Below are 57538 nucleotides of genomic sequence, written 5' to 3' on the forward strand. Positions count from 1 at the left end.
TTTCCGGGTCCCGCGTACCTGAGGCGTTCTTCGTCGAGTTGGGCGCAGAAATCAAGGTGGCGTCGACTACCGACCCGGCCTTGAGCATCAGACCTTTCCCGCTCAGGACCTCATTGACCAGCGCGAGCATCTGCACAGCCAGCCCGTGCGCTTCGAGCAGGTGACGAAACCGGAGGATCGTGCTCTCGTCGGGCAATCGCGTCATGCCGTCGTCAAGCCCGGCAAAGTCGCGGTACAGCGGTACGTCATAGAGCGCTTCTTCCATCGCCGGGTCTGACAGACCAAACCACTGCTGCATAAAGTGAATCTGCAGCATCGTGGCAATCGGAAATGGCGGCCGTCCCGTTTTACCCTTCGGATAGTGCGGCTCAATCAGGGCAATCAGTTGCGACCACGGCACCACGCGCCTCATCTCTTCGAGAAATTCCCGCTTGCGCGTGCGTTTCGTTGACAGATCCAGACCAAGGCCAAGTTGTGCCATCACGTCACCCCTTAAATTCTCCTGCTCCCAGGATAGTCCACGCTCACGTCAATGCCAGGACTTTTGCAGACTTTCCCTAATGCTAAGTGGGCACCGTGGTCTGCTGCGGGTAGTGGTGCATCTGGAATCCGTGTTCTCGCACATTCAGCGCTAGTGACAAAGGAGTCATCAGCTCCCACTCCGCACTACGTGCGGCGCGGACGGGTCTGCATGGGAAACCACGGGCTTCGGTCGAGGTCCGTGGGGGCCGTCGGCTTCGCCTCGGCGACGCGCCTCCGCATTCACCCCGGAACCCCTCTTCAAATGATATGTCGGTGCGCGGCAATCATCGTCCCCGTCCCGATCGCAGACGCGGTTACCGTTCCAATCGGAATCGCAATGATAATGGCGGTGCAACGACGAGCCACGACCTGTTGGCGAGGCGTGAGCGTCAAAACGTAGCGGGTGGTTTGATGAAGTACGCTTCGGCGCGCGCAGCGCCGCCGGAAGTATGACGCCCTTGTCACTGGCGTATGAGGGTGCACGAACACAGATTCCAGATGCACCACTACCCCTGGCAGACCACGGGCCCCGCTTAGCATTAGCGGTTTGAGCTGCTTTCTCTTGCTTACTTCTCTTTGCAGCCGGCAAAGAGAAGTAAGTGCCGCCCCGCACAGGGGCAACGCTAATAGACCACTAACAAATCAAGGAAAGGCCAAAGCCCCAGGCACACAGACAAATAAGCGCCGCAAAGGCAAAAACCCAAAACCTTTACCGCTTGGCAAGCGGCAGGGCCTCGCGCTGAGTCTCCCCCACGAACAATTGCCGCGGCCGCCCAATCTTCTGCTCCGGATCAGCAATCATCTCATTCCACTGCGCAATCCACCCAACCGTCCGCGCCATCGCGAAGATACAAGTGAACATCGCCGTAGGAATCCCCAACGCACGCTGCACAATCCCCGAATAGAAATCGACATTCGGATAAAGCTTCCGCGAAACGAAGTATTCGTCCTCAAGCGCAATCTTCTCAAGCGCCATCGCGAGCTTGAACAACGGGTCATCATGCAGACCCAGCTCTTCGAGCACTTCGTGACAGGTCTCACGCATCAGCTTCGCGCGCGGATCATAGTTCTTGTAGACGCGATGACCAAACCCCATCAGCTTCACGCCGGAGTTCTTGTCCTTCACCTTCGCAATGAACTCAGGAATGTTGTCGACCGAACCAATCTCTTCCAGCATGTTCAATGCGGCTTCATTCGCACCACCGTGCGCCGGACCCCACAGGCATGCAATACCCGCTGCGATACACGCGAAAGGATTAGCACCAGACGAACCCGCGAGACGCACCGTCGACGTCGACGCATTCTGCTCGTGATCCGCATGCAGAATCAGAATGCGATCCAGCGCGCGCACCAGCACGTCGTTGACCTCGTACTCTTCCGCCGGATTGGCGAACATCATCCGCATGAAATTCGCGCTGTACGACAGGTCGTTCTTCGGATAAACGAAAGGCTGGCCCACGGTGTACTTGTACGCCATCGCCACCAGCGTCGGCAGCTTCGCAATCATGCGGATCGCGGATACGTCACGGTGTTGCTGGTTATTGATGTCGAGCGAGTCGTGATAGAAGGCCGACAATGCACCCACTGCGGCGACCAGAATCGCCATTGGGTGCGCGTCGCGGCGGAAACCGCGGAAAAAGAAATGCATCTGCTCGTGCACCATCGTGTGCTGAGTGACAGTGTTGACGAACTCTTCCTTCTGCTCCGCATTCGGCAGTTCGCCCTTCAGCAGCAGGTAGCAGGATTCGAGGAAGTCGGCGTTTTGCGCCAGATTGTCGATCGGATAACCGCGGTACAGCAGCTCGCCTTTGTCACCGTCGATATACGTGATTTCGGAATTGCATGCCGCCGTGGACATGAAACCCGGGTCGTACGTGAACTTGCCAGTCTGGCCATACAGCTTGCGAATGTCGATGACATCCGGCCCGAGCGTGCCCCGATAAATCGGCAAATCAATCGTCTGATCGCTGTCGGAAAAGCTCAGCGTTGCGTGTGTCTTCGAGTTCATCTACACGTTCCTTTTACTTTCACGTCGCACACATGCCGGCATGCTCGATCGTCGGATCGCCGCGTGGCATGCTCAGGCTCCGCTTCGCATTCTACGGTCCGAAGATGCTTTGATTGCGGCGATTGACAGCAACAATCCATCTCGGCTGGCGCAACATTCGTTGCCTGACAGATAGGCGTAATCGCCGGAAACACGCAGAAATAAGCCGAAGTACGCAGCACGAAAACGCGCTGAGTCCGCCGGGCGGCGTTGCCAGCCAAATGAAAGTTAGTACGCTTGCTGCAACAATGTTTTGCGGCCGTCAGGCTGCACAAGCGACGCTGCTCTGCGATACTGAATCCGTGTTTTGCTTCCCCTGCGAACACATCGCTGTCTTTGGCCCGCCGTTCTACGGCGGGCCTTTTTAATCAGCCAGAAGAACAAGGAAGGACCAGATGAACGCCTCACTCGAAACACTGTTTCCGGATCATGTCCACAACGAAGACAACATCGTCACCGCGTTGAATCATCAGGATATCGTCGTGGCGTTGTCAGCGGCGTTGACGACGCAAGACGTGGCGGTACTGCATATGCTTTACCCGCGTACCGACGCGCGCACCCATCGCAGTCTCGATACGCTGGTGGATGTGCTGCATGGTCATGGCCTGCATGAAGTCGCGGATCTGATCGCGCAGGAAGCGCACTATCTGCTGTTCAAAGACCCGGTGAAGGCATGGAAGGCCTTCCACGAAATTCGCAACGACTCGCTCGCGATCGGGGTGCATCTGTATTACCACGGCCTCGTCGGCGAAGCCGCAGAACGCGCGCTCGATAAAGACGCGCATCGCAAGGCCTGAACTGCACCGGCAATTCAAACGTCCACTGAGCGAATGAACTCGTCGACGTAACGATTGAACGCTGCCGGATGCGCGAGATTCATCCCGTGCGAGGCGCCGCGCACCGTTTCGCGGCGTGTATCCGGCAGCCATGTTTGCAGGGCCGTCGCCGTGCGGCGGAACATGTCGGGACTCTTTTCTCCGTCGACCAGCAGCACCGGGCAGCGCACCTCGGCCGCCTGCTCGGGTAGGTAAGCCGGCAACGGGTCGCGGAATTGACGCGCGAGCGTGTGTGCGTTGTCAGTCGCCATCTTGCGAAAACCCGGCGTGCTCATCGCCCAGAAACCGGGGCGGCTCACCGAATCGACGAACAGTTGCAAGCCCGCTTCCACCTCACCTGTTTCGATCAACTGCGCGGCTTTTGCGCGCAATGCGTTCACGGTCTCCGGCAAACTCGCGGGCGGTCGCCCGGCAATCTGCAGCGGTCCGCCCGGGTCGGCGAGCGTCAACGTGCGCACGTACTGCGGATGGCGCCGGGCGAAATGAAAGGCCACGCACCCGCCGCGCGAATGACCCACCACGTGCGCCGGCCCGGCACCGAAACGATCGATGAATTCGGCCACGTCGTCCGCATGTTCGCTCCAGCTAAACGGCTGGTCGGGCTCGGTATCCGTCACCGGCCAGTAATGCGTGAGACTCACCGTGACGCAGTGGTATTGCTTCGCCAGACCCGCGAGTTGCGGCTGCCAATAGCGGTAATCGCACAGCGAGCCATGCACGAACAGCAGCAGTTCCCCTTCCCCGGCTTCGACATAGGACATGCGCAAGCCGCTATGCAGTTCGATAAAGGACGGGGATGTGGGCGAAGAAGAAGCGGAAACGGATTGATTCACAGGTGGTTCACGGACGGCGCGGCAACGGCTGAAACCATCAGCGGTGCCGGCCAGAAAAGGATTCGAAGAAGAAAGCGTGTTCGCGTCCCTGAATTTGGGACAAGGGGCGTATTGTCACACAGCCATTCAATATGCGCCGAGGCTCGTTCGGCGTGCGTGTCACGCCTTATATGCCGAGCACCTCGCGAGCTGTGCGCCGTGCCCGGAGCTTCAGGCCACTTGCAACGCGGGACGTCCCGCATCAAATCATTCGTAGGCGGTATCGTCGAGCAAACCGGCGGCCGCGGCCGCGCCCGCGCCACGCACCGCGCAGGTGAGCGGTTCATCGGCAACGCGGACCTCGAGCCCGAGTTCATTGGTCAGGCGGCGCCCCAGATTGCCGAGCAGCGCGCCACCGCCGGTCAGCACAATGCCGCTGTGCGCGATATCGGTCACCAGTTCCGCGGGCGCCGTTTCAAGCGCACGTTTCACCGCGCCGATCACCTGACGCAGCGGACCTTCGATCGCATCGGCGATATCGTGATTGCTCAACTGAACCGTGCGCGGCAAACCGTCGTCGACGCTGCGCCCGGTCGCGTTCATATGTTCGACCGGCACCTCGCGCAAGGCCGAACCGATGCCCTTCTTGACGTGTTCGGCGGTTTGTTCGCCGAGCAGCACGCCATACAGATTGCGCACGTAACTGACGATCGCCATGTCGAAACTGTCGCCGCCCACGCGAATCGAGCCGCTATACGCGAGGCCGCCGAGCGAGATCACGCCGACTTCGGTCGTGCCGCCGCCGATGTCGACCACCATCGAGCCAGTCGCCTCCGAAACCGGCAGGCCCGCGCCGACCGCCGACGCCAACGATTCGCCGATCAGACTGACCTTCCACGCGCCGGCCGCCACCGCGGCTTCCTTGATCGCGCGACGCTCGACCTGGGTCGCGCCCGCCGGCACGCACAGTGTGAATGCGGCGCGCCGGCTGAACAGCGGCCGCGGTCGTGCCATGTCGACGAATTGCCGGATCATCTGTTCGGCGGCGGAAAAGTTGGCGATCACGCCGTGCCGCATCGGCCGTACGGCTTCGACGTTGCCCGGCGCGCGGCCGAGCAACTGGCGCGCTTCGGTGCCCACGGCCGTCACGCGTTTTTGCCCGGCGGCCGACTCTTTCTGGAAAGCCACGACGGACGGCTCGTTCAGCACGATGCCGCCGTTGTCGGTATAGATGAGGGTATTGGCCGTGCCGAGGTCCACCGCCACGGAATGACGGAACAGTCGATCGAAAAGCGGGTAATACGGCGTCGGTCTGGCCATAGGAAGGCTCTGATGTGTCGTTATCCGCCCTTGCAGGGCAATATGGAAAATGCGCCCCCGGTCACCCGAACCGCGTGGCGCGCCCAGATGGGCGTTGCGCGGTCCGCGCGGCGGGAGTGATTTTCATGCTAATGAGCAGTTAACGGCAAGCAGATCAGAATCTTTAGGGCCACTTTTCAATTGGGACCGTGTCAGTCGCGCGACAAAGCGCCGAGCGCATGCTCCAGCGCCTGCTTGCCGAGTTCGACGCCGTCCGCGTTAATCGTGTGGCCAATGCCGGGCAAGGCGTACGCGTCGACCGTGTAGCCGCCGTTGCTGAAGGCATCCGCGGCGTATTCCAGCTCCTCTACCGGGATCACTTCGTCTTCTTCGCCGTGCACGAGCGTGAGCGGCGTACCGTTCTGCGCGACGATCACCGAGGCGAGCCGCCCCGAAAACGCGACGACGGCCGCAGCGCCTTCCGCGCTAGTCGCCACGTGATGCATCGCCATGATCGAGCCTTGCGAGAAACCGACCAATGCAAGCCGATCGAAAGAAAGCTGCCAGTGCGCCAGTTCCGCCTCGAGCATGTGCCGCAATGCCGGATAGGCGGCGGCCACCCGCGCCTCGCGATTGCCCTCGTTGACATCGCGCAGGCTGAACCACTGGCGCCCGCCAAAGCCGCCGTCGAAGGCGTCGGTGCCGTCGAGCGACGTAAACGCCACGTCCGGCAGACTCTCGCTCCAGATGTCCGCGAGCGGCATCAGATCGCGCGCATTGCTGCCCACGCCGTGCATCAGCACCACGAGTGCCTTGGCCGGCGTGATCGCCGGCGCGCGCCGCCAGCCGTGTTCGAATTGCTCCCAAGCCATATTCAATTCCTCTCTCTGTACCCGCCGTACTTTCGGTTTCACCGCGCGTGGTGTCGCTCCATGCGGCCTCAGGCGGGAGCATACGCTGCCGGATTCAGTTCTGTCGCCCGATCTGCATGGCTCGACGACGCCAAAACGCGAATACAGGTATGCTTTTTTGCGAGCATTCGAGGGACCGCCCAGCTCATTGCCCGGGTGGTGAATAGAAAGCCGTGCAGAACGTCCGTCGCATCGCCATCCGGAGAATCGTTTGAGCCAGCCCTCTTCCGCGCCCGCCGCTGCCCCGCCTGCACCACCTACACCACCGCCTCTGCAAGGCGGCAAACTGGTTCTGGCGACCATCGCCGTTGCGCTCGCCACTTTCATGAACGTGCTCGACACGTCGATTGCAAACGTTGCGATCCCAACCATTTCGGGCAATCTCGGCGTCTCGGTCGATGAAGGCACGTGGGTCATCACGGTGTTCGCCGCGGCCAACGCCGTCTCGATTCCGCTGACCGGCTGGCTCACGCAGCGCATCGGCCAGGTCAAGCTGTTCGTCGGCGCGATTCTGATGTTCGTGCTGGCTTCATGGTTGTGCGGCATTGCGCCCACGCTGCCGATCCTGCTGGTCGCCCGGGTGTTCCAAGGCGCGGTGGCCGGGCCCCTGATCCCGCTCTCGCAAGCGATTCTGCTCGGCTCGTATCCCAAGGAGAAATCGTCGACCGCGCTCGCGCTATGGGCCATGACGGCCACTGTCGGCCCGATTGCCGGCCCCGCGCTCGGCGGCTGGATCACGGATAGCTACAGTTGGTCGTGGATCTTCTACATCAACATTCCGGTCGGCATTTTCGCGGCCGGCGTGACGTGGATGATCTATCGCACCCGCGAGTCGGCAACCCGCAAGCCGCCCATCGACGTGGTCGGACTCGGCCTGCTGGTTACATGGGTCGCGTCGCTGCAGATCATGCTCGACAAGGGCAAGGACCTCGACTGGTTTTCGTCGCCGGTGATCGTGATTCTCGGCATCACCGCGGTGATCAGTTTCGCGTTTTTCCTTGTGTGGGAATTGACTGAAGAAAACCCGATCGTCGATTTACGGTTGTTCCAGCAGCGCAATTTTCTCGGCGGCACGATTGCAATTTCAGTGGCATACGGCGTGTTTTTCGGCAACCTGGTGCTGCTGCCGCAATGGATGCAGGAGTATCTGAACTATCGTTCCGTGGATGCCGGCCTCGTCACCGCGCCGCTCGGCGTCTTCGCGGTGCTGCTCGCGCCGGTGATGGGCCGCGTGCTGCCGCGCTCGGATGCGCGCATCATCGCCACGCTCGCATTTATCGGCTTTGCGATCGTGTTTTATATGCGCTCGAAGTACGTGATCGAAATCGACACGTGGCACCTCGTTCTCCCCACGCTGCTGCAAGGCATTCCGATGGCGCTGTTCTTCGTGCCGCTGACTGCGATCATTCTGTCCGGCCAGCCGCCGAACAAGATTCCGGCGGCCGCCGGCCTGTCGAATTTCGCGCGGGTGTTTTGCGGCGCGGTGGGCACCTCGATCGCCGGCAACGAGTGGAATAACCGCACGGTGCTGCACCATGAACGGCTGACCGAGCAGGCTACCGTGAACAACCCGCTGTTTAACCAGCAGATCGATTCGACACAGTCGTTGCTGCATCTGAATACGCAATCGTCGCACGCGCTGTTCGATTTCACGGTGAATACTCAGGCCGCGATGATGGGCCTGAACGACATCTTCTTTGTGTCGGCGATCATTTTCATTCTGATCATTCCGCTGATCTGGATTACGAAACCGGCCAAGGGCGGCGGCGGAGCGGCCGCGTCGGGCGCGCACTGATCGCGGTGTTTTTTTGGCGCTGCCTCAGTGGAGTCAGCGGAAATAGCGGGCGGGCGTGTCGCCGAAGGCATCGCGGAACACCGCAATAAACGACGACACGTCGTTATAGCCGACTTCGAGCGCCACCTGCGTGACGCTCGCCCCGCCGCCGAGGTGCTCCAGTGCCACCAGCAATCGCAGTTGCTGCCGCCACTGGCCGAAGGTCTGCCCGGTCTCCTTGACGAAAAGGCGTGCCGCCGTGCGAGCGGTTACGCCGGCGGCCCGGGCCAGATCGTCGAGCACCGCCGGTTCCGCCGGGTTAGCGCTCAGCGCTTCGGCGATCCGCTGGATCCGTGGATCTTGTGGCCAGTGCAACGCCAGAGGGGCCGTGGGCAACCCCGACAGGCGGTCCAGCAAGACTTGCAGAAGACGCTCGGCGGGTTCGTCGAGCGGTTTGTCGAGCGGCAGATCGGCTGCGGCACCCAGCAAAGCTTCCGCCAGAGGGTCGAGCGCCAGGGCAACGCTTTGCGCGGGTAGCGGCGCAGCGTCCGCATCGGCATACAGCGAATGGAGTTGCACCGGCTCGGCGGCCGACAGGTAATGCTGCACGTTCGCCATCAGCCAGAGCGCGTGCCCCGTTGGCACGACCCATCGTGCGGTTTCGGTGCGCACGGTCAGCACGCCGGCGCTCACGTGGATCAGCCGCGCGCGACGGTAGGCGCGCCACGGTTCGTCCAGCACGTTGTAACGCTCATCGACAACGAATACCGGACGCGCGACGCCGTCCGGATCGAAGGCTTGCGTCATGAAATGTCTGTTTTACCCGGTTACTGTAAGAAACACAGTAAGACTAGCATAGCCTTCGCGAAACGCTGTTCGAACCCGGCGCGCCTTGCCGCATGAACAATTTGCGCCAGGTTGCCAGTAGAATCGCGGCTTCAAACGGTCCGAGCCCAATGAACTACGCATCCATCCTCGAACAGATTCATCGCGATCTTCAGCCTTATCTGGGCACCGGCAAGGTCGCCGATTACATTCCCGAGCTGGCAAAGGTTCCGGCCAACAGCTTTGGCATGGCGATCGTCACGCCGTCCGGCGAGGTCTTCCGCATCGGCCAGGCCGATACACGCTTCTCGATTCAGAGTATCTCCAAGTTGTTCGCCTGCACCATGGCTTTCCGGCTGCTCGGCGACGAACTGTGGCAGCGCGTCGGCCGCGAGCCGTCGGGCACGCCGTTCAATTCGCTGGTGCAGCTTGAAGCAGAGCAAGGCAAGCCGCGCAACCCGTTTATCAACGCTGGGGCACTGGTCGTCACCGATGTGCTGTGCCGCCGCTTCGTGCGTGCCGAGACAGCGCTGGTGGAGTTTATGCGGCGGCTGACCGGTGAGATCACGATCGACTACGATTCGCGCGTCGCGCAATCAGAGCTTCAACATGCTGACCGCAACCAGGCGATGGCGCATTTCATCGCGAGCTTCGGCAATATGGACATGCCCGTCCACGCGGTGGTCGAGGCGTATTGCCGGCAATGCGCGATTTCGATGAGCTGTGTCGAGCTGGCCAAGGCTGCGTTGTTTCTGAGTAATGGAGGCGTTGTGCCTTCGACCGGGGAACGCATCCTCGACAGCAGTTCGACCAAGCGTTTGTCGGCCCTGATGCTGACCTGCGGCACCTACGACGCTGCCGGCGACTTCGTCTTTCGTGTCGGCTTGCCGGCGAAGAGCGGCGTGGGCGGTGGCATCGTCGCGATACTGCCGGGCGAGATGGCGGTCTGCGTGTGGTCGCCTGGGCTCGACGCGAACGGCAACTCACTTGCCGGCGCGAAGGCACTGGAATTGTTGACCACGATTACTGGGCGGTCGATTTTTTGATTCTTTGTCACCACCGCAGTTGCCGCGTGGCGCGCTTACCGGATGTTCTCCATCCTCGTCATGCCACCACCGCCCCCATCGGCCGACCTCCTAGCCCGCCCGCTCAACCAACTCCGCCAACACCGTCTGATAACCGGTGCTGCCAATCACCCGCTCGTGCACACCGTCTTCGAAATCGATCCACCCTGAATTGAAGCCGTCGATCATCTCGATGCGCGGCACAGGCCACGCCGTGCCTTGCGACTGGAACAGCGCCTCCCACTGATCGTGCGGCACAGCCTGAGCCATCACCGAGCATCCAAGCACGCCGCCCAGCATCGCGGCGATCTCGTTTTGCTTATAGCGCTGCGGCCCTTCCATCTCGATCACGCGGCGCCCCTGCCACGACTGAGTCAGCGTTTCAGCGATCACCCGGCCGATATCCACGGTTGCAATCATCGGATATGCACGATCGAGCGGTTGCAGGAAGCTCGACATCACACCCGTCTCGCGCGCCGGCGCGATATCCCACAGCGAATTCTCCATAAACCACGCGGGCCGCAAAATTGCCGTCGGAATCTGCAGGTCCGCAAGTGCTTCCTCAAGAATATGCACTTGCGTGATGAGACCGAGACCCGACTGGCGCTGCCCGCCGATCGACGAGAGCGCCGCGACGCGCTGCGGCCTCGCCGTCACCAGCGCCTCTTTCAGCGCCGCCACCGCCGCGCGAGCGTTCGGATAGCCCGGCTGCGGCGCGAAATTCGGCGCCACCATCACGAAGACGCCCGCCGTACCGCTAAACGCCGCGGCGAGTGCATCCGCGTCTTCGAAGGACGCGATCGCCACTTCGGCGCCCAGCTCAACCCACTCCGCCGCCTTCTTTTTGTCGCGTAAGACAGCGCGCACTGCGTGTCCCGCGTCCAATAACGCGCGTGCTGCCGCGCCGCCCACCTTCCCTGTCACACCGGTGATTGCATACATCTTCATCGCTCCTTGAACACGGTCAATACCGTTCTGAGCGTGATTCTCGGCGTTTCCCGATGATTTCACGAGAGCATGAATGTCATTTACTTAATGACTCGACGGCATGAAAAACCCTATCCGGAACCACAGCGGTGCAAAAAATGAGTTTGACAAACTATCTTTAGATATATATCTTACGACACATCTTAAGACACAAATGGGAGTACCCAACATGCGTCATCACCACCGTTTTTCCCGTTCGCGTGCCGCGGACGAAGGTTTCTTCGCAGGGCATGACCGCCCGTCGCTGCATGCGCTTTGGCATGCCTTCGCCCGTCATTACGAGTTCCGCGGCGAGCGCGGCGGCGAACAACGCGGCGAAGACTTCGAACGCCGTCATGGCGGCCGCGGCGACTGGCACGAGTTTCATGGCGAAGAGCGTGGCCGCGGTGGCCGACACGAGTTCCACGGCGACGAGCGTAGCCATGGCCGCCACGGCGGACGCAATGACCACAGCGACCGCGACGGTTTCGGTCACGGTCACCGCTTCGGCCATCACGGCTACGACCGCTTCTCGCTTCACGCACTGTGGCACGCAATCGGCCGCCATGACGACTACCGCGGCGGCGGTCGCGGCGGACGCTTCGGCGGCGGTGGCCCGGGCGGCTTCGGCGGCGACGGCGACGGTTTTCCGCGCGGCCGCAAATTCAGCTCCGACGATCTGCAATTGCTGCTGCTCTCGATGATCGACGCGCAGCCGAGCCACGGCTACGAGCTGATCAAGGCGCTCGAAACGCGCTCGAACGGCTTCTACAGCCCGAGCCCGGGCATGGTCTATCCGGCGCTCACCTATCTCGAAGAACTCGGCTACGTGACCGTGCAACTCGAAGGCAATCGCAAGCGTTACGAACTGTCGGAAGCGGGCCGCGAGTACCTGGCCATCAACCGCGACCGCGTCGAATTGATGCTCGCCAAACTGTCGCATATCGCCCGCAAGATGGATTCCGTGCGCCGCGCGTTTGCCGGCGAGGAGCCCGCCGACATCAGCGAAGGCGGCTGGCTGCCCGAACTGAGCGAAGCACGTCGCGCGCTAAAGCATGCGCTGCTGCGCCGTGACAACGTGCCGGCCGCCGAACAGCGCCGCATCGCCGCGATCCTGATGCGTGCGGCGAATGAAATCGAAGGCGAAGGCAAACCCGGCAGCGACCAAGGCGGCGATCAAGGCAGCGAACCGGCCGCTTGAGATCGCGCTATCCGACACCCGCGTTCGAAGGTGCCCATGCGCACCTTCGCGCGCCAATCAAACCGACAGGAGTGGCACCCTTATGCTGACAAATGACAACCGAGCCGATCTGGCAGTCCACCGCGTGCGGCATCCGCTGAAATTCCGTCTGTTGCAGGTCAAGAAGGTCCACGCGCTGAACCCGCATCTGATTCGCGTGACCTTCACGGGCGAGGATCTGCACGACTTCGTCTCCGCTTCGTTCGACGATCACATCAAAGTGTTCTTCCCCGAACCCGGCGCCGACAAGCCCGTGCTGCCGGAAGCCGGCCCTGACGGCCCCGTGTTTCCCGAGGGCCAGCGGCCGATTGCTCGCGATTTCACGCCGCGCCGCTTCGACGCTGAAGCACGCGAACTGGACATCGAGTTCGCCATGCACGAGGCCGGTCCGGCTGCAACGTGGGCGGCGCAAGCCAAAGTGGGTCAATACCTCGGCATCGGCGGCCCGCGCGGCTCGCTGGTGATACCGACAGGCTTCGACTGGCATCTGCTGATCGGCGACGACACCGCGCTGCCGGCAATTGCTCGCCGCCTGGAAGAGTTGCCTGCCGGCACACGCGTCGCGGCGGTGATCGAAGTGGCCGATCCGTCGGCACAGATCGAATTCGCAACGCAGGCCGAATTGCACATGGTCTGGCGCCATCGCAGCGAATCGGACTATCGCGGCGAGACGTTGCTGCAAGCGGTACGCGAAATCTACTTGCCCGAAGACGGTGAAGGCTATGTATGGGCCGCCGGCGAATCCGCGACGATGCGTGCAGTGCGCTACCACCTGTGCACGGAACGTGGCGTCGACAAGTCGCGCATTCGCGCGGCCAGCTACTGGAAACAGGGCGCCGAAGCGGTACATGAATCGCTCGACGACTGACTGTCCGCAGCATGCGCGCAATGAACTGCGCGAGCCTTGCAAGCGGCGTGCGTCGAACAAAAACAAGGAATTGACCGATGTATTCAATTAGCACAAAGCACGAGCGACGTTTGCTGTGGCTGCTTGCGCTGACGCAGTTCACCATCATCATGGACTTCATGGTGATGATGCCGCTCGGCCCGCAGATCATGCACTCGTTCAGCATCACACCGGCCGCGTTTGCGACGGCCGTATCCGCGTATTCATGGTGTTCAGGCCTGTCGGGCTTATTCGCCGCGACCTATATCGACCGCTTCGACCGGCGTCGTCTGTTGCTGACGATGTATGCGCTGTTCGCGCTGTCGAACCTGGCGTGCGCATTGGCGAGCAGTTTTCCCCTTCTGCTGGTCGCCCGCGCGTTTGCCGGCATTACGGGTGGTGTGTTGGGCTCGGTGATCATGGCGATTGTCGGCGACGTGATCCCGGTGCAACGCCGCGGCGCCGCGACGGGCACGATCATGACTGCCTTTTCATTGGCTGCGATTGCCGGCGTGCCGGCTGGCGTGATGCTTGGCGCGCACTTCACCTGGGCGGCACCGTTTTATTTGCTGGTGGTGTTGTCGGTGGCCGTCTGGGTTGTGGGGTGGCAACTGGTCCCGTCGCTTGCGGAGCATTTGAGCCGTCGCCAGCCGGCGCTCGGCGAGGTGCTGCCTGATTTGTGGCGGCTGCTGAGCAACCCACGGCATATGAATGCGTTTGCGCTGACTTTCATGATGATGGTCGCGCACATGCTGGTGATTCCCTTCATTTCACCGGTGCTGGTCGCCAATCATGGCGTGGCGCCCGCGCAATTGTCGTGGTTGTACATGGCAGGTGGCGCGGCAACGTTCTTCACGTCGCGCCGGGTGGGCCGGCTTGCAGATCGGTTCGGCACGCGGCGCGTATTCCAGATCGCGGTGGTACTGTCGTTTCTGCCCGTCCTGTTTGTGACCCATCTGCCGAATCTGCCGTTCTACGCGCTGGTGATGTTTTTCCCGTTTTTCATGGTGCTGATGTCCGGGCGGATGGTGCCAATGCAGGCACTGCTGACGACCGTGCCGGAGCCCGCCCGCCGGGGTGCTTTTCTTAGCGCCAACAGCGCGCTGCAGGCATTGGGCACGGGGTGCGGCGCGTGGATCGGCGGCTTGATGCTGAGCAGTTCGCCGACGGGACAGATCGAAGGATATGGGACCGTTGGATGGGTGGCGGTCGCCGTCGCGTTGATCGGCGTGCTTTGGGTTTCCCGCGTTCAAGGGGCGCAAAGTACAGTGCCGCCACCAGGTGTATTCAGGGGCGACACAGTAGGAGAAGGTTGACGTTCACGCACGCCGACGCAGCCTGAAACACCGCGTCGGCGCGCGCTGCCTTCAAGCTTCCTCAACCCCCAACCCAGCCAGCGGATGCGTTTCCCGCTTCCACGGTGAGCTCAGAAAATGGCGGACGCGTTCCGAGCGCACTTCCGCAAGCGTCGCCGGCGCCCAGCGGCTCTTGCGATCCTTGTCGATCAACTGCGCCCTCACGCCTTCGCAGAAATCGCCTTCCTCGATCACCCGCTTGACGATGCCCAGCTCCATCCGGAAGCACTCCGCCAAGGTCATCTGCCGGCCGCGCAGGAGTGCCTCGCGTGTGACATACAGCATCGTGGGCGAGTGTCCAACCATCGCGTCATAAGCAGACTGCAGCCACTGTTTCACCTCACGCGCAGGCTCGCGCTCCAGATCGTGGCGCAATGTCGCGACGATCCGCTCGATGCTCGACCGCCGGTCGAAATGCCGCAGGATCAACTGGGTAAACGGCCCCAATGCAGCATGCGGGATGATGTTGCACGGCGGCTCGAACACCCCGCGCAATGCCACCATCAAGTCTCCCGCGTGCGAAATGCGCTGCAGGCGCTCTTCGAAGGTGCCAAGCCACTCGGCCGGCACGCACAGATCCGCGAGTTGCAGGCGCAATGCGTCGGCGCCGGATAGCGTCACGCCGGTGAGCCCGACATACAACTCGACCTCCGCCGGCATCACGCTCAGGAAACGCGTCGCACCGACGTCAGGCAGAAAGCCGATGCGCGTCTCCGGCATCGCGATCTTGCTGCGCTCCGTGACGATACGCAGCCGCGCCGCCTGACCGAGCCCCATGCCTCCGCCCATCGAGATACCGTCGAGCAAGGCGACCACCGGCTTCGGAAAATTGTGCAGCGCGTAGTCGAGCCGGTATTCGTCGACGAAGAACGCAAGCCAGCGGCTGTCGCCATTCTTCGCGAGCCGGTGCACCTCGCGCACATCGCCGCCGGCGCAAAAGCCCTTGGTGCCCGCACCTTTCAGCACGAGAGCAACGATGCCGTCGTCGGTACGGCAATGTTCGACCAGTAAGGCAAGCTCGCGCACCATCGCGTGCGATAACGCATTGAGCGCGGCCGGCCGGTTCAGCGTGATGATCGCCACGCGGTTGACGACGCGAAACAGAATCTCGCGCTCCGCTTCGACGCCCGTATCGACCGCGACGCTCTGCAAGGCGCTCATCGATGCGTCTCCTGTCCGGCGTTAGAGGCCGGCTCAGCCTGCGTCACCTGCCAGCGTGGCGCGCGCTTCTCGATAAACGCATTGACGCCTTCGCGCTGATCGGCGCCGTCGAACAGATCGACAAAGCGTTCCCGCTCCACCGCGAGAGCCGCCGCACGCGGCACGCCATTGCGGCCCTGGTGGATCAGCGTCTTGCTGAAGCTGACCGCTTGCGGGCTGAGGCTCGCGACACGCGCTGCCATCGTCAACGCGGCCTCGCGCGCGGCGCCCTTTTCCACCACTTCTTCGACGAGACCGATACGCAATGCGGTCGCAGCGTCGACGCGTTCGCCGGTCAGGATCATCCGCTTGGCCCAGCCTTCGCCGACCAGCCACGGCAGTGTCTGCGTGCCGCAGCCGCATGGCAATAGACCCACCGCCGTTTCGGGCAACGCCAGCAACGCGTGTTGCTCGGCGATGCGGATATCGCAGGCCAGCGCACATTCGAGCCCACCGCCCATCGCGTAACCGTTGATTGCTGCGATCACCACTGGCCGTGCGTTCTGCAGGGTCTCGAACGCCGCGCCAAAGCGCGTCGCCGCCGTGCGCGCGACTTCGCGATTGCCATCGGCGAACGTGTTCAGATCGGCGCCCGCGCTGAAGAACTTCTGGCCGTCGCCCGTGATCACGATAGCCCGCACGCGCGCTTCGCCGTTCAGACGCTCCACCGTCTGCTGCAATTGCAGCAAACCGTCCGGTGTGAACGCGTTCGCGGGCGGCCGCTTGAGCGTCAGCAGCGCAACGGCGCCGTCGTGTGCGTAGTCGAGTTCGATCATTACGCGTCTCCGTCCTTGCTGTCCTTGCCGTCCTTGCGATAGAGCTTGATCACCGCCGAGAAGTCCAGACGTCCTGCGCCCTTCGTGCTCATCGTCTGATAAAGCTGTTGAGCCAGAGCGCCGAGATACACCGGTTGACGAGCGAATTTTGCGGCGTCGGTGGCGAGCCCCAGGTCCTTAAGCATCAGATCGGTGCCGAAGCCGCCGGTATAGCCGCGCGTGGACGGCGCGGTTTCGATCACGCCGGGCATCGGGTTATACGTGTCCGAACTCCAGCAGCGGCCCGTCGAGGTATTAATGATGCTGCCCAGCACTTTCGGGTCGATGCCGAGCGCCTCGCCCAATGACATCGCCTCGGCCACGCCCGCCATCGTGATGCCGAGCACGAGGTTATTGCAGATCTTCGCCACCTGACCGGTGCCGGTGTCGCCGCAATGCACGATGTTCTTGCCCATCGCCGACAACACCGGTTTGACCTGCTCATACGTATCCGCGCTGCCGCCGACCATGAAGGTCAAGGTGCCCGCCGCCGCGCCCCCGGTGCCGCCCGAGACGGGCGCGTCGACGAAGGTATTGCCGCGTTGCTCGGCCAGTTCGGCAAACGCCTTCACACTCGCCGGATCGATGGTGCTCGAATCGATGATCGTCACGCCTTCCGCGATGCCGGCGAAAACACCGTCATCCGCGATCAGCACGCTGCGCACGTGAGTGGCAGCGGGCAGCATCGTCACCACACATTCGACGTCGGTCACCGCGGCTTTCGGCGAACTTGCGGCTTTAGCACCCGCATCGACGAGTGCCTGCACCGCTTGCGCATTGAGATCGAATACATTGACCGCGTGACCCGCCTTCAGCAGGTTGAGCGCCATCGGTGCGCCCATGTTGCCGAGTCCGATAAAGCCTATTTTCATGATGTCATTTCCCATGCAAAGCAATAGACCTTAGGCCTCAGCGCAGGCTGATGGTCGTGTTGACACCGTCGTTGACGGTATCGTCGTCGAACCACCGGGCGGTAACCGTCTTGGTCTGCGTGTAGAACTGCACGACCTGTTTGCCGTACGGCCCGAGGTCGCCGAGTTTCGAGCCGCGCGAGCCGGTAAAACTGAAGAACGGCACGGGCACCGGAATCGGAATATTGATGCCGACCTGGCCGATATCGATCTCGCTCTGGAATTTGCGCGCCGCCGCGCCGCTTTGCGTGAAAAGACCCACGCCGTTGCCGAACGGATTGCTATTGACGAGCGCGATCGCGTCATCGAGCGTGGCGGCATTCAGTACCACCAGAACCGGGCCGAAGATTTCCTGACGATAGATCTCCATCTCCGTGGTGACGTCCGCGAACACCGTCGGGCCGATAAAGTTGCCTTGCTCGTAGCCCGGCACTTTCACATCGCGGCCGTCGAGCGCCAGCGTTGCGCCCTCTTTTACGCCCGTTTCGATCAGGCCGAGAATGCGCTGCTTCGCGGCGCGTGAGACGACCGGGCCGACGTCCGTACCCGGCTCATTACCCGCGTTGACCTTCAGCGTCTTTGCCTTCGCGACCAGCTCGGGCAGCCATTGCTGCGCCGCGCCGACCAGCACGACCACCGAGGTCGCCATGCAACGCTGTCCCGCTGCGCCGAACCCTGCACCAGCGAGAGCATTCAAGGTCTGCTCGCGATTCGCATCGGGCAGCACCACCGCGTGATTCTTTGCGCCCATCATCGATTGCACGCGCTTGCCGTGTTCGCTGCCGAGGCGATAAACGTGCGTACCGACCGCGGTCGAGCCGACGAAGGAAATCGCCTTCACCAGATCGTGCGTGCAGAGCGCATCGACCACGTTCTTGCCGCCATGCACGACATTCAGAACACCCTTCGGCACACCGGCTTCGAGCGCCAGTTCAACCAGTTGCATCGTCGACATGGGATCCTGCTCCGAAGGCTTCAGCACGAACGTATTGCCGCAGACGATCGCCATCGGGAACATCCACAAGGGGATCATGGCGGGGAAATTGAACGGCGTGATGCCGGCGCATACGCCGATCGGCTGACGCAACGTGTAGGTATCCACGCCGCCCGCCACGTTCTCGGCGAACTCGCCTTGCTGCAAGGTGCCGATCGAGCAGGCATGTTCGACAACTTCGAGCCCACGGAAGATATCGCCTTCCGCGTCAGGAATCGTCTTGCCCTGCTCTGCGCTCAGTGTCTTGGCAATACGCGGCGAATGCTCGCGAATCAGCGCCTGGAACTTCAGCATGATGCGCATGCGCGCGCCGATCGGCGTGTCCTTCCACGTCTTGAACGCGGTGTGCGCGGAGCGGATCGCTTCGTTCACTTCATCGGCGGTGGCGAACGGTACGCGTGCGAGCACCTCTTGCGTAGCCGGGTTGACGATGTCGCGCCATTCGGTGGTTTTGGATTCGACGAACTCGCCGTTGATCAGCAGTTTGACGGTGGCGGCCTTGTTCGATGCAGTTGCGCTCATGCTGGAACTCCTGTGCAGTGGCCGCGTGGCGGCCGGACAGTGATGTGGAATAAAGAGAATCAAAGCAGAATCAAAGCAGAATCAACGCAGATCCGGGAAGTCCTCTTCCCAATACTCGCCCGGCAGGCGCGCGGGTTCGGCTTCGCGTTCCATTTCGCGGCGCCGCAATTCGACGCGGCGGATCTTGCCGGAGATGGTTTTCGGCAGCTCGCTGAATTGCAGGCGGCGAATCCGCTTGTACGGTGCGAGTTTTTCGCGCGAGAACGCGAAGACCGCGCGCGCGAGTTCGGGGCTGGCTTCATAGCCCTGGCGCACGGTGACGAACGCTTTGGGCACCGCCAGGCGCAATGCATCGGCGCTCGGCACCACAGCGGCTTCGCCGATCGCTTCGTGTTCGATCAGCACGCTTTCGAGTTCGAAGGGGCTCAGCCGGTAATCGGACGATTTGAAAACGTCATCGGCGCGGCCGACGTAGACGTAGTAGCCATCATCACGACGCAACGCGACGTCGGAGGTGTGGTAGAACCCGTTGCGCATGGCTTGCGCCGTGGCGTTGGCGTTGTTCGCGTAGCCGGTCATCAAACCGAGCGGACGTTCGGCCAGAGGCAGCGATATTTCGCCTTCGGTGACGGGTTGATCGTCGGCGTCGAGGAGCTCGATTTTGTAGCCCGGCAGCGGACGGCCCATCGAACCCGGCACAACCGGTTGCCCCGGCGGGTTGCCGATCTGGCAGGTCGTTTCGGTCTGACCGAAACCGTCGCGTATCGTGATACCCCACGCATGCTTGACGCGTTCGATGATCTCCGGATTCAACGGCTCGCCCGCGCCGACGATCTCGCGCAGCTTCACCGGATAGTCGGTGAGATGCTCCTGCACGAGCATGCGCCAGACGGTCGGCGGTGCACACAGCGTGGTGACGTTGAAACGCACCAGCACGTCGAGCGTGTCTTTCGGCACGAAGCGCGGAAAGTTGAAAACGAACACGCAGGCCTGCGCATTCCACGGCGCGTAGAAGCAGCTCCACGCGTGCTTGGCCCAGCCCGGCGAGCTGATGTTCCAATGGATGTCATTCGGTTGCAGGCCGATCCAGTACATGGTCGACAGATGGCCGATCGGGTAACTCTGATGCGTATGCTCGACCAGCTTCGGCTTCGAGGTCGTGCCCGAAGTGAAGTACAGCAGCATCGGATCGGTGGCGTGCGTGACGCCGTCGGGCGTGAATTGCGGCGATGCGTCATAGGCCGCGGCCAGATCGATCCAGCCGTCGCGCGGCGTGCCGACCGAGATGCGCGTGAGCGGCACGTCGAGTGCATCGAACTTGGCGAGCTCCGCGCTGTCGACCACCACGAATTGCGCGCCGCCAATCTGCACACGGTCGCGCACGTCGTCGGCGGAAAGCTGGGTGGTGGCTGGCAGCACGATCGCGCCGAGCTTCATGGCGGCGAGCATCACGTCCCAGAGTTCGACGCGGTTCGGCAGCATCAGCAGCAAGCGGTCGCCGCGCCCCACGCCGAGGCCGCGCAGGAAGTTCGCCATGCGTGACGAACGCTCCGACATCTGCGCGTAGGAGAGGCGCAAGCCGTCGCTGGCCGGATCGTCTACGATCCACAGCGCCGGGTTGTCGTTGTCGCGCGCGATCACGTCGAAGTAGTCGAGCGCCCAGTTGAACTGGCCCGGTGTCGGCCACGCGAATTCGCGGTAGGCGCGGTCGTAGTCGGTTCGATGGCGCAATAACAGGTCGCGCGCTTCGAGAAAGCCCTTCGCTGCAGTCATCGTCGTCTCCAATTCCATGCTGGTGGCGCGGTATGCGCTCTGATTTTTGCCTGTGCATTTGCCTTGCCGGCAGGCTATTTTGCGCTCAAACGCCGTCTAATTTGCGTTTAGACGTGGCGCGCAATAACCATCCGCTGCACTTCGCTGGTTCCTTCGTAAATCTGCGTGATGCGGGCGTCGCGATAGTGGCGTTCCACCGCATAGTCCTCGAGATAGCCGTAGCCGCCATGAATCTGGATGGCATTCGAACAGATCTCTTCAGCGAGTTCCGACGCAAACAGCTTGGCCTGCGATGCCTCGGACAAACACGGCTTGCCCTCCGTGCGCAGACGCGCCGCGTGGTGCACGAGCAGACGCGCGGCGTTCAGGCGGGTCGCCATGTCGGCAAGCATATTGGCGATGGTCTGGTGATCCTTCAGCGCCTTGCCGAACTGCACGCGTTCGTTCGCATAGAGGCGCGCGGCATCGAATGCAGCCCGCGCGATGCCGACCGCCTGTGCCGCAATACCGATGCGCCCGCCCTCGAGATTCGACAATGCGATGCGCAGGCCTTCGCCCGGTTCGCCGAGCAGATTGGCTTCGGGCACCGCGCAATCGTCGAACGAGATCGGGCAGGTGTCCGAGGCGCGAATGCCGAGCTTGTGCTCGGGCTTGCCGACGTTGAAGCCCGGCGTATCGGTCGGCACGATAAAGGCTGACAGGCCGCGCTTGCCGCGGTCGGGATCGGTGACGGCAAACACGATCGCGATGCTGGCGCGCGCGGCGTTTGTTACGAACTGCTTGTTGCCGTTGAGAATCCATTTGCCGTCGCGCAGCACCGCACGGGTGCGCAGATTGTTCGCCTCAGAGCCGGCTTGCGGCTCGGTCAGGCAGAACGCGCCGATGCGGCGGCCCGTGGCGAGGTCTTGCAGATAGCGGTCCTTTTGCGCGTCCGTGCCGAAGTTCAGGATCGGCCCGCAGCCGACCGAGTTGTGCACGCTCATCAGCGTGGCGCAGGCGGCGCAGCCCGCAGCGATCTCCTCGAGGGCGAGCGCGTAGGCCACGTAGTCCGTATAGGAACCACCCCACTCGGACGGCACGATCATCCCGAGAAAGCCCAACTCACCCATTTGCGCCACGACTTCGGAGGGCAGTTTCGCGTCGCGATCCCACTGTCCGGCGTACGGCGCGAGACGTTCGGTGGCGAAGTCGCGGGCGGCGTCGCGGATCATCCGCTGTTCGTCGGTGTAGAAGCTATCCATGGTTCGATCCTGTTGTATGCATCGCGTCGCGGCGACGAGGCGCTGCTCGTCATTTGCGACTCATCGCAGGGGATGACCGGCCTCGCCGTGGTGTCTCCGGGGCGAGGCGTCCCGCGATGGGTTCAGGCCAAGTGTAGGGAAGCTACTGGACAGGTTCGATGCTCAGCCCGATCATTCTGATTGAGCGCATTTGCCATACCGGTATCATTCAAACCCGATTCAAACCACATTTTCAAAGGCTTAGCGAATCGCCCCAAGGAAAATGTTGAGCGCATTTGCCAGAGAACCATGAAAAACATGAAAAACGCCAAGGACGACAAGGGTACGATTTCCGTCAGTCTTGTCGAGGAGACCCTGACGCTGGCGCGAGCGCGCGGGTTCGAGGCGCTGCCGCTCGCCGAAGCCGCCGGCATCGCGGCAACGATGCTGACGTCGCCGAAAAGCCGGGTCTCGTCGGCGCAGTACGGCGCGCTGTGGGCCGGCATCGCCCGCGCGCTGGACGACGAGTTCTTCGGCCAGGACTCGCACCGCATGAAAAGCGGCAGCTTCATCGCAATGACCCAGACGGCGCTGAGCGCACGTAACGGCGCGCAAGCGCTCGCGCGGGCGGTCGGTTTCATGCGGCTCGTACTCGACGATCTTGGCGCAGAGATCGAAACGGATGCGCAGCGCGTGCGCTTGCGGTTTGTCGAACGCGAAGGCGCGAGGCCGCCGGCCATGTTCGCTTATGCGACCTACTTCATCGTTGTTTACGGCCTGCTGTGCTGGCTGGTCGGGCGGCGCATTCCGCTGATCGAGGCGCGCTTTCGCTGCGCCGAACCGCCTGCCGCGCATGAATACCGCCTGATGTTCTGCGACGACATGGCGTTCGATCAAACCGAGTCGTACGTCGACCTGTCGCCGGCGTTTCTCGAACTGCCGGTGATCCAGACCACGAAGTCGGTCAAGCCGTTCCTGCGCGATGCGCCCGGCAGCTTCATCGTCAAATACCGCAATCCCGGCTCGCTTGCCGCTCGCGTGCGCAAGATGCTGCGCGCGCTGCCGATGGCCGGCTGGCCGGCTGCCGACCAGATGGCGCTGCGCCTGCACGTCGCCGAAGCGACGATGCGGCGGCGTTTGAAACAGGAAGGCTACACATATCAGTCGATCAAGGACGACTTGCGGCGTGACATCGCAATCGGCGAACTGCAGGACACCGATCGCACGATCGCCGACATCGCCACCGCCGTGGGTTTTGCCGAACCGAGCGCGTTTCATCGCGCGTTTCGCAAGTGGACCGGAATGCGGCCGACCGACTACCGGCCGGCGCGCGCGGATTTCACGCGCCGCGCGGAATCGGACTAAGCTGTAAGGAGCAGGCCAGCCTTTTTTGGGGTATCGGCCCGCGCCGGTCGATACCCGTCGGCATGGCGCGGCAGCCGTCAGCGATGAGCACGTATCCGCGCCTCCCGTTCCGGCAGTCTGGTCCGCGCTTTGCGCTTATCCGTGGCGGAGTCGTGGGCCGGTTGATGCGCGGCATGACCGCGTTCGGCGTACTGTTGGCGCTCGGGTTTGCATTGTGCGAAAACGCGCCGCAGATTGGAGTCGCCGAGGCCGCCGGCGCGCCGAATAGCGTTGTCGTGATCCCGGTGAACGGCGCGATCAGTCCGGCCAGCGCCGACTTCATCGTGCGCAGCCTGCAGCGCGCCGCCGACGAACACGCGCAACTCGCCGTGCTGCAACTCGATACGCCCGGCGGACTGGATACGTCGATGCGGCAGATCATCAAGGCGATTCTGGGCTCGCCGGTGCCGGTCGCCACCTTTATCGCCCCGAGTGGCGCGCGAGCGGCGAGCGCCGGCACCTATATCATCTACGCCAGCCATATTGCGGCGATGGCCCCGGGCACCAATCTGGGTGCCGCGACGCCGATTCAGATGGGTATCGGCGGTGCGGAACCGCCTGCGGGCGGCGGCGGTATGCCCGGATTACCCGGCACGGGAGCCGGCGGCGGCGCACCAAAGAACGGGCCCGGAACGCCTGCCTCGGGGGATTCGGCGAGCCCAGCGGCGCCAGCGAATTCTGCCAACTCAGCCAGCTCAGCGACCCCGGCGAGCGCCGGCAACGCCGCCAGCGCCACCCTTCCGCTCGACACCCAATCCACCGAACTGCGCAAGCAGGTCCACGACGCGGCCGCCTACATCCGCGGCCTCGCGCAAATGCGCGGACGCAACGCCGACTGGGCCGAGCGCGCCGTGCGCGAAGCCGTCAGCCTGTCGGCCAGCGAGGCGCTCGCGCAGCACGTGGTCGATCTGAACGCGCGCGACATTCCCGACCTGCTGCGCCAGGTGGACGGCCGCACCATCAACACGAGCCAAGGCGACGTCAAACTCAGCACCGCCAACGCATCGGTAGTCACGCTCGAAGCCGACTGGCGCAGCCAGTTCCTCGCGGTGATCACCGATCCGAACGTCGCGCTGGTTCTTCTGATGATCGGCATGTACGGCCTCTTCTTCGAGTTCGCCAATCCCGGCTTCGTGCTGCCAGGCGTGGTCGGCGCCATCAGTCTGCTGATGGGTCTCTTCGCGATGCAGATGCTGCCGGTCAACTACGTCGGACTCGGCCTGATCTTTCTCGGCATCGCATTCCTGATCGGCGAGGCGTTTCTGCCGACCTTCGGCTCACTCGGTTTCGGCGGCATAGTCGCGTTCGTGATCGGCTCGTTGATGCTGATCGATACCGACGTGCCCGGTTATGGCATTCCGCTGCCCCTGATCGCGGCCGTGACCGTGTTCAGCGTCGTGTTTGTGTTCGGCGTGTCGAGACTCGCCCTGCGGGCGCGCAGCCGGCCCGTGGTGACGGGCTCGGAAGGGCTGATCGGCAGTCTCGGCGTCGTGCTCGACGGCGGCCTGTCGCCGGACGGTGGTCCGCTGCAGGGGGACGCAACAGCAGACGCAGCAGCGGGCGGCGGCACGCTGGCCGGCTGGGCGCAGGTGCATGGTGAACGCTGGCGGGTGTCCAGCACGGCCCCGGTCGCGGCCGGTCACACGGTGCGCGTCACCGCGCGCCGCGGACTGACGCTGACCGTGGTGCCCGCGGAAGCACAACAACAAGGAGAACGCTCATGATCGGTTTCACATTCGGCTTCAGCAGCATTCTGATTCTGCTGGTGGCCGCACTGATTGCTTCATCGATACGGATTTTTCGCGAGTACGAACGCGGCGTGGTGTTCATGCTCGGGCGCTTCTGGAAGGTCAAGGGACCGGGTCTCGTACTGATCATCCCGATCGTGCAGCAGGTGGTGCGCATGGATCTGCGCACCGTCGTGTTCGACGTGCCGCCGCAAGACGTGATTACGCGCGACAACGTGTCGGTGAAGGTCAACGCGGTGGTGTATTTCCGCGTCGTCGATCCGGAAAAGGCGGTGATCCAGGTGGCGCGTTATTTCGAGGCGACCAGCCAGTTATCGCAAACCACACTGCGCGCGGTGCTCGGCAAGCACGAACTCGATGACCTGCTGGCGGCTCGCGAGCAACTGAACGCCGATATCCAGAAGGTGCTCGATGCACAAACCGACGCGTGGGGCATCAAGGTGGCGATCGTCGAGATCAAGCATGTGGACATCAACGAAACGATGATCCGCGCGATCGCCCGTCAGGCCGAAGCCGAGCGCGAACGGCGCGCCAAGGTGATTCATGCGGAAGGCGAATTGCAGGCCTCGCAGCATCTGCTGGAGGCGGCGCAGACGTTGTCGAAACAACCGCAGGCCATGCAGTTGCGTTACCTGCAAACCCTCACGACGATCGCCGCCGACAAGAATTCGACGATCGTTTTCCCACTGCCGATCGATCTGCTGAGCGCGGTGCTGGATCGCTTCAGCAAGCCTTCGGCCTCCTGAACCGGGGGACGCGCCGCTTCACTTTAGCCCCCTTTGGATCACGGGGTGAAATGGTGCATTGCCTGCAATCGACTTACTCGGAATGACCATGAAATTTAAAATTTAGGGGTCGTTTTTAACCGCTCCATAGGAGCCAATCATGAAAATCGCTTCTCTAGTTGGACTCGGCGTGCTGTTAGCCGCCATGAGTGTAAGCAGCGCGTTTGCACAGACTTCGCGACCTTACGACCCGTCGGCGCCGCTAACGCGCGCCCAGGTAAAAGCCGATCTGGCCGCCTGGCGCGCCGCCGGCTACGATCCGCTCGACTGGATCGACTATCCGGACAACGCGCAACGCGCGGGCCGCATCGTCGCCGCGCGGCGGGCGCAGCAGATGAATGGGAGCACGGCGCAGTAATCAGTCTCATCCTGGCCTTGAAGCGGCAGGCCGGACTGCTCGCGACTGCAAAGGTCGCAGGCGGCGCCGGCCTTGGATACCCTGCACGTCCACGCATGAATCGCCTGCCGCGCTCTTTTCCCCTCCTGCGCCTTCTACCTGCATTTTTACGGCTGGCTTCTGGCCGAATCGTTTCAATTCACGCCGCCCCGCCAGGCTCCGGCTGTCCCCACGCCCCCGCAAGCCCGCCGTTTCCCGCCGCAACATCGTAAATTCGCTTGCCGCGCCGCCCCGCGCGCTGACAAGGTATCATCTCGCCCCTTCGGCACAGCCCACAGTCACGCAAACTCACGCAAACCGGTGCGCCACCGCCAATCATGACTACAATCCGCCCGTAGGCTTCGCCGCTTGGTGCATCGGTGCCGTGTCGGACGGCACAGTCGCCCGCTTATTCGCGACGCATTGCCCGTATCAACCACAAGAAACGCTTTTGAACAACAAGAGACCCGCCTCATGGACTCCATAAAACGATACTTCGGCTTCGAAGCCGCCGGCACCAACCTGCGCACCGAAGTGCTCGCCGGGCTGACCACCTTCCTGACGATGGCCTACATCATCTTCGTCAACCCGGCGATTCTCGGCGACGCCGGCATGCCGAAGGACGCGGTGTTCGTCGCGACCTGCATCGTGGCCGCGCTGGCCTCGCTGATCATGGGTCTCTACGCCAACTACCCGATCGCGCTCGCACCCGGCATGGGTCTGAATGCGTACTTCGCGTACACCGTCGTGAAAGGCATGGGCTTCACGTGGCAAGCCGCGCTCGGCGCGGTGTTCATCTCCGGCTGCCTGTTCCTGATCGTCACGCTGTTTCGCGTGCGAGAGGTGATCGTCAACGGGATTCCGCATTCCATACGCATTGCCATCACCGGCGGTATCGGCCTCTTTCTCGCGATCATTTCGCTGAAGTCGGCCGGTGTGGTGGTCGGCAATCCGGCCACGCTCGTCACGCTCGGCGATCTGCACAACGCGCCCGTGATCCTCGCGGTGATTGGCTTCTTCGCGATCGTCACACTCGACTATCTGCGGGTGCGCGGTTCGATCCTGATCGGCATTGTCGGCGTGACGGTGCTGAGCTTTTTCTTCGGCGGCAATCAGTTTCACGGCATCGTATCCGCGCCGCCGTCGATTGCACCGACGCTGTTCCAGCTCGACATTCGCGGCGCGCTCTCCGGCGGCGTGCTGAACGTGATTCTGGTGTTCTTCCTCGTCGAACTGTTCGACGCGACGGGCACGCTGATGGGCGTGGCCAATCGCGCCGGGCTGCTGGTCGAGGGCAAGATGTTCAGGCTGAACCGCGCTCTGCTCGCCGACAGCACGGCGATTCTGGCCGGCTCGATGCTGGGCACCTCGTCGACCACGGCGTATATCGAAAGCGCATCAGGCGTGCAGGCTGGCGGTCGCACGGGTGTCACGGCAATCACCGTCGCCGTGCTGTTTCTCGCGGCGCTGTTTTTTGCGCCGCTGGCGGGCGTGGTGCCTGGCTACGCGACGGCGCCGGCCCTGTTGTACGTGTCCTGCCTGATGCTGCGTGAAATGCTCGATCTACCGTGGGACGACGCCACTGAAGTCGTGCCGGCCTCCCTGACCGCACTGTTGATGCCGTTCACCTACTCGATCGCCAATGGCGTCGCGTTCGGTTTCATCTCGTATGCCGGTCTGAAACTGCTGACCGGGCAGGCGCGCAAAGTGAAACTGGTGGTGTGGATCATCGCGGCGATTTTCCTGTTCCGCTATTTCTACCTCGGCAGCGAATAAGCTGCAGCGGCAATTAACGTGAAGGCACGGGAGTGAAAGCGCAGGACAACACGTGACATGCCGTGGCATGACATTGCGAAGCGTTGCGCGATGCTGCAACGCGCAACGCGCATCGCTTCGCAGCCTGGCTGAAAGCACTGAGGCATCGTCGCTGCGTCCGGTTACGGTTCGGTCTGGATCAACAATCATTTGATTGAGGGTGCCCGTTCTGGTTGGGCACCCTTTATCATCTGATGATTGATAAAAAACAACCAACCGGTCACGGGAGTTCCCTGCATGTCCTACAGCCACAGCCGCGCCACGGACCGTTATACGTCGCCCGCCATCTTCTTCCACTGGGCGATCTTTCTGCTGATCGCGCTCGCTTATCTGGCAATCGAAATCCGCGGACCGAAAGGCTCGGACAGCAGGGTTTTCTGGAGCAACGTGCATTTCTGCGCCGGTACCCTCGTGCTGGGACTGGCGGTCCTGCGCGTGCTATGGCGTCTGTGGGCCGGCGCGCCTGCGGAAGTCGAAGGCAATCGCCTGCTCGCCTTCCTGGCGCGCGCCGCGCATCTCGCCCTGTACATCTTTATCTTCGCGCAGCCGCTGCTGGGCATGCTGTTGGTCAATACCGGCGGGCATCCGGTCACGCTGGCCTGGATCAACTTCAGCTTCACGCTGGTCGGCGCGGATCCGCTTGCGCGGCCATTGCTCAAGACAGCACATGAGTGGCTCGGCAATGCGTTTTACTGGGTGATCGGATTACACGCGCTCGCGGCGATTGCGCATCACGTGGTATTCAAGGATCGGACGCTGCGGCGAATGGTTTGATCGGCTTCCAGTCTCCGGCGCATGCGGCATTGGCGCTTGCGTTCGCGGTATCTGGAACTTACAGCCGCGCGAGTGCAGACCTGGGCGGCGCGAACGGCCGCGGCCAGTTGTGGACCCGTTGAGGTGCGGACGCCGCGCCTGGGTTTGCGTCTCGTGTTGCTCTTGCGCGGCTGGTTCTGCTTTTCTGCTGTGCCCGCTCGTTGGGCTTACGTTTGGGCTGACTTCGTGGCCTATTTTCGGGCTGACACCCGGCAGGCGCGGATTCGCTCAGTTGCGCCAGTTCGCTTCATAGAAGCGCACGTAGCCGCTCCTCAGCACCAGACATTGCGCCCGCGTTTCCGATAGCAGACGCCTCGTAGCCGCTTCGATGCGGGCCCGGTGCGCGTCGAATGCGCCGACCATGTCCTCCAGACGTGGCGATGCGGCGCCAAAGTGATCTTCCAGCGCCTCAGCGGTGATCATGCACTCCACCCTTTGCCCATCAACCATCGCCGGGAACGCCAAGGTAAGTTCGCGACCTGAATATTCAGGAGTTTCGTTCGGGAATAGTATCTGCATGGGTGTTCACCTTAAAGGTTGGGTGCTGCGCATGGGTCGATTGGTACTGCGCACGCTGGTTAACACTGGTCGCACCTGCAGCGCTTTTTCCTCCTTGTCGAATGCTGGTGGCGCGGGTCCGTCACCCCATAATTTCGCAAGCGCCGTACTTCGCGCCCCGCGGAGGTGATTTGATTCACTGTAGACGAGTTCGGCCGCTGCGCAAGTTTTCCTTTCTGTTTGCTTGATTTTGGTGCCTGACGTGGTCTTTTGAGGCGCTTTTTCTCTCCCGCGCGACCCGGTTTTATTCGTGCTGCGCGGCTTTCGCCAGGGGCCGGTTTCGTCCTGTAATATCGGTGTTCGGCCGCAGACGCGTATGTTGCACTGCGGAACGCAACGGCGGGCAACGCACCCGTCGGATCCGATAACCGGAGACATGCATTGGTCCATCGTTCTGCCACGCCGCCCATCATCGGTCGGCCAGATGTCATCGCGCAAGCTCATGCCCGCTCGCTCGAAGTCGGCCTGCGAGCGTCGGAAACGCCGGACTTTCATCCGCTGCGCCGCCCCGCCCTGCGTGAACTCGTCGAACGCAACCAGTCGCTCTATACCCACGCGCTCCCTGTCATGGAGACGCTGCACGCGCAGATCGTCGACACGCAAAGCATGGTGCTGCTCACCGACACTCACGGCGTGATTCTCCACAGTCTCGGTGACAGCGACTTTGTCGAAAAAGCCAATCGCGTCGCGTTGTGCCCGGGCGTGTCATGGGCCGAAGCGGATCGCGGCACCAACGCGATCGGCACCGCCCTGATCGACGGGCAGCCGACCGTCGTGCATGCCGGCGAGCACTTCCTGCACGCGAACCGGATTCTCACCTGTTCGTGCGCGCCCATCGCCGATCCGTTCGGGCGCACCATCGGCGCACTCGACGTCAGTGGGGACACGCGCGGCTTCCACAAGCACACGCTTGCGCTCGTGCGGATGTCGGCGCAGATGATCGAAAATCATCTGTTCTCCAATCAATTCGTCGACGCCATTCGCATTCACTTTCACGCGCGCGCGGAATTTATCGGCACGCTGTATGAAGGGCTCGCGGCGTTCGCGCCGGACGGCACATTCCTGTCCGCGAATCGCAGCGCACTGTTTCAATTCGGGCAGCCGCTTGGCGAGCTGTTACGGCAACCGTTCGACGCACTGTTCGGGGTCACCTTTGCCAGAGTGTTGCAGCAGGTCGCCCGCGCGCCAGGCGAAAGTATCGAGCTGACGCTGCCGAGCGGCGTGCGCGTAGTCGCACGCGGCGAATTTGCTGCGCCACGTTATGTCGGTTCATCAGAAGGCTTTGCTGACGCAGCGCGTACGGCCACGTCCAGCAGCGCGCGTGCTTCGGCTCAGCCCTGCGAAGCAGCACCGCTCGCCACTCTCGAAACGCTCGATACCGGCGATGCAACGGTCGCGGCGATCCTGCGAAGAGTCGCCAAGCTGCGCGGACGCGATATTCCCATTCTCGTGCTCGGCAAAACCGGCACCGGCAAGGAATGGCTCGCCCGCGCCATCCATCACGATTCGCCGCGGCGGGCCGCGCCCTTCGTCGCGCTGAATTGCGCATCGTTGCCCGACACGCTGATCGAGGCGGAGTTGTTCGGCTACGAAGACGGCGCGTTCACTGGCGCAAAGAAACGCGGCAGCGTCGGCAAGATCGTGCAGGCCGATGGCGGTACGCTTTTTCTCGACGAAATCGGCGACATGCCGCTCGCCCAGCAAGTGCGCCTGATGCGCGTGTTGCAGGAGCGCACCGTCGTGCCGCTCGGCGGCACGCGGGCGATTCCGGTCGATCTGCGCGTCGTCTGCGCAACTCACCGCAACCTGCGCGCGATGATCGAAGCCGGCACCTTCCGCGAAGACCTGTATTACCGGATCAACGGCCTCGTCGTCACCCTGCCGGCGCTGCGTGAGCGCAGCGATCTGGCGGCGCTCGTCGAGCGCATGCTGGCATTGCAGCCGGATGGCGAGCGGTTGCCGCGTCGCGTGTCCGACGAGGTGCTGGAGCGCTTTGCGCAATGCCGCTGGCCAGGCAATCTGCGGCAATTGGCTAACGTGCTGCGCACCGCCAGCATCATGGCCGAAGGCGCGCAGCAGATCGAACTCGAGGATTTGCCGGACGATTTTCTGCAGGATTGTGGGGACGCGGCGGTCGACGAAAGCGCCCAACCTCCAGTGGCGCTTTCGAGCAACGGCGATGGCTGTGGCGAGCGCGAAAAACCGGCCGCGCCTGCGAATGCGTCGCCCGCGCGGATGGAAGATTGGCAGGCTACGTTGATTGCACAAACGCTCGCGCGACTCGACGGTAACGTGTCCGCAGCGGCACGCGAGTTGGGGCTTGCGCGAAATACGGTGTATCGGTATCTGCGGCGTGGGAACACGACGCATTGAAACAGCGAAGATGCCTGCGAGCTCGGTGGCGTGCTGTGAGCACATTGTGCAGCGTGTAAAGTGTGGCGCAATCCGTCACCGATTCACACGATGTCCGACTCCACCCGCCCACCCCTCGTTCGCGTCGAGCCGCTTGGCCAAAGCTTCGAAGCGCCCGATTCGCTGACGATCCTTGAAGCCGCCGGCTTTGCGAATCTGCGTCTGCCACGCTCGTGTCGCAACGGCACATGCCGCACCTGCCTATGCAAAATGACGGCGGGACGCGTGCGCTACACGATCGAATGGCCGGGTCTCAGCCGGGAAGAAAAAGCGGAAGGCTACATCCTGCCGTGCGTGGCGATCGCGGAAACCGACGTGGTGATCGAGGCGCCGGACGCGGTCGAAATATAGCAGCGCGAGGACAGTGCCTCGCGCCGCCCGCATCGTATTCGGCCTTACCGCCCGTTGCCCATCGCGCGGGCGATTTTCTTGTCGGTGTTGTACTGACTCAGTGCATACACCGACCAGATCGCAGCCGGAATCCAGCCGATCAGTGTGATCTGCAGAATCAGGCAGATGATTCCGGCAAAAGGCCGGCCGATCGTGAAGAACTGAAACCACGGCAGAATGATGGCAAGCAAAAGACGCATTCAGATTTCCTGTTTGTATTGACCTGGCGGCACACGTTCTTCGAGTGCAATCGTGATGACGATAACGACTGCCTGAACGAGGCAGCCTAGTTGATCGGTGCGAAGCGCGGCACCTTGGTGCCGTCGACTTCGACCAGCTCGAAAAACACCGAAGCCGGACGCGTCCAGATCGTACCATTGCTGGCTTTGTAGACGATCATCGTGATCGTCGGATCGGACTCCAGCGTGGCCTCGCAAACCAGCTCGTAAATGCCGCCTTTGTAGTGTCGATAACGCACCATTCAACTACTCCTGTCCCGATCAACGGAATCGTTTATAAACGGGCCGACGTCCTCCGAAGCAGAGCACGTGGTTTTATTGCGGCTGTCATTGTAAACCTGTGCTGGACCCCGAAAGATCACTGATGCAGGCTTACGCTATCGCCAACACTTGCAGAGAAACCTTCGCCCGCGCATTTCGCCGCGTGCCCAGGCAGTGGCATGGGCATGCGCTCAATCTTTTGACGTGACACCAATGAGGACAATGATGACTCTCGCGATCGCAACCGCCACCTCGGACGCAGATTCACCCAACTATGTCGTCAAAATCGATGCGGGCACACACAGCCTGCTCGGTGATGAAGGGCCGCGCGAAGGGGGACAGGATAGCGGCCCGGCTCCCTTTGAATTCGTCCTTTCGGGCCTCGCGGCATGCACCGCTGCAACGCTCAGGATGTACATGCAGAAAAAAGCATGGCCGGGCGGCCGGATCAAGGTGGACACGCAATTGCACGTCGAACGCGACGGCGGTCAAACCATTCGGCGCACCGTTTCCGTCGATGGGCCTCTCGACGATAGCCAGCGCAAGCGCCTTGGCGAAATCTGCGAGAAGACGCCGGTAACCCTGTTCATCAAACGGGGAACACGAATCGACACGACGATGCAGTGGTGAGGCGGCCCACGATCTTTTCGTTTTTTTTGAAAATGATTCAAAAGACACGCCAATTATCAAAAAACGCTCCAGCTCGCACAATGCGTCACGTCCTCAGAACAGTCCGGCGTTCAGCATCGAGTCGATGCTGTTGACCGGCGACCTGAGATGACGCACGCAACGCAAATGCAGGCCCACCCCGCAGCAAGGAGCAGAACATGTTTGTCTATCGCGGCTCGACCGCCCTGATTACCGGAGCCTCAAAAGGACTCGGCAAGGTCTTTGCGGAGACGCTGGCCGCACGCGGCATGAACCTTGTGCTGGTCGCCCGCTCTGCTGACACATTGCAGGCTCTGGCGGAAGGACTTTCCGCCAGACACGGCGTGCAAACCGTTGCGCTGAATATCGACTTGAGCCATCCCGACGCCGCCCTCCAGATCGGCGAGGAACTCGAGCGCCGCGGCATTCAGGTCGATCTGCTCGTCAACAATGCCGGGCTAGGTCTGACCGGCAGTTTCCTCTCGCACGATCCGACGAAAGAGCAGTCGCAGATTCAGGTCAACGTTCAGGCGCTCGTCGCTCTCAGTCATCGGTTTGGCAGCGGCATGGCGAAACGCGGCAGGGGCGGCATCATCAACCTCGCGTCCAACGCGAGCTTTCAGCCCCTCCCGCATATGGCCACTTACGCGGCGACCAAGGCTTTCGTCCTTTTCTTCAGCGAGGCGCTGCAATTCGAACTCGTCGGCACGGGCGTGCATGTGATGGCGGCCTGTCCGGGACCTACGGCAACGAGCTTCTTCGACGGGGTGTCGACCAACGTGTCGCCGAAAGACATGGACAGCTCGGAGTCCGTCGTTCAGGAAACGCTCAAGGCCTTCGACAAAAGAAAGGCGGTTGCGTATCCGGGGCGGACCAGCGTGCGAGCCGCGACCTGGCTGTCACGCTTGCTTCCCAGGGGGCTCGTGGTCCGTGTCGCCGCCATGGCGAGCGGCAAAATGGGACTGCACAGCTGAACGCAGCAACTCTTCTCGCGGTGCGGGCTTAATCTCGCGGGCGTATCGGCGCGGGCGTATCGGTTTACTGATCAGCTTGATGACCGACTCACTGCCGGGTCCGGCGGTGGGCAGCGCTAGTCCTCCACGATCTGCGGACCGTCAGCCGCCCTCTTTCATCTGCTTCAGAATCTTATAGACGGTCGCGCGCCCCATCGTCAGCACGGCCGCCACATAGTTCGCCGAACTGCGGCCGCGAAACGCGCCCTGCGCATGCAGCGCCTCGACGATTTCCCGCTTGTGTTCGCGCGTGAGTGCATTGATGCCGATTTGCCGCTCGCGCAGCCAGGTGTGCAGGAACGTGTTGATGCGGTCCTGCCAGTCATCCCGGAACAGATCTTCCGCGGGCGCGTCTGTCAGATTGCCGCCTTTGATGAACAGATCTAGCGTGGAGCGCACATCTTCGAACACCGCGATGTTGAAGTTGACGCACAGCATGCCGGCCGGCTTGCCCTCGTCGTCGAACAGGATGTTGCTCACGCAGCGCATGCGACGGCCGTCCCAGTTGAGCTTCTCGTACGGCCCGATCGTCCGGCCGCGCGCCGCGTAGTGGACTTCATCGAGTACCGAAGGGCCACCGACTTCGAGCTTCGACAGGTTGTTCACGAGATACGCGATGGTCTGATCACGCAGGTCGTGAATCACGACTTCGGCACACGGATAGAACAAGGCCGCAATGCCGTCTGCGATGGGTGCGTAGCGGTCCAGCAGCAGGTCTTTCACAGGAGAGACGGTTGTCTTGCGCATTGAGAAATCGCAGTGTTCCAGGGAGGCGGCGCCGCTTTAGCCTGATTGAGCAAAAAGGGACGCCGAGGTTATGGCCGGCAGCCGAGGCAAGCACAACAACGCCGGACAGCCGCGCGCTGCAACTCGCCATTGTAACGACCCCAATCGCCAGCGACGACCGCGACGGCACGGCGCCAGCGCAGCAGCTTTTTTATTGCGGGGCCGCATCGCGCGCGGGGCCTTGATGGGCGCTCGACGGCGTGCTGTAGCCCCGTTCCAGTTGTTGCATCCGCACCCGGGGATTTTTGTTCGCTTGGCGGGCGATTTTTTTTCGTGCGATAAAAGAACCAACTATTTCACGGAGCAACAGATGGCTACGCTCGAAGCGTTTCGCGCCGTGCTCGATGACGAAGGCACGCCCGAAATCATCCGCAATCACATCATCGATTCACTGCAATACACGCTGCGCAATCACGGGCAGATTTTTACCTCGAAGGAAGTCGAATGGCTCGCCGGCTGGGATGATGCGCGCATCCCGCTCGCCGCTTCACGCGAGCTGCAAAAGCGCGTCGCCGAAACCACCCGCTGAAGCTCGCCCGCCTTCACCCTCGCGGCGCGGTCTCATACACGGCGTGCCGCTCATGCCCCGGCGCTCCGTTCGCGGCAGCCCTTTTTCGCCCAAAGCCCCGCCGGCTGGGCGGTTTGCCCGCGCGCGGAACTTTTTGCTATCCAATTAGCCCCATTTAGTGCATCATATTGGAATAGCTGTATTCCGCATCCGCACTATCGGGAATGCAGCGCGGGAATACAAGCGGCAGTACCAAGCACAGTATCAATCGGCGTCTCCGCACCACCCCCGACTGTTCGACCGCTGCCTGTCAGCGATCCCGTCACTCCGGCAATGCGCCGCCTGCATTCGCCGTCGCGAGTTGTGCAGCTGAGTGGTTCATTTACGCGCCCGATGTCTGCGCGACATCAGCGTGTTTCTTCTCCATCGAATCCGCGATTTTGCGCGGCCGCGCTCATGCCCTTGCCATCGGGCCTGTGCCAACCTTTTTCCATGGCGGCGCGCCCCAAGGTGCTGCGCTGCCGGGTCTGTCGTGCCGCGCGTAACACGCGTGACACGGCGGCCACGTAATACAGGACACGTGCTTCATGAATTCAGTTGTCAAGACGTACAAGGGTTACGAAATTCACCCGCTCGTCTATCCGCGCCGCCCGGCGGACGGTCAGACGGGCCGCAATCCGGACGCAGGTTACGACGCGTCGGTGCGCATCTGCCGCGTGGGCGCCAATCCGGCAGCCGACGGGCGTGTGTTCCGTCTGCAGTATCTGTTTCCGTTCGACGGCACGGGCAAGGCGCGCATTGCGTGCATGGCCCACGCCGAGCAATTGATCGACGGCCGTGTAGACGGCCAGTCCGTCGCCGATCTTTGAGCGGTACTATCAGCGAATCCGCTGGTGCCGCAGCAGTTGGCCTGAAAGCCAACTGTCAACCGTATCAGATGTTGCGCCAGGCTTAACCGCGCGGCCAACACCCACTTATCCCATCGACCAGGAGTTATGCATGGCGAAAGAAGAACTGCTTGAACTTGACGGTATCGTCGACGAAGTACTTCCGGACAGTCGTTACCGCGTGACGCTCGACAACGGCGTCGTGGTTGGCGCTTACGCGTCCGGCCGCATGCGCAAGAATCACATCCGTATTCTCGCGGGCGACCGCGTCACGCTGGAACTGTCGGTTTACGATCTGACCAAAGGCCGGATCAATTTCCGTCACAAAGACGAGCGCGCCACCGGTGGCGGCGGCGCACGCAATACCCAATTCCGTCGCCGTTAAGGCTGGCGGCACGCTGACCGCTTCCTGAGTTGTTTCATGACCGGTCCGGGCGTGGTCAATTGTTGCTATCTGGTTGTTCGCGAAGCCTTTCGCGCGCCTTCTCCGGCTTGATTCGTTGACTCGAGCCTGAGTGGCGCGCCGCGGCGTCGCATGGGCTACGCGCTTTGCAGCACGCCTGGCGCCTCGACCCGTCCTGCCGCAGTCGGGTGTCTCACACCCTTGCGCAGTTTCCGTTGCTTCCTTTTCATACCCCGAACACCGCACCGAGATCCTCTCCGGCGGCGCTTTTGCGCACCTGCTCGACCACCCGCTCCTCCAGCTCCGACAGATGCTCGCGCATCGCCGCCAGGGCCGCATGCAGGTCGCCCGCATCGAGCGCTTCGATGATCTGCATATGTTCGTCCGCAGAGCAGGCCGAACCCTTCGACGGGTCGAACAAGGCCTTGTATAACTCGGTCTTTGCGACGAGTTGCCCAACCAGTCCGAGCAATTCCGTCCCGCCCGCCAGTTCCGTCAACAGCACATGAAACTGGCCTGCGAGCCGCACGGATTCTTCGACTGCGCCGGCGTGTGACGCCTTCTCTTCGCTGCGCACATGGGCGCGCAGGCGGCGCTTGTGAGCCGCACTCAAATTCCCGCATAAAGCCGCCACGATGCCCGCCTCGACAATCTGCCGGGCGCGATACACCTGACGAATGTCTTCTTCCGATGGCGACGGCACGAACGCGCCGCGATTCGCCTCGAGCACCAGCTTGCCTTCGAAACCCAGCCGCGCGAGCACCTTGCGCAACGCACCGCGCGTACAACCGAACGCCGCGGCGAGATCGCGCTCGACCAGTTGCGCGCCCGGCCGCAGACGGCCCTGTAGCAATGCCGCGGTGATCAACGCATAAATGCGCTCTTCGACGCTGATCGAGTCGTCTTCGGGCGCGCTGCGGATGGGTGTGCCGGTGCTGACGGACGGCGTACGCGAGGAACGGGAGACCATGAGTTCAGTAATGGAGAACGGAGCGATATCGCCCGGCATTGTAGCGACGCGGGGTGGCAGGCGCCATCCGCGGGCGCTCGGGCTTATACCGGGCATTAGAAAAATGGTTAACCATCCCATGATATTATGGTCAACCAAAATAGTCGCGCACGGTCTTTTTCACCCTGCTCGCGGCTCGTCATCCGCCTTGCCGCCGGCGGTCGCGCAGCGACCCGCAGCGTCCTCTTCCCGCTTGCAAGGTGACGCCCACTCTCGCATTCAGGTCCATTGTGAACTCGCACTCCAGCGCCAGCCCGACCCCAGCCCATGCCAACGACGCATCCCACGCGCTCACGTGGCGCGACGCGCTATGGCTGTGCGCGATTGTCGTGATCGGCATCAATCTGCGGCCCCTGCTGACGTCGATCAGCCCCCTGATGACGACGATCCGCGACGCAACCGGGTTGAGCTTTTACGGCGCGTCGCTGTTGACCAGCCTGCCGGTCGTCGCGATGGGCATCGGTGCATTCGGCGCGGGCGTGCTAACCCGGTCGATCGGCGAAACGCGCGGCGTTGCACTCGGTTTGCTGGCGATCGCGCTTGCCTGCGGCGCCCGCTGGTCGACCGCCGGCGGCGCTGCGCTCCTTGCGACGGCTGCGCTCGCGGGCGTCGGTGTCGCGGCGATTCAGGCGCTGCTGCCCGCCGTCCTGAAGCAGCGTTTCCCTGCACGCGTGCCGCTTGCGATGGGGGTTTTCTCGGCATCGATCATGGGCGGCGGCGGCCTCGGGGCACGCCTGAGTCCGTGGGTAAGCGCCGCGATGGGGTCGTGGCATGCGGGGCTCGCGGTATGGGCGATTCCCGCTCTCGTGGCCTTGCTGTGCTGGCTGGGGTTGAACCGCGGACCTTCGCACGGCCCTGCGGCACAGCCCGCTCCGGCAGATGCGATCGCTTCTTCGCTCTGGCGCAAGCGACGCGCGTGGACGCTTGGCTTGTACTTCGGGATCGTTAACGGTGGGTATACGACGCTCGTCGCGTGGTTGCCGGCGTTCTATCAACAGCATGGCGCGAGTGTCGCGGAGAGCGGTTCGCTCCTTGCCGGCATGACGGTGTTTCAGGCCGCGGCGGCCTTATTGCTGCCTCTTGCTGCCGCACCGTTCCGGGATCGGCGCCCGTGGTTGATCCTCGGATTGTCGGCGCAACTGGTCGGCCTGCTTGGCTTGATCTTCTGGCCCGATGCCGCGCCGCTGGTGTGGGTTGGCATTGCCGGCGCCGGGCTTGGCGGCACATTCTCGCTGACGCTCGTTACCGCTATGGATCATTCGGCACACCACAGCGTGGCCGGAAAGCTTGTCGCGTTTACGCAAGGTGTCGGCTTCGTTGTAGCGGCTATTACGCCCGTTTTTGCCGGCATGGTCCGGGGCTGGACTGGCGGGTTCGGCGCCACCTGGGTCATGCTGGCCGTTAGCGTTGCCGCCATGATCGTCGTGAGTGTCTTCTTTTCGCCCCGCAGTTACGCGAAATGGAACTGATGCGTTGGCATGCTGCGTGGACGCGCGTCGATGGCCTTACACGGCCGGTAAATTTTCTGACCGAAAAATAGAAAGCCCTGATTGTTTATATTAATCAGGCTATTTATTCTCTTCATCAAGCTATCTATAGCGTTCAAACATAAGAACCTGACCGGCTGACTAACAGCCGCAGAAGGTCGCGTACCACGCAGCCGTCACCAACGGTCATTAGTTAGGAATCTTAACCCTGTCTGAAAAATGGCCTGTGCCGGCTGGCCAAATCACGACCTATGGCTTTGGCACCGCTGATGACCGCAGTACGACTACTTCACAAAAACAGGGGCAATCATTTCTGTATGTCGTACCGGGAATAAAACCGTGAATCAAAAGACAGATGAGAGCGTGCGGAACGGCTCTCGTAGAACAACCGCCTCCATTAGCGCGCTGCGGTCCAAAGCCGGAGCGCGCTATGCGTTGGCATGCGCTGCCTGTATTTCGCTTTCGCTGGTACTCGTAGCATGTGGCGGAAGCAACGCCAGCGACGCGACTTCCGAAGCTAAGGAGCCAGTCGCTGCTGCGGCAAACGCCGCCAACTCAAACACCGTTCCACTGCAAACAGCGCTGAAGATGAATACGACCAGCCTGTCGCCAGATGTGTCCAGCGACCGCTTCATCATCAAGTACAAAACCGGCACCGCCGAGCGCGGAGCAGCATCGGCGGTGCAATCAAAACTTAACCGGCTGGCGAATGCTTTCCCGTCGAAGGCGCGCCACATGCGCCGCATGGGCATCGGCGCTGACGTGGTGACAACGGAGCGCAAGCTGACGGCGAAGGAGGCGAAAGCATTCATGCGCGCCATCGCATCGGACCCTAACGTCGAATATGTCGAACCCGATACGGAAATGTCGACAACCAGGGTTCCGAACGATCCGGAGTATTTCAGGCAGTGGAGTTTGGCCTCGAACCTGAAGCCCACAACCCCCTACCCGGGAATACGGGCCGAGGGCGCGTGGGATATTGCTAGCGGTTCGGGGGCCGTGATCGCGATGGTGGATAACGGCGTAACGAGTCATAGCGACCTGGATGCCAATATCCTGCCTGGGTACGATTTCACCGCGTATAACCGGGGCGGCAATGGCAGCAATCCGGGAATCACAACAGAGACGTGCTCGGTCCAGTGGCACGGCACGCATGTCGCGGGCATCATGGCCGCGCCCGCCAATAACGGCCTGGGTTTCGCCGGCATTGCTTCTGCTGCAAAGGTCGTCCCGGTCCGGGTGCTGAACGGGTGCGGCAAAGGCTATACGTCCGATATCGCCGACGGCATCGTATGGGCCGCTGGCGGGAGTGTTCCGGGCGTCCCCGCCAACGCCCACCCGGCCAGGATCATCAATGTGAGCCTCGGCGGTAGCGGATTCTGCGAAACGACATTTCAGAACGCGATCGACTATGCAGTCAGTCAGGGGGCTGTGGTCGCCGCGGCGGCGGGCAACGATCAGGCCAGCGCAACAAATTTTGAGCCCGCTAACTGCCGCAACGTCATCAATGTCGGCGGTAGCAATCGCTATGGTGCGAGGTGGATCGGTTCAAACTTCGGCGCAGGGGTCGATATCGCTGCGCCGGCCGACTCGATCTGGTCCACCTACAACAGCGGAACAACTGCGCCGGGGGCCGAAGCGTATGCCTTCATGAACGGCACTTCGATGGCGACACCGATGGTAAGCGCTGTGATCGCGCTCGCCCAGTCAGCCGCTCCCTCGCCCCTAAGCGCCGCTGAAATGCGAACCCTGCTCTCGCAAAATGCACAGCCCTTTCCCACGGGTCAGCCAGATCGACCGCTCGGGCAGGGCATTCTGGATGCGAACGCAACCGTCGTTGCAGCCAGGTCCGGAAAGATTCCAGCCGCGGCGGATTTCAAATGCTCTGAGCATACAGCGGTGATGCAGGTGTCATGTACCGACCTCTCTACTGCGAGGGGTGTGCCCATCAAGTCATGGTCCTGGAATTTCGGTGCTGGAGCCCCTGATTTCACACGTACGCAATCAGTCAATCCGACCACGAACTATGACTATCCTGGTATTTACGAAATCACACTGACCGTGACGGATAACACCGGGGCCATTAGCCGGCTGACGCGCCCTTTCCAGGTCTTGCCACCGGCTATTACGGATATCAGCCCCAATATTCCGACGACGTTTTCGGCGAACCCTGGCGATATGCGGTATTTCGCACTGGACGTTCCAGCGGGCGTAAAGAGCCTCACTTTTAGCCTGTCACCCGGCGCCAACGGCGAAACCGGAACGCTGTATCTCAGGGCCGGCACGCCTTCCTTGCTCCGTCCTGACTGCGGGAACGCCTGGACCAAAGGTGCGAATGCAATTTGCACGCTCTCCAACCCGGCGCCCGGGACTTACTACGGCATAGTGAGTGTCCCTAACTCAACCGTCAGGGGTGCTTCCATTCTGGCAACTTATACACAATAAGCCTCTGCCAACGGAATGACACTGTCCCCCTGCTGCGGATCGCAGGGGCGACTTCCCGCGCGCGACAAACTTGCCCCAGGACCTCCTGTCGATGTTCAGAATCCCCCGTTTCAATAACGATGACCCAGACGTCGACGCGCTCATCGCACGTGCAGACGTGCATTTTTCCGCGCGACGGATGACAGAGGCGATCGTCGCTTACCGGCAGGTGCTAAGCGTGCGTCCACGCGACGCTCACGCGCTGCACCGCATGGGACTCGCTTGCGTTCATACGAACGACATGGAGCGAGCCCACGGCTACCTCGAGCAGGCACTGCACGCCGCCCCTGACCGGGCCGAACTATGGGAGCACGCGGGCCTGCTTGCAGCGTTGGCAGGCAAGCACGAATCGGCTGAAGCGTTCTATCGTCGCGCAATCATCCTGGCTGGCAGTACGGCCAGTCTCCACAGAAACCTCGGCGACTGCCTGCGGCTATCCGGCCACCTCACGGAGGCGATAACTCACTACGAGAAGTCGATTGAAATCGAACCGGGGCTGCATCACGCGATTCGCGCCCTGGCCCGCATCCATGCGCAACTCGGGCAACTTGATAGCGCGGCGCATTACTGGCGCCGCGCATGGACACTCGAACCGGCCAGCCTGAACGATGGACTCGGCCTGATCGCCGTACTCGCAAAATCCGGCCGTATGCACGAGCTTGCCAATGCGATCACGCAGATAAGAATCCGCTTTGCCGGCGATGCCAACGCTCTAAAAGCGTTGGCCTTCGTACTGAACACAAGCGATCGCTTCAATGACGCGCTCAGTGTCGCCCGACAAGGTCTCGCCATCGATCCGCATCATCCGCTCCTGCATCACAACGCGGCACGCGCACTCAGCATATGCGGAAAAATCGCCGAAAGTCGGCCGCATAGTATGGAAGCGGCACGGCTTCTGCCGGATAACCCTCACATGCAATTCCATCTTGCGGGCGTGCTGCTTGGGCTCGGGGAATTCGAAGAAGGCTGGAAGCGGTACAGATGGTTCTACGATCTGCCGGACAGGCAAAACGAACAAGTCCGGCCCATCTTCCGCGAATGGAACGGGGAACCCGTTGCGGGTTGCCGGTTCCTTCTCGTTGGTGAACAGGGGCTCGGCGACGAAATACAGTTCATCAGATTTGCCGAATGGCTGCATCGCCAGGAGGCAACAGTTGATGTGCTGGTAAGCGGGCCGATAGCGGAATTGGCGATCAGCATGACGGGCGTGCATGCCGTATTCACAACGATGCCGTCCGGACCTTACGACTACTGGTGCCACATGCTAAGGATGCCGGAGCATATGAAACTCGATATATCGATGCTCCCCGTCGCTATGCCGTATCTGACGGCGCCACCCGATAAGCCGCGCCAATGGCGGGCTCGTATCGATGCTATTTCATCGAGCAGAAGACATTCCAATAACAGACGCGTCGGCGTCGTTTGGGCAGGTAGCCCGAACCATGTTCTTGACCGTTACAGGTCAATCCGGCTCGATGCGCTAAGGCCCCTGTTTGGGCTTGCCGGGGTGACCTGGTATTCCGTGCAAAAAGGCAACCGCGAGCGTGAAAGCGAAAGCCTGGCGCATGAATACGACCTGCACACGTTGGGCCCTTCAATCAACGGTTTCACTGACACCCTGGCAATACTGCAAACGCTCGATCTTCTGATTACCGTCGACACGTCGGTCGCGCATCTTGCCGGTGCGGCCGGACTTCCCGTTTGGGTGCTGGTACCCGCCTACTCCGAGTGGCGATGGTTGACCAACAGAACCGATAGCCCATGGTATCCGTCAATGCGTCTATTCCGGCAGCAGGAACTGGGCAAGTGGGATCCCGTTGTCAATGAAGTGCGGGCCGCGTTGCAAGTGTGGCGTGACGCCCCGGCAGCCCGCCTTTGCGTTCATTAAAACAATGTTCATACCTCATGCGCCGCTTCGGTGCATGCCTTGTGCATGCCCCGTACGGGTGCAGCTCCTGTGGCTTACACTGTTTGTAAGCCCATGATTGCGTTGTCTTCATCGCAATCGTCTCGCACTGGCATACACGTTGCTTTAACAGTAGCCAGCCGTCGATAAACCACACCTCATGCTGCGCGTTCTCCTCGTAACCGATACCGACAAGCCGATAGGCGATCTGCGCGACGCCCTCGCACGACTCGGCTATGAGATGCTGGCCGGCACGGCGACGCCACAAGCGCTCCACCGCGTGGTCCAGAGCGAGCGGCCCGACGTCATCATCATCGATACGGAATCGCCGTCGCGCGACACGCTCGAACAACTCGCGGTCATGAACGCCACCGCGCCACGTCCGGTGCTGATGTTCAGTCACGACGCGAATCAGCAATTGATCCGCGACGCGGTCGGAGCCGGGGTCACGGCCTACCTCGTCGAAGGGCTCGCGACGGAACGACTGGCGCCGATCCTCGAAGTCGCACTCGCACGATTCGCACAGGAATCGGAGTTGCGCGAACGCCTCGCGCAAGTCGAAAACGAACTCGCCGAACGCAAGCTGATCGATCGCGCCAAACGTCTGCTGATGGATCAACTGAAGATCACGGAACACGCCGCCTACGCCAACCTGCGCAAGCGCGCAATGAACCAGGGCGTCAAACTCGCCGAAGTCGCGCGCGCCGTCGTCGCGGCGGCCGACTCGCTCAAATGAAGCGCCGCACATGAACTCTTCCAGCTCCCTCGCCCCATCGTCCGCGCCTGTGCCGCTCGAGAAAACCCATTTGCGGCTCGGGTTCGTCGCACTAGCCGATGCCGCACCGCTCGTCGCCGCAAAGCTGCTCGAATTCGGCCACGCCCACGGACTGACGCTGGAGCTGTGCCGCCAGCCGTCATGGGCCGCCGTGCGCGACAAACTACTGTCGGGCGATCTCGATGCGGCGCATGTGCTCTACGGTCTCGTGTACGGCGTGCAACTCGGCCTCGGCGGCCCGCAAACGGATATGGCCGTGCTGATGGTGCTCAATCGCAACGGCCAGGCAATCACGCTCTCGAATCGTCTCGCCGACGCATTAGCCGAACACGGCACCTTGCCCAAGGCTTTGGCGACGCTCGGACGCAAGCCGGTGTTCGCGCAGACCTTCCCCACCGGCACGCACGCAATGTGGCTGTACTACTGGCTCGCGTCGCAAGGCGTGCATCCGTTGCGCGATATCGAGAGCGTCGCGATTCCGCCGCCGCAAATGGTCGCCGCACTCGCGGAAGAAAGGCTCGATGGCTCCTGTGTCGGCGAGCCGTGGAATGCAATGGCTGAAGCGGAAGGCGTCGGCAGGACGGTCGCTTACACGAGCGAAGTGTGGCCCGATCATCCCGAGAAAGTGCTGGCCTGCCGGCGCGATTTTGTCAGCGCGAATCCGAATACGGCGCGGGCGCTGGTGCAGACCATGCTCGAAGCGTGCCGCTGGCTCGACGGCGCGGGGCATCGCGAGGAGATTGCACGTTGGCTCGCGCGGCCCGAATTTATCGGTATCGATGAAGCGTTGATTGCGGCGCGGCTCGGCAGCGAGATCGCGGCCTCAGCGCCACGGGGCCTGCCCATGCGGTTCTTCGACAACGGCGCGGTGAATTATCCGCGAGCAACCGACGGTGCCTGGTTCCTCACGCAGTTCGAACGTTGGGGCATGATCGACCCACGCGCGGATTATGCGGAAATCGCGGCGCACATCAATCAGACGCAGTTGTATCGTGAGGCGGCAGCACGCGTCGGCATAGCGGTGCCGGACGATGAGCGCTCTCAAGTGCTGATCGACGGTAAGGTGTGGGGTAGCGATACGGCATCCAAGGCTTACGCGCAGAGCTTCGCGATCCGCGCTTAGCGGTTGCGGTTGCGGTTGCGGTTGCGGTTGCGGTTGCGGTTGCGGTTGCGGTTGCAGCGTGATCGTCACGCGGCCTTTAACGCCGGAAACAGCACGCTAACCACCAGCCCACCACCGGACGCATCGCTCAACGCAATCACCGCGCCATGCACACGCGCGATTTCCCGCACGATCGACAAACCCAACCCGCTGCCCTCGACCGCCTGCGTCGCTTCGCTGCGATAGAACCGCTCGAACACCGCATCGCGTTCGCCGACGGCAATCCCCGGCCCGTTATCGATCACCTGCAGCAACGGTTGCTCACCTTCGCATGCAACGCGTACTGTAATCACCGCGCCATCGCCTGAATAGCGAATCGCGTTGTCGATCAGATTGCCGACCAGTTCCGCCAGCAGATCGGTCTGGCCCATCACGTCGATACGCACGTCCTGTTCAAAACCGAGATCGATGCCACGCGAGCGCGCCACCGGCGACCAGTCGAGTGTCACGCTGCGCGCCACTTTATGCAGCGGCACGGCGGCATGCTTGACCGTATAACCGCTGTCCGCATCGAGCCGCGAAAGCGACAGCAATTGCTGCACGATACGCACCGCCTGCTGCACCGCGCGATTCAGCCGCCGCAAATGCACGCCTTGCCGGCCATTACCGTTCGAGGGCTCATCACCACCATCGATATCACGCAACGCCAGCTCCGACTCCGCCTGAATGACCGCAAGCGGCGTTTTCAACTGATGCGCGGCGTCGTTAAAGAATCGCCGGCGCGACAACTGCATCAACCGTGTGCGGCCGATGTACTGATTGATCGAATCGACCAGCGGCGCGACTTCACTCGGCAGGCCCACCGTATCGAGCGGCGTAGGATCGTCCTCGGCACGCGCAGCGACTTTGGCCGACAGGCGGTTCAGCGGCCGCAAGCCGCGCGCCACCCCCAGCCACACGATGCCTAGCGCGAGCACCACCAGCAGGAATTCCTGTTGCAGTGAGCCGATCAGAATCTCGCGCGCCAACGCCTGGCGCTGCTCGATCGTTTCGCCGACCCGCACCAGCACCACACGCGTCTGCGCTGACGGCACGTCGTGGACCGGCAATCTCAGCATGGCGATGCGCAGCGGACGCCCACGAAACACGTCGTCATAAAACTGCACACTGTAGGGCTCGGCAAGCGCCTTCGTGCCGGACGGCAGATCCGGATAGCCGGTCACCACCCGGCCACCCTCTTCGCGAATTTGGTAGTAGATGTTGCCGCCGCCATTGGATTCGAACATCTCCAGCGCGAGATACGGCAGATCGACTTCGATCTGGGCGTCGCGCAAACGGATACCGTCGCGTATCGAACGCAGCGAAAACTCCAACGTGCGATCGAAGGCCGCATGCGCCGCGTTCATTGCGCGTTGATACGTGAGCCATGCATCGAAGGCGAGCAGCAGAAGCAGCGGCAGCAACAACCAGAGCGCGACGCGAACGCGCAGATTCGGCCGCGTCATGCGTCTTTCGCTTCCAGCAGATAGCCAAGCCCACGGAGCGTCACGATGCCGACCGAACTGCGCTCGAGTTTCTTGCGCAAGCGATGCACGTAGATCTCGATAGCATCGGCATTCACCGATTCATCGAGCCCGAAGATTTTCTCCGAGAGCGTGTCCTTGTTGATCGCACGGCCGTTGCGCAGGATCAGCACCTCGAGCACCGAACGTTCGCGCGGGGTCAATGCGAGCGGCTCGCCGTCGAGCGTGAAGCCGCGATCGACGCTGTCGTAAAGCAGCGTGCCGCATTGCGCATGCAGCGGTTCCTGGCCGTGACTGCGGCGCAGCAGCGCCCTCGCACGCGCTTCGAGTTCGGTGAGCGCAAAGGGCTTGGCGAGGTAATCGTCGGCGCCGAGATCGAGCCCGCGCACGCGCTCTTCCACCGAACCATGCGCGGTCAGCATCAACACCGGCACCGCGTTACGCCGCGCGCGCAGACGACGCAGCACTTCGAGGCCGTCGAGCTTCGGCAACCCGATATCGAGAATCACCAGCGCGTAGTCCTGCGTGCGCAAAACATGGTCGGCGGACTCGCCGTCGTGCATGCAATCGACGGTGAGTTTCGCGCTGGTCAGCGCATCGGTTAGCGAGCGGGAAAGGATTGGATTGTCTTCGACGAGCAGCACACGCATAAACAGAATCCCAGGGAAATCCATGAGTCGAATTCGACCATTGTGACGCATTTTCCTCGAAAACTGAAAGCATTCAGAAAGCACGCGTCTCTTACCATTCGCCTACACAAAACAAACACAATGTTTTCTGGAGGAAGACGTGCAAATCTCTTTGAAGTATCTCGCCGTAGCCGTTGCATTCGCCGCAAACTCAGCATGGGCGGCCTTTCCGGCCGGTTATCCCAGCGACTATCAGGCCACCGTCGACGGGGCAAAGAAGGAAGGCAAGCTGATCGTGTATTCGGTCACGGACACCGCTCTCGTGCGCCCGCTCATCAAGGATTTTGAAAGCTTGTATGGCATCAAGGTCGAATACAACGACATGAACAGCACCGAGCTATACAACCGCTACATCAGCGAAAACGCGGCCAGCAGCACCAGCGCCGACGTGCTGTGGAGCTCGGCAATGGACCTGCAGGTCAAGCTCGTCAACGACGGTCTGATGGCGAGTTACGAATCGCCAGAAGCGAAGCAGTTGCCGCAATGGGCGCAGTACCAGAAGCAGGCGTATGGCACCACGTACGAGCCGCTTGCGATCGTCTACAACAAGCGCCTTATGCCGCCAAGCGAAGTGCCACAAACCCGCGCCGATCTGATCAAGCTGCTCCAAAGCAAGCCCGATCAGTTCAAGGGCAAGGTCACGACTTACGACATCGAAAAATCCGGCGTCGGCTTCAACTATCTGACGCAAGACGCGCGCGTCAATCCGCAAGTCACGTGGGACCTCGTGAAAGCAATGGGCGCAACCGGCCCGAAACTGCAATCGAGTACCGGCGCGATGATGGAGCGTATTTCCTCGGGTGAAAACCTGATCGGCTACAACATTCTCGGCTCCTACGCGCTTACCAAGGCGAAGAAAGACCCGTCGATCGGCTACGTCTATCCGAAGGACTACACGCTGGTGGTGAGCCGCCTCGTGACGATTTCGAAGAAGGCGCAAAGCCCGAACGCCGCGAAGCTCTGGGTCGATTACCTGCTGTCGCAACGCGGTCAGACCTTGCTCGCGAACCAGGCGAGCCTGTTCTCGATTCGCGCGGACGTCGAAGGCGAAACGTCGATGGCGGGACTCACGAAACAACTCGGCGACTCGCTCAAGCCGATCCCGATCGGCTCCGGCCTGCTGGTGTATCTCGACCAGTCCAAGCGGCTTGAATTCCTCAAGCAATGGCAACAGTCGATCAAGCGCTAAGCCTCGGCTGACCTGACGGCGTCCACGCTGAAACGCGCGGACGCCGCGCCTTCCTTCATTACCTGTCGATATGCGGCTTTCACGCTGCAGGGGGACACTCATGCTTTCCACTAGCGCAACCGGACACCGCGATGCCCCACCTCTCGCGGCCGACGGCGGCACGATAGGCGCGCTGCCGCGCGGCGGTCTGCAGCCGTTTGCGGGGCTGCTGCGCTGGCTCGTCATCGCGGTGCTGACCGTCGCGGTGGCGCTGCCGCTCGGCTTCATTCTGTTCCAGAGCGTGCTGAACGCGCCGTTCTTCGACGCCAAACGTACGCTCGGTCTCGCCGGCTTCGAATTCATTTTCAGCGACCCCGACTTCTGGTCCGCGCTGAAGAACTCTTTCATCATCGCGGCCGGGATGCTGTTCATCTCGATCCCGCTCGGCGGCATTCTTGCGTTCCTGATGGTACGCACGGACCTGCCCGGCCGCCGCTGGCTCGAACCGCTGCTGCTCACCCCCGTATTCGTTTCGCCGATGGTGCTCGCATTCGGCTATGTCGTCGCGGCCGGTCCGGTCGGCTTCTATTCAGTCTGGTGGAAGGAACTGTTCGGCACCGCCGAGGCGCCATGGAGCGTGTACTCGATTCTCGCCATCACGGTGATCGTTGGACTCACACACGTGCCGCACGTGTACCTGTATTCGTCGGCGGCACTGCGCAATCTCGGCTCGGATGTCGAAGAAGCGGCGCGCGTCGCCGGTGCGCGGCCGTTCCGTGTCGCGCTCGACGTCAGTCTGCCGATGACGTTGCCCGCCCTGCTGTTCGCTGGCGTGCTGGTGTTCTTCCTCGGCTTCGAAGTGTTCGGCCTGCCGCTCGTACTCGGCGACCCCGAAGGTCACCTCGTGCTGGCGACGTATCTGTACAAGCTCACCAACAAGCTCGGCGTGCCCTCGTATCACCTGATGGCCGCGGTCGCCGTGTGCATCGTCGCGATCACCTTCCCACTCGTGCTGCTGCAACGACGCTTGCTGAAGAGCGCGAACCGCTTCGTCACGGTCAAGGGTAAGGCGGGGCGTCAGACCGTGCTGCCGCTCGGCGCATGGCGTTGGGTTGCGCTGGCGATCGTCGCGCTGTGGCTACTGCTCACGGTGTTCGTGCCGCTCTCCGGCATCACGCTGCGCGCGTTCGTCACCAACTGGGGCGAAGGCGTGAACCTCGCCGAAGTGCTGACGCTCGCCAACTTCACCGAACTGTTCGAACAGGACAACCTGGTCCGCGCAATTCTCAATACGCTGGGCATCGGTGTGATCGGTGGCGCGCTTGCAGTGGGCTTCTATTCGCTGGTCGCATTTGCCGGCCATCGCCGCAACGACTGGGCCACGCGCCTGCTCGACTACCTCGTGCTGCTGCCGCGCGCCGTGCCCGGCCTGCTCGCCGGTCTCGCGTTCCTGTGGATCTTCCTCTTCGTGCCCGGCCTGAAGGAACTGAAGAACTCCATGTGGAGCATCTGGATCGCGTACACGGTCGTGTGGCTCGCGTACGGCATGCGCCTGATTCAAAGCGCGCTGCTGCAAGTCGGCCCCGAACTCGAAGAAGCGGGACGCAGCGTCGGCGGCACGCGGGCACGCGTCAGTCTCGATGTGACGCTGCCGCTTGTGCGTTTCGGTTTGCTCGCGGCATGGCTCCTGATCTTCATGATCTTCGAGCGCGAATACTCGACCGCGGTCTATCTGCTCTCGCCCGGCACGGAAGTGATCGGCGCGCTACTGGTATCGCTGTGGGCGACCGGCGCGGTCGATCAGGTCGCGGCGCTTTCTGTCATCAACATCGCGATGGTCGGCGTCGGACTCGGCGTCGCCCTGCGCTTCGGAGTGAAATTGCATGGATAAGCTCTCGGTCGACAACCTGTTTCTCAGCTATGGCGACAACCCGATCCTGAAAGGCGTGTCGTTCGAACTTAACCCCGGCGAAGTGGTGTGCCTACTGGGCGCATCGGGCAGCGGCAAGACCACCCTGCTGCGCGCGGTCGCGGGGCTGGAGCAGCCCTCCTCGGGCCGTATCGAACTGGACGGCAAGGTGTTTTTCGACGGTGCTTCCAAAGTCGATCTGCCGGTCGAACAACGCTCACTTGGGCTGGTGTTTCAGTCGTACGCGCTGTGGCCGCATCGCACGGTGGCGGACAACGTCGGCTATGGATTGAAGTTGCGGCGCGTATCGAGCGCTGAGCAAAAAAAACGCGTGCAGGCTGCACTCGATCAACTCGGCCTCGGCCACCTCGCCGCGCGTTATCCGTACCAGCTTTCCGGCGGCCAGCAACAGCGTGTGGCGATTGCGCGGGCGCTGGTCTACAACCCGCCCGTCATTCTGCTCGACGAACCGCTGTCGAATCTGGACGCCAAGCTGCGTGAAGAAGCGCGCGCCTGGCTGCGCGAGCTGATCGTATCGCTCGGCCTGTCCGCATTGTGCGTCACGCACGACCAGACCGAAGCGATGGCAATGTCGGACCGCATCCTGCTACTGCGCAACGGCCGCATCGAACAGGAAGGTACGCCCGCCGAACTGTATGGCGCGCCCCGCTCGCTCTATACCGCCGAATTCATGGGCAGCAATAACCGCATCGACGCGCGCGTTGCCGCGGTCGACGGCGAGCGCGTGACGCTGACCGGCGACGGCTGGCAATTGCAAGCCCATGCGCGCGAAGCGCTCACCACCGGACAAAACGCGCAGGCCGTGATTCGCCTCGAACGCGTGCAGGTCGCCGATGGTCCAGGCGCGAATCGCCTCGAGGCGGAGCTCATCACGTCGATGTATCTCGGCGACCGCTGGGAATACCTGTTCCATTGCGGCGATCTGCGCCTGCGCGCCTTCGGCCATGTGCCGCGCGCGGCCGGGCGTCACTGGATCGAATTCCCCTCCAACGACTGCTGGGCGTTCGCGCAGGCGAGCTGAAGTGAGTTGAACACCGTATCCCCAACCGAAGTGAATAAACCAAGCACAGGAGACTGTTGATGAAGTGGAGCATGACAAAGGCGACCCTCGGCGTGACGTGCGCCGGCCTCGCCGGATTGACAGCAACGGCCCATGCGCAATCGAGCGTGACCTTGTACGGGATCGTCGATGCCGGCGTCGAATACGTGAATCACGCCAGCAAGGACGGCGGCGCCGCGCGCCTCGTTTCTGGCGGCAAGAACACCTCGCGCTGGGGCCTGCGTGGCGTCGAGGATCTAGGCGGTGGACTGAAGGCGGTCTTCCAGTTGGAGAGCGGTATCAACGTCGCGAACGGTCAGTTCGACGACGGCCCCGGCGCAATCTTCGACCGCCGCGCCACGATCGGCCTGAAAAACCGCTTCGGGCAAATCACGCTCGGCCGCAATTTCACGACCACCTACGACTACATGCTGCAGTTCGACCCGATGGGTTACGCGCCGAACTACTCGTGGGCGACGTCATCCACCGCTACCGGTGGTCGTAAGGACGGTTTGTTCTCGCGTTCGGCCAACGCCGCGCGCTATGACGGCACGTACGCCGGGTTCAAGTTCGGCGCCATGTACGGCTTCGGCAACGTGCCGGGCAGCATGAAGTCGAGTTCCAAGTACGACTTCGGTCTCGGCTATGAGAACGGCCCGTTTGCCGTCGTCGCCACCTTCGACCGGCAGAACGGCGCGAACGACAGCGTGACGCCCGCGGATACCACCAACTACATTCAAGGCATCCACGCCGGCTTGAGCTACGACTTCGGCACGGTGAAGGCGATGGCCGGCTATCGCAACTATCGGCGCACCTTCCACACCGCCGCGCCGACCTTGCGCAGCGATATGTACTGGGTCGGTGGTCAATACGATGTGACGCCGTTCTTCTCGCTGTTTGCCGCGGTCTACCATCAGGACATCAAGGACGCGAGCGACGCCGATCCGACGCTGTTCTCGCTGCGAGCGCAGTACGCATTGTCGAAGCGGACGGTGCTGTATATGGCGGGCGGTTATGCGATGGCCAAGCATGACAACGCGGTCAGCCTGTCGCGTGATCTGACTGGCGCGGCGGATACGCAAGCGGGTGTCACGGCGGGCATTCAGCACCGGTTCTGAAGCGTCAGAAACGGATAACGCATCCAAACGCCCAGACATCCAAAGCGGAGCGAGGCGCGGCGAAGGTCAATCCTTCGGCGCGCCTCGCTCGTTTGCTTTTAGATGGATTCGGCCAGTCCATTCACCTAGAATGAATCAGGCAAATAGAGCACTAGCTGACAGGAGCAATGCCATGTCACAGGTAAGCCGTGATACCCGTAAGACGCCTCGCCACGGCCTGCTGTGGTTCGTTGCATTGTGGCTGCTTGGCGTCGGCGGGACGGCACTACTCGTGCTTCCGTTTCATCTTCTCGTCGCTGCAGCCATGCATCACTAGCATCGGTACCTTCCCCAGCGCTTATGCGTCCGTCCTCGCGCAACTGAAGATTACTCAAGCGTTGGTGGTAACTGTCCGAGCTGCCGGAACACCGATAGCCAGTCTTCGAGATGCCACGTCTTCGCAATCAAATTTCCGCGCATCTGATGGAAAGAGTGAATCGCGAAACTGATGTGTTTGGAACTTGCAGCAATGCCCAGTAGTGTCCCGGTTTGCGTGCCTGTGATCTCTGCGCGAACGCCCACCCGGTCCCCATGAATCAACACGTCGAGAATGGTGATTTTCATATCCGGCAGCGCTGTGGCGATGTTCGCGAATATTTGAACCATCTGGTCAGGCCCTGGCGCCGCCCCAACGGGCTCGGGAATATATTCCCAATCAGGGGTAACGACCTTTCGTAACAACGCGACGCTTTTCTGCTCGAAGGCGCGATAGAGCCCTTCAATCGCTTCACGGGTGATAGCTTCGTCGGTAGATACGGCCATGTCCGGTTACTCCTGAAGATTGCACCCGGTCAGGCAAGTGGTTTGCGAAACACACTCCCGCCGTAACCGAGCACGATATTGTCGACTTCAAACGGTGACGCCTCCTGCGCCTCGAGGATGAATGCCACGTGGCCAGGGGTCAGTTTGCCGGATATCGATGCGACCAGATCGTCGTCGAACGTGTCCTTGATCGCATGTTCAGCCAGTCCACCGCTCGCCCCTATCGTGAAGCCAAGTAGCGCCCCTGCCGGTCCGCCAAGCATTCCGATCAAACCGCCCGTCAGCGCACCGATCACTGTGCCCCAAAACGGCCGGGTTTGCTTGTCGAGCAGGATCAGCTTACCCGTGGCGTCCTTTTGAACCAGCACGCCGCTCTCGATTTTGAAACCAAGGTCTTTTTCCTCAAAATTCCTGAAATCCCGACCGGCTCTTTCGGCGACGTCCACACTGTCGAAAACCGCGACGATCAACTGTTGTGCCATTTGATAGCTCCTTGACTCGCCAACGTTGTCTATCAAAGATAGTGACTTTCGCATCGCGTGCCATTTGTTTGTTTCCGATTCATGGTATCGGTCGAACTGGGCCTTGACCTCAGCGCGCGCTCTACCGAGGATTTCCGGCGTGCAATGGTTTAGCATCGTCACAATCAGTTGTACCCGCATGGGTATCTGGCGTTGTGTCTGACTCAGGAGATTCAGTTCGAATGGCGGCACGTCGAAAGCCGGCAGGATTCGGACCAGCTTGCCCGCTGCGAGCGCATCGACGCACGCCGGCTCTTCCAGCACTCCGATGCCGGCACCCGCGAGAATCATTTCATACATGGGCCGCCAATGACTGGTCTTGATTGCGGTACGGATCGGCGCGCTCTCCACAACGGTCGCCATGTGCCTGAGCGGCAACTGGTCGGTGCCGAACATGCCCTGAACCCGAATGAACGGGTGCTTGACCAGCTCAGACGGCTCGGTGATCGGACCGTGCTGGCTGAGATAGCCTGGCGCGGCAACAAGAACGCGCCCGACCTGCCCCAGTTGACGGGCAATGAATGCCCCTTCCCCAAGTTGCCCAAGACGAAACGAAATGTCGACGCCCTCCGTCACGAGGTCGACGATCCGGTCGTTCAGGACCAGTTCCAGATCCAGCTGTGGATAGCTTGCCCGCACCAGCGTCAACGCCTCGGGTACGATCGTCTCGCCAAAGCAGTGGGGCGCCGCGACGCGAATCGTTCCCTTGAGACCCTGCTCGTCGCTCGACACTTCAGCGACCGCCTGTTCCACGGCGTGCAGAATCCTCTTGCTACAGTCGTAGAAGGTGACGCCTTCGGGCGTGCGATTGAAAGCGCGTGCACTACGGAGCAGGAGCCGGCAGCCAAGGTACTTCTCCAGCCGCTCGATGCGTTCGCTTGCGGCCGGCTGCCCGATATTGAGGTCCCGAGCCGCGCCGGAGATACTCCCACGCTCAACCACCCTGACGTAGATGCGCATGGCTTCGAACAGATTCACCGCACGCTACCTCCATTCGCAATGCGAATTATTTGGCGCCGCCTTTCTTGCTGCGAAAGACAGGCCTGAACGGATGGTAACGATATGACAGGAGAATAAAAGGCCGTCAGGTCCGATATGAAGTATCGAATGAGAAGCAGAGATTTACGACAAAACAATGTCGAACTTTATCGGCACATGATCTCGACTGACGCCGCGTTTGATACTTACCGGCCCGCGAGCATGCAAAGCGCAATCGGGTCGCCCGTCTGGCTTAGGGAAGCCGCGTTCGGACTCACCCAGATCCTTTGCATTGTTTCCATAAAGTGCCTGAGCGGTATAACATCTCTGGACGCATAGTTGAACATCGACAATGTCACGTATATCTGCGCACCTCCTGATGACGAAGCAACGCTTAACCTGTGCTGGCGGCGGCTGCAGAAGCAGCACACATGCTTCAATCATCCGCACGAAAAATTTGCGCGTGCCTTAGACAGATGATCACGAAGGCGGAAAGACATTCGCTCCATTCCCGGAATCAATAACGGTTCATCAATATTCAATCCGATGCCCAAAGACACCCCAGAATCGCAAGCCGTCTGTAATGACATCACACGTAGCGCGATCTTCATCGTCGCGACCCTCGCAGCAGGCCAGGAGCCCGCTGAACAGGTGCGCGCGTGGTGCGGGGACGTTGCCGCCCTGGTACGCTCGGTCGGCAAGCGCGTCCCCTCCGGCAACCTGTCGTGCGTTGTCGGCTTCGGCTCCGACGTGTGGGACACGTTGTTCGGTGCCCCACGCCCGGCGAGCCTGCATCCGTTCCGCGAATTCGGCGCAGGCGAACGCCGCGCCGTGAGTACGCCGGGGGACATCCTGCTGCACATCCGCGCAGATCAGATGGATCTCTGCTTCGAGCTCGCCACGCAACTGACAGGACGGCTCGGTACGGCAGTCTCGGTCATCGACGAAGTACACGGTTTTCGCAACTTCGATCTGCGCAGCATGGTGGGCTTCGTCGACGGCACCGAGAATCCGGCGGGTCGTGAGGCCGTCGATTTCACCCGCATCGGTGATGAGGACCCGGAGTTCGAGGCAGGCAGTTATGTCATCGTGCAGAAGTACCTGCACGACATGACCGGCTGGAACGCGCTTTCCGTCGAGACCCAGGAGCGCATTATCGGCCGCACGAAACTGGCCGACATCGAACTCGACGAAGCGGTCAAACCGTCGTGTTCACACAGCTCGCTCACCACGCTCACCGAGAACGGCGAGGAAGTGAAAATCCTCCGCGACAACATGCCGTTCGGCCGTCCCGGCATGGGAGAGTTCGGCACCTACTTTATCGGTTATGCGCGTTCGCCCGAGCCTATCGAGCAGATGATGGAGAACATGTTCGTCGGGCGGCCGCCGGGCAACTACGACCGGCTGCTCGACTACAGCCGCGCGGTCACGGGCAACCTCTTCTTCATCCCGTCGGCCACCTTGCTCGAGGCGCTCGCAGATTGCGATCCGCAAGCGGCTGCCGGCGCAGTCGAGCAACGACCCGAACCGTCTTCATCCGCCGAGCCGCATCACGACGGCTCGCTGAATATTGGCTCTCTCAAGGGAATCTCTCAACATGAATAATCTGCATCGCGAGCTTGCCCCCATCTCCCGTGCCGCCTGGTCGCAGCTCGAAGACGAAGTGGCTCGCACGTTCAAGCGCAGCGTCGCCGGCCGTCGTGTGGTCGACGTCAAGGGTCCCGGCGGAACCGAACTGTCCGGCGTCGGCACGGGGCATCAGGTCGCGATCGCCGCGCCGCAGCAGGGCGTCTTGGCGAAACTGGCTGAGGTAAAGAGCCTCGTGCAGTTGACCGTGCCGTTCGAGCTACAGCGCGAAGCGATCGACAGCGTCGTGCGCGGCGCGAAAGATGCCGACTGGCAGCCTGCGAAGGAAGCAGCCAAGCAGCTCGCCTATGCCGAAGACCGTGCGATTTTCGATGGATATAAGGCTGCGGGCATAGGTGGGCTT

At 61.9% G+C, this 57538-nt stretch carries 53 protein-coding genes and 1 pseudogene (1 of these 54 cut by a window edge); 31 read left to right on the top strand and 23 right to left on the bottom strand.

What is annotated here, in order from left to right:
• Together M0D64_RS25210 and gltA are read right to left on the bottom strand one after the other, a co-directional pair.
• The coding region (locus M0D64_RS25210; protein WP_266259679.1) for an IS5 family transposase at positions 1-481 on the bottom strand (481 nt) is incomplete at its 3' end.
• Positions 482-1231: 750 nt separating this feature from the next.
• Entirely contained in the window at positions 1232-2530 is a 1299-nt protein-coding gene (gene gltA / locus M0D64_RS25215; RefSeq protein ID WP_266259680.1) for a citrate synthase, read from the bottom strand.
• A 434-nt stretch (positions 2531-2964) separates the two neighbouring features.
• On the opposite strand from gltA, the gene M0D64_RS25220 reads away from it, so the two are divergent.
• Positions 2965-3366, top strand: a complete 402-nt coding sequence (locus tag M0D64_RS25220; RefSeq protein ID WP_266242564.1) for a hypothetical protein — start codon at positions 2965-2967, stop codon at positions 3364-3366.
• Between the two features lie 14 nt (positions 3367-3380).
• Here the strand turns inward: M0D64_RS25220 and M0D64_RS25225 are convergent, their stop codons facing one another.
• The 3 genes from M0D64_RS25225 to M0D64_RS25235 all read right to left on the bottom strand — a co-directional run bounded on the left by M0D64_RS25225 (position 3381) and on the right by M0D64_RS25235 (position 6388).
• Positions 3381-4166 (bottom strand): alpha/beta fold hydrolase, encoded by a 786-nt coding sequence (locus M0D64_RS25225; protein ID WP_266259768.1) that lies wholly within the window; start codon positions 4164-4166, stop codon positions 3381-3383.
• 318 nt (positions 4167-4484) lie between these two features.
• Positions 4485-5537, bottom strand: coding sequence for a rod shape-determining protein (locus M0D64_RS25230; RefSeq protein ID WP_266259681.1), 1053 nt, complete (start codon positions 5535-5537; stop codon positions 4485-4487).
• A 191-nt stretch (positions 5538-5728) separates the two neighbouring features.
• Positions 5729-6388 carry an alpha/beta hydrolase gene (locus M0D64_RS25235; protein WP_266259682.1) on the bottom strand — a complete coding sequence of 220 codons (660 nt, stop codon included), beginning with the start codon at positions 6386-6388 and terminating at the stop codon, positions 5729-5731.
• A 250-nt stretch (positions 6389-6638) separates the two neighbouring features.
• Between M0D64_RS25235 and M0D64_RS25240 the strand changes: the two genes are divergently transcribed.
• Positions 6639-8222: a DHA2 family efflux MFS transporter permease subunit gene (locus tag M0D64_RS25240; RefSeq protein WP_171929507.1), complete on the top strand. Its 1584-nt coding sequence runs from the start codon at positions 6639-6641 to the stop codon at positions 8220-8222.
• A gap of 33 nt (positions 8223-8255) precedes the next feature.
• Here the strand turns inward: M0D64_RS25240 and M0D64_RS25245 are convergent, their stop codons facing one another.
• Positions 8256-9008 carry an AraC family transcriptional regulator gene (locus M0D64_RS25245; protein ID WP_266259683.1) on the bottom strand — a complete coding sequence of 251 codons (753 nt, stop codon included), beginning with the start codon at positions 9006-9008 and terminating at the stop codon, positions 8256-8258.
• Positions 9009-9157: 149 nt separating this feature from the next.
• On the opposite strand from M0D64_RS25245, the gene M0D64_RS25250 reads away from it, so the two are divergent.
• The gene (locus M0D64_RS25250) at positions 9158-10072 is read left to right on the top strand and encodes a glutaminase (RefSeq protein WP_266259684.1); all 915 of its coding nucleotides are present in this window, start codon (positions 9158-9160) and stop codon (positions 10070-10072) included.
• A 90-nt stretch (positions 10073-10162) separates the two neighbouring features.
• Here the strand turns inward: M0D64_RS25250 and M0D64_RS25255 are convergent, their stop codons facing one another.
• Positions 10163-11032: an NmrA family NAD(P)-binding protein gene (locus M0D64_RS25255; protein WP_266259685.1), complete on the bottom strand. Its 870-nt coding sequence runs from the start codon at positions 11030-11032 to the stop codon at positions 10163-10165.
• A gap of 214 nt (positions 11033-11246) precedes the next feature.
• On the opposite strand from M0D64_RS25255, the gene M0D64_RS25260 reads away from it, so the two are divergent.
• The 3 genes from M0D64_RS25260 to M0D64_RS25270 all read left to right on the top strand — a co-directional run bounded on the left by M0D64_RS25260 (position 11247) and on the right by M0D64_RS25270 (position 14498).
• Positions 11247-12257 (top strand): PadR family transcriptional regulator, encoded by a 1011-nt coding sequence (locus M0D64_RS25260; RefSeq protein WP_266259687.1) that lies wholly within the window; start codon positions 11247-11249, stop codon positions 12255-12257.
• Between the two features lie 82 nt (positions 12258-12339).
• Positions 12340-13164, top strand: a complete 825-nt coding sequence (locus tag M0D64_RS25265; protein WP_266259688.1) for a siderophore-interacting protein — start codon at positions 12340-12342, stop codon at positions 13162-13164.
• Between the two features lie 77 nt (positions 13165-13241).
• Positions 13242-14498, top strand: a complete 1257-nt coding sequence (locus M0D64_RS25270) for an MFS transporter (protein ID WP_266259689.1) — start codon at positions 13242-13244, stop codon at positions 14496-14498.
• Between the two features lie 51 nt (positions 14499-14549).
• On the opposite strand, the gene M0D64_RS25275 is transcribed toward M0D64_RS25270, so the two are convergent.
• From M0D64_RS25275 to M0D64_RS25300, 6 genes are all read right to left on the bottom strand, one after another.
• Positions 14550-15698 (bottom strand): enoyl-CoA hydratase/isomerase family protein, encoded by a 1149-nt coding sequence (locus M0D64_RS25275; protein ID WP_266259690.1) that lies wholly within the window; start codon positions 15696-15698, stop codon positions 14550-14552.
• Positions 15695-16513 carry an enoyl-CoA hydratase gene (locus M0D64_RS25280; protein WP_266259691.1) on the bottom strand — a complete coding sequence of 273 codons (819 nt, stop codon included), beginning with the start codon at positions 16511-16513 and terminating at the stop codon, positions 15695-15697. The genes M0D64_RS25275 and M0D64_RS25280 overlap by 4 nt, the downstream gene beginning before the upstream one ends.
• Entirely contained in the window at positions 16513-17424 is a 912-nt protein-coding gene (mmsB, locus tag M0D64_RS25285; RefSeq protein WP_266259692.1) for a 3-hydroxyisobutyrate dehydrogenase, read from the bottom strand. The genes M0D64_RS25280 and mmsB overlap by 1 nt, the downstream gene beginning before the upstream one ends.
• A gap of 37 nt (positions 17425-17461) precedes the next feature.
• Complete coding sequence (locus tag M0D64_RS25290; protein WP_266259693.1) at positions 17462-18979, bottom strand: CoA-acylating methylmalonate-semialdehyde dehydrogenase; 1518 nt, start codon at positions 18977-18979, stop codon at positions 17462-17464.
• Between the two features lie 81 nt (positions 18980-19060).
• Positions 19061-20752, bottom strand: coding sequence for an AMP-binding protein (locus M0D64_RS25295; protein ID WP_266259694.1), 1692 nt, complete (start codon positions 20750-20752; stop codon positions 19061-19063).
• Between the two features lie 107 nt (positions 20753-20859).
• Complete coding sequence (locus tag M0D64_RS25300; RefSeq protein ID WP_266259695.1) at positions 20860-21993, bottom strand: acyl-CoA dehydrogenase; 1134 nt, start codon at positions 21991-21993, stop codon at positions 20860-20862.
• Positions 21994-22290: 297 nt separating this feature from the next.
• Between M0D64_RS25300 and M0D64_RS25305 the strand changes: the two genes are divergently transcribed.
• The 6 genes from M0D64_RS25305 (at position 22291) to M0D64_RS25330 (ending at position 28874) form a co-directional block, all read left to right on the top strand.
• On the top strand, positions 22291-23337 hold the full coding sequence (locus tag M0D64_RS25305) for an AraC family transcriptional regulator (protein WP_266259769.1): 1047 nt from the start codon (positions 22291-22293) through the stop codon (positions 23335-23337).
• An 83-nt stretch (positions 23338-23420) separates the two neighbouring features.
• Positions 23421-25100, top strand: coding sequence for a nodulation protein NfeD (locus M0D64_RS25310; protein WP_266259696.1), 1680 nt, complete (start codon positions 23421-23423; stop codon positions 25098-25100).
• Positions 25097-25870, top strand: a complete 774-nt coding sequence (locus M0D64_RS25315) for a slipin family protein (protein ID WP_054036028.1) — start codon at positions 25097-25099, stop codon at positions 25868-25870. The genes M0D64_RS25310 and M0D64_RS25315 overlap by 4 nt, the downstream gene beginning before the upstream one ends.
• Before the next feature lie 139 nt (positions 25871-26009).
• Positions 26010-26267 (top strand): DUF4148 domain-containing protein, encoded by a 258-nt coding sequence (locus tag M0D64_RS25320; RefSeq protein WP_171928762.1) that lies wholly within the window; start codon positions 26010-26012, stop codon positions 26265-26267.
• Positions 26268-26759: 492 nt separating this feature from the next.
• Complete coding sequence (locus M0D64_RS25325; RefSeq protein ID WP_266259697.1) at positions 26760-28061, top strand: NCS2 family permease; 1302 nt, start codon at positions 26760-26762, stop codon at positions 28059-28061.
• Positions 28062-28337: 276 nt separating this feature from the next.
• The gene (locus M0D64_RS25330) at positions 28338-28874 is read left to right on the top strand and encodes a cytochrome b (RefSeq protein WP_171928764.1); all 537 of its coding nucleotides are present in this window, start codon (positions 28338-28340) and stop codon (positions 28872-28874) included.
• Between the two features lie 267 nt (positions 28875-29141).
• On the opposite strand, the gene M0D64_RS25335 is transcribed toward M0D64_RS25330, so the two are convergent.
• Positions 29142-29432, bottom strand: a complete 291-nt coding sequence (locus tag M0D64_RS25335) for a DUF1488 domain-containing protein (protein WP_028194698.1) — start codon at positions 29430-29432, stop codon at positions 29142-29144.
• Between the two features lie 420 nt (positions 29433-29852).
• Here M0D64_RS25335 and M0D64_RS25340 point away from each other — a divergent pair, with 420 nt between their 5' ends.
• Both M0D64_RS25340 and M0D64_RS25345 read left to right on the top strand, forming a co-directional pair.
• Positions 29853-31844, top strand: coding sequence for a sigma-54-dependent Fis family transcriptional regulator (locus M0D64_RS25340; protein ID WP_266259698.1), 1992 nt, complete (start codon positions 29853-29855; stop codon positions 31842-31844).
• Between the two features lie 90 nt (positions 31845-31934).
• A complete protein-coding gene (locus tag M0D64_RS25345) occupies positions 31935-32234 on the top strand; it encodes a 2Fe-2S iron-sulfur cluster-binding protein (protein ID WP_171928766.1) in 300 nt (99 codons plus the stop codon).
• Between the two features lie 44 nt (positions 32235-32278).
• Here the strand turns inward: M0D64_RS25345 and M0D64_RS25350 are convergent, their stop codons facing one another.
• Entirely contained in the window at positions 32279-32473 is a 195-nt protein-coding gene (locus tag M0D64_RS25350; RefSeq protein ID WP_028194701.1) for a YqaE/Pmp3 family membrane protein, read from the bottom strand.
• 86 nt (positions 32474-32559) lie between these two features.
• Complete coding sequence (locus M0D64_RS25355) at positions 32560-32754, bottom strand: DUF1653 domain-containing protein (RefSeq protein ID WP_266259699.1); 195 nt, start codon at positions 32752-32754, stop codon at positions 32560-32562.
• Between the two features lie 244 nt (positions 32755-32998).
• On the opposite strand from M0D64_RS25355, the gene M0D64_RS25360 reads away from it, so the two are divergent.
• Entirely contained in the window at positions 32999-33403 is a 405-nt protein-coding gene (locus M0D64_RS25360; RefSeq protein WP_266259700.1) for an OsmC family protein, read from the top strand.
• A gap of 197 nt (positions 33404-33600) precedes the next feature.
• Positions 33601-34395, top strand: coding sequence for an SDR family oxidoreductase (locus M0D64_RS25365; RefSeq protein ID WP_266259701.1), 795 nt, complete (start codon positions 33601-33603; stop codon positions 34393-34395).
• A gap of 141 nt (positions 34396-34536) precedes the next feature.
• Here the strand turns inward: M0D64_RS25365 and M0D64_RS25370 are convergent, their stop codons facing one another.
• A complete protein-coding gene (locus M0D64_RS25370) occupies positions 34537-35181 on the bottom strand; it encodes a transcriptional regulator (protein ID WP_266259702.1) in 645 nt (214 codons plus the stop codon).
• A 349-nt stretch (positions 35182-35530) separates the two neighbouring features.
• Between M0D64_RS25370 and M0D64_RS25375 the strand changes: the two genes are divergently transcribed.
• From M0D64_RS25375 to infA, 3 genes are all read left to right on the top strand, one after another.
• The gene (locus tag M0D64_RS25375; RefSeq protein ID WP_028194708.1) at positions 35531-35749 is read left to right on the top strand and encodes a hypothetical protein; all 219 of its coding nucleotides are present in this window, start codon (positions 35531-35533) and stop codon (positions 35747-35749) included.
• Positions 35750-36315: 566 nt separating this feature from the next.
• Positions 36316-36597 (top strand): hypothetical protein, encoded by a 282-nt coding sequence (locus tag M0D64_RS25380; RefSeq protein WP_093635985.1) that lies wholly within the window; start codon positions 36316-36318, stop codon positions 36595-36597.
• A 130-nt stretch (positions 36598-36727) separates the two neighbouring features.
• Positions 36728-37000 (top strand): translation initiation factor IF-1, encoded by a 273-nt coding sequence (gene infA, locus M0D64_RS25385; protein ID WP_012427521.1) that lies wholly within the window; start codon positions 36728-36730, stop codon positions 36998-37000.
• A gap of 244 nt (positions 37001-37244) precedes the next feature.
• Here infA and M0D64_RS25390 read toward each other — a convergent pair whose 3' ends face one another.
• Entirely contained in the window at positions 37245-37988 is a 744-nt protein-coding gene (locus M0D64_RS25390) for a GntR family transcriptional regulator (RefSeq protein WP_266259703.1), read from the bottom strand.
• Positions 37989-38257: 269 nt separating this feature from the next.
• Here M0D64_RS25390 and M0D64_RS25395 point away from each other — a divergent pair, with 269 nt between their 5' ends.
• The 5 genes from M0D64_RS25395 (at position 38258) to M0D64_RS25415 (ending at position 45802) form a co-directional block, all read left to right on the top strand.
• Complete coding sequence (locus tag M0D64_RS25395) at positions 38258-39496, top strand: cyanate transporter (RefSeq protein ID WP_266259704.1); 1239 nt, start codon at positions 38258-38260, stop codon at positions 39494-39496.
• 357 nt (positions 39497-39853) lie between these two features.
• Positions 39854-41959, top strand: a complete 2106-nt coding sequence (locus M0D64_RS25400) for a S8 family serine peptidase (protein WP_266259705.1) — start codon at positions 39854-39856, stop codon at positions 41957-41959.
• 91 nt (positions 41960-42050) lie between these two features.
• Complete coding sequence (locus M0D64_RS25405; protein WP_323135782.1) at positions 42051-43886, top strand: tetratricopeptide repeat protein; 1836 nt, start codon at positions 42051-42053, stop codon at positions 43884-43886.
• 178 nt (positions 43887-44064) lie between these two features.
• Positions 44065-44640 carry an ANTAR domain-containing response regulator gene (locus M0D64_RS25410; RefSeq protein WP_054036012.1) on the top strand — a complete coding sequence of 192 codons (576 nt, stop codon included), beginning with the start codon at positions 44065-44067 and terminating at the stop codon, positions 44638-44640.
• Positions 44641-44650: 10 nt separating this feature from the next.
• A complete protein-coding gene (locus M0D64_RS25415) occupies positions 44651-45802 on the top strand; it encodes a CmpA/NrtA family ABC transporter substrate-binding protein (protein ID WP_266259706.1) in 1152 nt (383 codons plus the stop codon).
• A gap of 65 nt (positions 45803-45867) precedes the next feature.
• Here the strand turns inward: M0D64_RS25415 and M0D64_RS25420 are convergent, their stop codons facing one another.
• Together M0D64_RS25420 and M0D64_RS25425 are read right to left on the bottom strand one after the other, a co-directional pair.
• On the bottom strand, positions 45868-47286 hold the full coding sequence (locus M0D64_RS25420; RefSeq protein WP_266259708.1) for a sensor histidine kinase: 1419 nt from the start codon (positions 47284-47286) through the stop codon (positions 45868-45870).
• The gene (locus M0D64_RS25425) at positions 47283-47954 is read right to left on the bottom strand and encodes a response regulator (protein ID WP_120345163.1); all 672 of its coding nucleotides are present in this window, start codon (positions 47952-47954) and stop codon (positions 47283-47285) included. The genes M0D64_RS25420 and M0D64_RS25425 overlap by 4 nt, the downstream gene beginning before the upstream one ends.
• A gap of 139 nt (positions 47955-48093) precedes the next feature.
• On the opposite strand from M0D64_RS25425, the gene M0D64_RS25430 reads away from it, so the two are divergent.
• The 5 genes from M0D64_RS25430 to M0D64_RS25450 all read left to right on the top strand — a co-directional run bounded on the left by M0D64_RS25430 (position 48094) and on the right by M0D64_RS25450 (position 53564).
• Positions 48094-49182, top strand: coding sequence for an ABC transporter substrate-binding protein (locus M0D64_RS25430; protein ID WP_266259709.1), 1089 nt, complete (start codon positions 48094-48096; stop codon positions 49180-49182).
• A gap of 100 nt (positions 49183-49282) precedes the next feature.
• On the top strand, positions 49283-51052 hold the full coding sequence (locus M0D64_RS25435; RefSeq protein ID WP_266259710.1) for an iron ABC transporter permease: 1770 nt from the start codon (positions 49283-49285) through the stop codon (positions 51050-51052).
• Positions 51045-52112 (top strand): ABC transporter ATP-binding protein, encoded by a 1068-nt coding sequence (locus M0D64_RS25440; RefSeq protein WP_266259711.1) that lies wholly within the window; start codon positions 51045-51047, stop codon positions 52110-52112. The genes M0D64_RS25435 and M0D64_RS25440 overlap by 8 nt, the downstream gene beginning before the upstream one ends.
• A 59-nt stretch (positions 52113-52171) precedes the next feature.
• On the top strand, positions 52172-53248 hold the full coding sequence (locus M0D64_RS25445) for a porin (protein ID WP_266259713.1): 1077 nt from the start codon (positions 52172-52174) through the stop codon (positions 53246-53248).
• 172 nt (positions 53249-53420) lie between these two features.
• Positions 53421-53564, top strand: a complete 144-nt coding sequence (locus tag M0D64_RS25450; RefSeq protein ID WP_166618143.1) for a hypothetical protein — start codon at positions 53421-53423, stop codon at positions 53562-53564.
• 50 nt (positions 53565-53614) lie between these two features.
• Here the strand turns inward: M0D64_RS25450 and M0D64_RS25455 are convergent, their stop codons facing one another.
• The 3 genes and pseudogenes from M0D64_RS25455 to M0D64_RS25465 all read right to left on the bottom strand — a co-directional run.
• Positions 53615-54049, bottom strand: coding sequence for an ester cyclase (locus M0D64_RS25455; RefSeq protein ID WP_266259714.1), 435 nt, complete (start codon positions 54047-54049; stop codon positions 53615-53617).
• A 29-nt stretch (positions 54050-54078) separates the two neighbouring features.
• Positions 54079-54585, bottom strand: coding sequence for a DUF1269 domain-containing protein (locus tag M0D64_RS25460; RefSeq protein ID WP_308102510.1), 507 nt, complete (start codon positions 54583-54585; stop codon positions 54079-54081).
• Positions 54586-54657: 72 nt separating this feature from the next.
• Positions 54658-55548: pseudogene (locus M0D64_RS25465) on the bottom strand (LysR family transcriptional regulator); the annotation flags it as partial.
• Between the two features lie 546 nt (positions 55549-56094).
• Between M0D64_RS25465 and M0D64_RS25470 the strand changes: the two are divergent.
• Together M0D64_RS25470 and M0D64_RS25475 are read left to right on the top strand one after the other, a co-directional pair.
• Positions 56095-57153, top strand: a complete 1059-nt coding sequence (locus tag M0D64_RS25470) for a Dyp-type peroxidase (RefSeq protein ID WP_266259715.1) — start codon at positions 56095-56097, stop codon at positions 57151-57153.
• Positions 57146-57538, top strand: the 5' end (the start) of a protein-coding gene (locus M0D64_RS25475) for a family 1 encapsulin nanocompartment shell protein (protein ID WP_266259716.1). 411 nt of this gene lie beyond the right edge of the window; 393 of the gene's 804 nt are visible here — the first part of the coding sequence; the start codon lies at positions 57146-57148; its stop codon lies beyond the right edge, outside the window. Before M0D64_RS25470 ends, M0D64_RS25475 begins: the two co-directional genes overlap by 8 nt.

The sequence above is a fragment of the Paraburkholderia sp. WS6 genome (genome assembly GCF_030464835.1).
Taxonomy (GTDB): Bacteria; Pseudomonadota; Gammaproteobacteria; order Burkholderiales; family Burkholderiaceae; genus Paraburkholderia; species Paraburkholderia madseniana.

Coding starts and splice junctions, on each gene's coding strand:
- gltA (WP_266259680.1), bottom strand. CDS start 2,530: ATGAACTCGAAGACACACGCAACGCTGAGCTTTTCCGACAGCGATCAG.
- M0D64_RS25220 (WP_266242564.1), top strand. CDS start 2,965: ATGAACGCCTCACTCGAAACACTGTTTCCGGATCATGTCCACAACGAA.
- M0D64_RS25225 (WP_266259768.1), bottom strand. CDS start 4,166: ATGTCCTATGTCGAAGCCGGGGAAGGGGAACTGCTGCTGTTCGTGCAT.
- M0D64_RS25230 (WP_266259681.1), bottom strand. CDS start 5,537: ATGGCCAGACCGACGCCGTATTACCCGCTTTTCGATCGACTGTTCCGT.
- M0D64_RS25235 (WP_266259682.1), bottom strand. CDS start 6,388: ATGGCTTGGGAGCAATTCGAACACGGCTGGCGGCGCGCGCCGGCGATC.
- M0D64_RS25245 (WP_266259683.1), bottom strand. CDS start 9,008: ATGACGCAAGCCTTCGATCCGGACGGCGTCGCGCGTCCGGTATTCGTT.
- M0D64_RS25250 (WP_266259684.1), top strand. CDS start 9,158: ATGAACTACGCATCCATCCTCGAACAGATTCATCGCGATCTTCAGCCT.
- M0D64_RS25255 (WP_266259685.1), bottom strand. CDS start 11,032: ATGTATGCAATCACCGGTGTGACAGGGAAGGTGGGCGGCGCGGCAGCA.
- M0D64_RS25260 (WP_266259687.1), top strand. CDS start 11,247: ATGCGTCATCACCACCGTTTTTCCCGTTCGCGTGCCGCGGACGAAGGT.
- M0D64_RS25265 (WP_266259688.1), top strand. CDS start 12,340: ATGCTGACAAATGACAACCGAGCCGATCTGGCAGTCCACCGCGTGCGG.
- M0D64_RS25270 (WP_266259689.1), top strand. CDS start 13,242: ATGTATTCAATTAGCACAAAGCACGAGCGACGTTTGCTGTGGCTGCTT.
- M0D64_RS25275 (WP_266259690.1), bottom strand. CDS start 15,698: ATGAGCGCCTTGCAGAGCGTCGCGGTCGATACGGGCGTCGAAGCGGAG.
- M0D64_RS25280 (WP_266259691.1), bottom strand. CDS start 16,513: ATGATCGAACTCGACTACGCACACGACGGCGCCGTTGCGCTGCTGACG.
- mmsB (WP_266259692.1), bottom strand. CDS start 17,424: ATGAAAATAGGCTTTATCGGACTCGGCAACATGGGCGCACCGATGGCG.
- M0D64_RS25290 (WP_266259693.1), bottom strand. CDS start 18,979: ATGAGCGCAACTGCATCGAACAAGGCCGCCACCGTCAAACTGCTGATC.
- M0D64_RS25295 (WP_266259694.1), bottom strand. CDS start 20,752: ATGACTGCAGCGAAGGGCTTTCTCGAAGCGCGCGACCTGTTATTGCGC.
- M0D64_RS25300 (WP_266259695.1), bottom strand. CDS start 21,993: ATGGATAGCTTCTACACCGACGAACAGCGGATGATCCGCGACGCCGCC.
- M0D64_RS25305 (WP_266259769.1), top strand. CDS start 22,291: ATGAAAAACGCCAAGGACGACAAGGGTACGATTTCCGTCAGTCTTGTC.
- M0D64_RS25310 (WP_266259696.1), top strand. CDS start 23,421: ATGAGCACGTATCCGCGCCTCCCGTTCCGGCAGTCTGGTCCGCGCTTT.
- M0D64_RS25315 (WP_054036028.1), top strand. CDS start 25,097: ATGATCGGTTTCACATTCGGCTTCAGCAGCATTCTGATTCTGCTGGTG.
- M0D64_RS25320 (WP_171928762.1), top strand. CDS start 26,010: ATGAAAATCGCTTCTCTAGTTGGACTCGGCGTGCTGTTAGCCGCCATG.
- M0D64_RS25325 (WP_266259697.1), top strand. CDS start 26,760: ATGGACTCCATAAAACGATACTTCGGCTTCGAAGCCGCCGGCACCAAC.
- M0D64_RS25330 (WP_171928764.1), top strand. CDS start 28,338: ATGTCCTACAGCCACAGCCGCGCCACGGACCGTTATACGTCGCCCGCC.
- M0D64_RS25335 (WP_028194698.1), bottom strand. CDS start 29,432: ATGCAGATACTATTCCCGAACGAAACTCCTGAATATTCAGGTCGCGAA.
- M0D64_RS25345 (WP_171928766.1), top strand. CDS start 31,935: ATGTCCGACTCCACCCGCCCACCCCTCGTTCGCGTCGAGCCGCTTGGC.
- M0D64_RS25350 (WP_028194701.1), bottom strand. CDS start 32,473: ATGCGTCTTTTGCTTGCCATCATTCTGCCGTGGTTTCAGTTCTTCACG.
- M0D64_RS25355 (WP_266259699.1), bottom strand. CDS start 32,754: ATGGTGCGTTATCGACACTACAAAGGCGGCATTTACGAGCTGGTTTGC.
- M0D64_RS25360 (WP_266259700.1), top strand. CDS start 32,999: ATGACTCTCGCGATCGCAACCGCCACCTCGGACGCAGATTCACCCAAC.
- M0D64_RS25365 (WP_266259701.1), top strand. CDS start 33,601: ATGTTTGTCTATCGCGGCTCGACCGCCCTGATTACCGGAGCCTCAAAA.
- M0D64_RS25370 (WP_266259702.1), bottom strand. CDS start 35,181: ATGCGCAAGACAACCGTCTCTCCTGTGAAAGACCTGCTGCTGGACCGC.
- M0D64_RS25375 (WP_028194708.1), top strand. CDS start 35,531: ATGGCTACGCTCGAAGCGTTTCGCGCCGTGCTCGATGACGAAGGCACG.
- M0D64_RS25380 (WP_093635985.1), top strand. CDS start 36,316: ATGAATTCAGTTGTCAAGACGTACAAGGGTTACGAAATTCACCCGCTC.
- infA (WP_012427521.1), top strand. CDS start 36,728: ATGGCGAAAGAAGAACTGCTTGAACTTGACGGTATCGTCGACGAAGTA.
- M0D64_RS25390 (WP_266259703.1), bottom strand. CDS start 37,988: ATGGTCTCCCGTTCCTCGCGTACGCCGTCCGTCAGCACCGGCACACCC.
- M0D64_RS25405 (WP_323135782.1), top strand. CDS start 42,051: ATGTTCAGAATCCCCCGTTTCAATAACGATGACCCAGACGTCGACGCG.
- M0D64_RS25410 (WP_054036012.1), top strand. CDS start 44,065: ATGCTGCGCGTTCTCCTCGTAACCGATACCGACAAGCCGATAGGCGAT.
- M0D64_RS25415 (WP_266259706.1), top strand. CDS start 44,651: ATGAACTCTTCCAGCTCCCTCGCCCCATCGTCCGCGCCTGTGCCGCTC.
- M0D64_RS25420 (WP_266259708.1), bottom strand. CDS start 47,286: ATGACGCGGCCGAATCTGCGCGTTCGCGTCGCGCTCTGGTTGTTGCTG.
- M0D64_RS25425 (WP_120345163.1), bottom strand. CDS start 47,954: ATGCGTGTGCTGCTCGTCGAAGACAATCCAATCCTTTCCCGCTCGCTA.
- M0D64_RS25435 (WP_266259710.1), top strand. CDS start 49,283: ATGCTTTCCACTAGCGCAACCGGACACCGCGATGCCCCACCTCTCGCG.
- M0D64_RS25440 (WP_266259711.1), top strand. CDS start 51,045: ATGGATAAGCTCTCGGTCGACAACCTGTTTCTCAGCTATGGCGACAAC.
- M0D64_RS25445 (WP_266259713.1), top strand. CDS start 52,172: ATGAAGTGGAGCATGACAAAGGCGACCCTCGGCGTGACGTGCGCCGGC.
- M0D64_RS25450 (WP_166618143.1), top strand. CDS start 53,421: ATGTCACAGGTAAGCCGTGATACCCGTAAGACGCCTCGCCACGGCCTG.
- M0D64_RS25455 (WP_266259714.1), bottom strand. CDS start 54,049: ATGGCCGTATCTACCGACGAAGCTATCACCCGTGAAGCGATTGAAGGG.
- M0D64_RS25460 (WP_308102510.1), bottom strand. CDS start 54,585: ATGCGAAAGTCACTATCTTTGATAGACAACGTTGGCGAGTCAAGGAGC.
- M0D64_RS25470 (WP_266259715.1), top strand. CDS start 56,095: ATGCCCAAAGACACCCCAGAATCGCAAGCCGTCTGTAATGACATCACA.